Consider the following 55,362-nt stretch of genomic DNA (forward strand, 5'->3'; position numbering starts at 1 on the left):
CAGAAATCATCCGAAGCCCATGAACGGGGATAATGCTAAATTTCGGCATTGACTTTCGGCACGCTGTTGAGTTCTCAAGAATCGGACGCACACCGTGCTTCAGACTTTCGTTTGAAGCTCCGGGGCAACTCGCCCAACTTTACTGTTTCGCTTCCGGCCGGTCAAATCGGCCTTTTTCGATCCAGTCTCCCTGCGCGACTCAGTGTCCGAAACCCGCCGAGGCGTGTTTCGGCTTCCGAGACCTTCAGGGAGTTTGTTGAAGGGCCGGCCGCTTTCGCGTCCTGCGCCTCGCTCCAACAAGAAGAACATTACTGACATTCATGGTGCGGATGCAAATCGGGGTCCCGGACCTTCGTCCGAGCGCCTCGGCACCCGTCCTCGCCACCGGTCAGCCGGCGTCGAGGGAAGCAGTGCTGGTCCCTCTGGTCACATCACTCACTCACGTCTCCGCGAGCGACATCTCCATCATGCCGCACCCACACAAGTCGTTTTCGTGAGGGTGACAACGAGGTGGGAGCCGGTCAGCCGGCTCCCACCTCGTCAAGTACCGCACCGTCCAGCAGACGCCTCTCGGCGAGTGGCCGCTCGTAGCGGCTTAGGTTGAGGCCCGGGGTCACGAACCGGACGGCATCAGGTGTAACCGGACAGCCCGAGCACCTATTCCCGGACGCAGTCGAGCACGACTCCCTCCTGCTCGAAGGCCAGTCCGCCGTCGCGCACCTCGAACCCTGACTCGGTTTCCATCGCGCTGAAGGTTGTCGCCGACCTCGCCATGAACAGCTGCGGAGGCTGACGGTCGAACGTCACCTCCAGGCCACTCCCCCAGCGCTCCACCGTGAACCGCATCCTGCCGTCCAGCCGGTAAGTGCCGACGAGTTCTGTCAGGACCTCGTCCCTCGGCAGATCCGGCGCCTCCACCTCGGCCGGGTACTCCTCCCAGCCGTACGCCGAGGCCACCGCGGCGAACGCTCTCTGTACGACCCAGCCGCCGTTGTCGCCGTTCGTCATCACAACGGCGCCCTGTCCCGTGTCCCTGTCCGCCAGCAGGTGACAGCGGAACCCCGCATTGCCCCCGCTGTGCCCGAACCGCTGACCGGAGTCGTTGAGGAAGAACCCGAGTCCCAGATGCCCGAGCCCCCCGATCCGCTGTCCTGCGGCGAGCTGGTGAGTCAACATCTCCCGGGCGAGCTCGGGCGGCAACAGTGCGCCGTCGGCTCCGGCGTACATCTTCTGAACGCCGATGGCTGCCTTGGCGAGGTCTGTTGGCGTCGTCCACAGACCGGCAGCGGCCAGCTCGGGGTACGCGTGCCATCGGCCTTCGAGTGGGCGTCCCCGTTCGTCATGTGCGACGGCGGCCCTGTCATGGAGTTCTGGTGGGAGCGGATGGGCGTAATCGCTGTCGGACATGCCGAGGGGCTCGAGGACGAGCTCACGAGCGAGTTCGCGGAACGGCGTACCTGTGACGTCTTCCAGGAGTTGCTGCATGACGATCGTGCCGCCGCCGGCGTACCGGAACTGTGTGCCCGGCACGAGGTCGACGCGTACGCCGAAAGTGTTGGTCGGTCTAACACCTTCGAGGATCTGCAGTGTCGTGGGCAGTGGAGCTCCCGCCACGTACCCAGGGAAGCCGTGCACAGTCAGGCCGCCGCTGTGACTGGCCAACTGCCGCAGCGTCACGACAGGTTGCCACGCCCCGGTCGGCGGAACCTGCCACGACGTGAGCTTGTGGTTGACGTCCTCGTCGAGATCGAGCAGGCCGCGATCGACCAGCCTCAGCATCGCCAGTACCGCGATCGGCTTGCTGATCGATGCGGCCTGGAACAACGTGTCCGGCGCGACGGCCTGAGATCCGTCTGCCGCCACCAGACCGGCCGTACCGGTCTCGTGGACGGCACCGTCCTCGATCACCACCCAGCTCGCGCCGGGCACGTTGAATCTCTCGAGCTCGGCCTTGATCTCCTCTTCCAGCATGTCCGTGTCCCCTCCCGATCCAGTTCTGTGCTGGAACGGTACGGCGGACACGGTTCGCCGGACCCGGATTACCGCGACGGCTGAGGCGCGTTGCAGTCGATCTTCGGGTTGGCGCCGACGTAGTTCAGCGGGCCGGCGATGATCGTGACGACCACCGTCCCGACCTTGGCGCACGACGTGCGCGAACTCTCGAAGTAGTTTCGTTGCACCGCGGCGGCCAGGCCGATCAGCAGCCAGATGACGAGAATGATCGAGATCGCGCGGGAACGGGTCGCAGAAGCTCTTCGGGTAGCCATGTCCATCTCCTGTTCGACGTGCCCCCGTGCTGCGCTCCTCCGGTGCCCGCCGCGAACCTGACAGAAACTCAGATCTCGCGGAACTCGTAGTACGGCTTGATGTGCTTGTTGATGTACGCGCCGATGCTGGGCGCGGCCAGGAGCGCGGCGTACGTCGGCTGTGGGACGTCGAAGTACTGGTAGACGTAGCCGTTCACGTACTCCAGCTCCAGCGTGCCGTCGGACCATCCGACCGACCGCACACTCGACGAATTCACCGGGCGTCGCCTCATCTGTGGCTCCTTCCGCACCTCGCGTTGCGGCGCCCAGTCTGCCGCTCGCGGTCAAGCCGTGCGAGATCGCTCCGGATCGTCGGTCTGCAGTCGTGCCAAGGCGCGGGCCAGGTCGCCGAGGGCCGTGTTGAGCTGGACCAACACGGTGTCGTCGATCGGCACCCGCCGCTGGTCGAGGCCCAGGTTGGCGGCGAAACGGAGGTGGGCGTCGGGTGGCGCCTGCTTGAGGTAAGTGTCGAGCGCCTCCTGGAGGAAGGGACTGGGCACGAGCTCCGGTCTCTCCCGCCATTTCGTCAGTGTGCGCGGCGAGATGCCGAGGTGCTCGGCGAAGGCTTCGTTGGTCAGGCGCAGCGCCGTACGCAAGGCGTGCGCGTGCCGACCGGTCCACTCGTCGATGACTGTCATCCTTGTCGCTCCCTTGCCTGTCGGTTACTCCCTGCTATCAGAATATGGCGATCAGGTGACCGCCGGTGGGCAGAATTTGTGCGCTGTGGATACCGGTTGAGTTCCTGGTGAGGACAGCCGGCCACGCGTTGACTTGGCGCATGGACGAGATCACCGGAAGAACCGCGACGCTGCCGCGGACCACACGGCGGCGCCATCTGAAAGTCGCGAGCACGTCCGGGCCACGCTGCTTCCAGCTGGTCCGTCACGCCGACCCCTCCGGTGTCAGCGGTACGGGCGTGATCGCCGAAGGTGTCGAGTGGAGCGACGGGACAGTCGCGCTGCACTGGGGTGGCCGGTTCGCGACCACCACGGTGTGGCCGGACGGCATCGACGCACTGCTGACCATCCACGGTCACAGTGGATCGAGCACGATCCGCTGGCTGGACGAGTAGCTATGCGTGGCCGATCTCGGTGGGGCGGACCCACCCTGCAGCCGGCCCGCCTCACCGGCCTACTCCGAGTAGAACTGCTCCCGGTACGGCGCGTGCCGTGGCACCGGACGCTGGTTCGACTCGTCGGTCGGGCTCTTCACGCCGTTCTGTTGCGGCTCCGCAGCGTCGGAGTCGATGTCCTTCAGATCGTCGACTGCCGCGCTGAAGGTGAGTTCGGCGCGGGTCGGTCGTTGGCGTTCGATCTCCTCTGCCGAGGTACGGCGGATGGGGAGATCGTTCGCCGCGGCCGACAGTTCGGCGAGGGTGTCGAGGAGACCAAGTGCCGTCTCCACGTCGCCAGGGTGGTTGACCAGCCACCAGACCGCGGCCGAGCCAGGCGTGGCGAAGACGTCGTCCTTCAAGTAGGCGCGTTTGTCCTGCTCCATCCGGCGCTCGAGCAGAGTGGTCTGCTCCCGCCGATGCAGGGCGGCCAGATGCAGGAGGTGCTTGTGATCCGCATCCGGCAGTCGCAGCCGCACCTCGGTGGCCCAGCTGCGTACCAGGCCTTTCTCGTCGAGCGCAGGTTCGCCGAGAAGCGCCGCAAGGCGGTGCTGGTTGAGCGACTCCTCGGTCACCTGCTGCCTCGCGGTCAGCGATCGCGCTCGTTCCAGCAAGGCGTCGACTGCTACTGCGCCGAGGTCCGCATGGCGCGATCCCGACAGAACGGTCGACCACTGGACCACAGCCGAGAAGCTGAACTGGAAGTCGGGCGACGCGGACGGCAGCCGTACGTCGCTCACCGTCCGCGACGGTGGACCGGTGAAGACGGGATCTGGATCCGGCAGGACGACGGACGGCGGCGCCGGCTTGGTCACCACTGGACGGGGTTCGTCGGGCTGTTTCCAGACGACGGCCAGCAGGACCAGGAGCACCACGGTGAGGACCACGGCCGACCAGCCCGGCAGGCCGACGACCAGCGACACGAGGTACAGCACCAGCACAATCGCGGCAGCAGTCAGGAGGGAGTTCCGGTGGAGCTTCATGGGCGCGTTCCTTCACCGCGTCGGGCGGAGGTCAGCAGGTCGGCCAATGCACTTCAGACGGCTTCCCCGCCCTCACACCATCCGAGCCACCGGCAACCCAGACCACAGACTGCGCCACACGACGAGTCCACAAAAAGTTTCACATACCTCACCCAAAGTAGTCACCAAAAGCGTGTCGCCGCCCACGACCTGGACACGCCGGCGCCTGACCACCTGCCGGGGACGAACAGGTCAGCCGGTCAGGGAGCGGAGGGCTTGGCGGGAGGGGGTGAGGAGGACCGGTTTGTAGGGGCAGCGTTGGTCGGTGAGGGTTTCGTAGGCGCGGATGGCTCGGTTGGCGGCGTCCCAGCCTTGCTCGGCGGGGGTGCGGCCGAGGCCTCGGTTGCGGACCAGGGCGCCGTAAAATGCGGAGCAGAAGACGGTTGCTTCGTACCAGCCGATGACGGTGCTGGTGCCGATGTAGGTGATGTCGTCCTGGAGGCAGTCGCGGATCGCGCGTTGCCACTTGCCGATGCCGGTCTTGCAGCCGTCGGCGATGACGACGCCGCTGGCGATTCCCCACTGGCGATCCAGGAACCAATCGGCCAGCGAGCGGAGCGAAACCTGGGTCTGACCGTCCGTGGACAGAAACGACGGCTCCTCGCTGTGGTCACCGTGTGCCATCACGTGCAGGACCGAGGACGGGGTGGTCAGGGCGGAGAAGGCGGTCTCGTGATCGCGGCTGCGGATGAAGTTCACGTCGATCACCGGCCGGTTCCAGCCTGCGTTGATGTTCCCCGTGATGCCCTGGACGAACGTCATCGACGCATCGAACGAGCTGTCCAGACCGAGGTCCACCAGAGTGATCAGACGGTTCTTCATTTGCCCACCCCTCCAACGTGTTTCGAGGCCCCACGGGACCATCATGAACCACGGATCCGACAGTTCGCAGGGTGGTTTCCCGGGCCTGAGACAGGGCACCCGGGCCGTACGGCGTACGGCGGATCCGGCCGGTTCCGGACGGTCGGCACAGAGGGTGCGGACTGTGATCGGCGTACGGTGTCCGGGCAGCGTCAGCCGAAGGAGGAGTTGGATGAGTCAGGCCCCAACCGTCACTTTGAGTCATGGATCTGCGATGCCGCGGATCGGGCTCGGGACGTCGCCGATGAACGATGCGGATGCCGAGCGGGCCGTGAGTACGGCGCTCGAGCTCGGGTATCGGCTGATCGACACGGCGGAGAACTACCGCAACGAGGTCGGCGTCGGGCGGGCGCTGAAGGGTGTGCCGCGCGACGAGGTGTTCGTGACGTCGAAGTTCAACAAGAGGTGGCACAGCGTCGAGGGCGCGCGGACGGCGTTCGAGGCGAGCGCGGAGAAGCTCGGCCTCGAGTACCTGGACCTGCTCCTCATCCACTGGCCGAACCCGGACCAGGATCGGTACGTCGAGGCGTGGCAGGGGCTGATCGCGCTTCGGGACGCCGGCCTGGTTCGCGCTATCGGTACGTCGAACTTCAAGCCGGCGCACCTGCAGCGGCTGATCGACGAGACCGGTGTGACGCCGGAGGTGAACCAGGTACAGCTGAGCCCGGTGTGGGCGAAGGCCGCCGAGCGCGAGTTCCATGCCAAGCACGGGATCGTGACGGAGGCGTGGAGTCCGCTGGGCAAGGGCACCGACCTGCTCAGCAACCCGGCGGTGCAGGAGCTCGCCAAGAAGTACGAGCGGACGCCGGGCCAGGTCGTACTGCGGTGGGAGACCCAGCAGGACGTCGTACCCATCCCGAAGTCAGCCGACCGCGGCCGCCTCGCAGACAACCTGGCCGTCTTCGACTTCGACCTGACGGCCGACGAGCTGACGGCCCTGACCAACCTGGACGGTACGGCGAAAGCCGCCGCCGACTCGGACCGCTCCGGCCACTGATCCCGTGGCGCAGTAGCCCTGGCACGCACCTCGGCCCCCGGGGGAAGTGGGAAGTTCCCGGGGGCCGTGGCGCTATCAGTTCGGGAGGTAGCTGGCTGCTGTGGCTCTGCACAGGCAGCCAGCTTCCGACCGGTGGATCAGCTGCAGCCGGAGGTGCTGCCGCAGCCTTCGCAGACGTAGCAGGAGCCGCTGGGGCGCATCTTGGTGCCGCAGGTGAAGCAGAGCGGGGCGTCGACCGAGGTGCCGGTGATCAGTTCGAGCATCTCGGCGGTGGTGTGGGCCTCGCCCTTGACCGGCTTGGCGGAGGCCGCCTCGACCGGCTTGTCAGCTGCGGACGGCTCCACCGGCTCGACCGCCTTCAGGGACTCGGCCTCGGACACCTCGACCGGGGCCGGCTCGTAGGAACCGGTGTCGAGCTGCCGGGACCGCTCGTCCGCCGAGTAGATGCCCAGGGCGGCCCGCTCGTCGAACGGCAGGTAGTCCAGGGCCAGGCGGCGGAAGATGTAGTCCATGATCGACTGCGCCATCCGGACGTCCGGGTCGTCGGTCAGACCGGCCGGCTCGAACTTCAGGTTGGTGAACTTCTGGACGTAGGTCTCCAGCGGTACGCCGTGCTGCAGGGCGATCGAGATCGCGATCGAGAAGGCGTCCATCACACCGGCAAGCGTCGAACCCTGCTTGCCCATCTTCAGGAAGACCTCACCGAGACCGTCGTCCGGGTACGAGCCGGCGGTCATGTAGCCCTCGGCGCCGCCGACCGTGAAGGACGTGGTGCGCGACGGACGCGACTTCGGCAGACGCTTGCGGGTCGGCCGGTACTCGATGACCTTCTCGACGATCTTCTCCGCGACGGCGGCCTCGGCCTCGACGGCCTTCTTCGCCTTCGCGTCCGCCAGCGGCTGACCGACCTTGCAGTTGTCGCGGTACACCGCGAGCGCCTTCAGGCCGAGCTTCCAGCCCTGGAAGTACACATCGGCGATCTCCTCGACCGTCGCGGTCTCCGGCAGGTTCACCGTCTTCGAGATCGCGCCGGACAGGAACGGCTGCGCCGCCGCCATCATCCGCACGTGGCCCATCGGCTTGATGGCCCGCTCACCCATCGCGGTGTCGAAGATCTCGTAGTGCTCCGGCTTCAGGCCCGGGGCGTCGACGACGTGGCCGTTCTCCGCGATGTACTCGACGATCGCCTCGATCGTCTCCTCGGTGTAGCCGTACTGCCGCAGCGCCCGCGGGACCGTCTGGTTGACGATCTGCATCGAGCCGCCGCCGACCAGCTTCTTGAACTTGACCAGCGAGAAGTCCGGCTCGATACCGGTCGTGTCGCAGTCCATCATGAAGCCGATGGTGCCGGTCGGTGCGAGCACCGAGGCCTGCGCGTTCCGCCAGCCGTTCTTCGCGCCGACCTTCAGTACGCCGTCCCACGCCTCCGCCGCGTGCTTGTGGACGTCCTTGTCGATCTCGTGGATCGTCCGGATCGCGTCGTTGGCCGCCGCGTGCTTGCGCATCACCCGGGTGTGGGCGTCCTTGTTCCGCTCGAAGCCCTCGTACGCACCGACGATGCCGGCCAGCTCCGCGGAGCGCTTGTACGACGTACCGGTCATCAGCGAGGTGATAGCGCCCGCCAGAGCGCGACCACCGTCCGAGTCGTACGCGTGACCGGTTGCCATCAGCAACGCACCGAGGTTGGCGTAGCCGATACCGAGCTGCCGGTAGGCGCGGGTGGTGACGCCGATCGCCTCGGTCGGGAAGTCCGCGAAGCAGATCGAGATGTCCATCGCGGTGATGATCAGCTCGACCGCCTTGACGAACTTCTCCGAGTCGAAGAGGTCGTCGTCGCGGAGGAACTTCATCAGGTTCAGCGAGGCCAGGTTGCAGGACGAGTTGTCCAGGTGCATGTACTCCGAGCACGGGTTGGACGCGGTGATCCGGCCCGTCTCCGGCGTGGTGTGCCAGTCGTTGATCGTGTCGTCGTACTGCAGCCCCGGGTCGGCGCAGGCCCACGCGGCCTGGGCGATCTTGTCGAACAGGTTCCGCGCGTCGACGGTCTCGATCACCGAGTTGTCGAGCCGCGCCCGCAGCCCGAAGTCGCCCTTCTCCTCGACCGCGCGCATGAACTCGTCCGAGACCCGGACCGAGTTGTTCGCGTTCTGGTACTGCACCGAGGTGATGTCGCGACCGCCGAGGTCCATGTCGAAGCCCGCGTCACGCAGGATGCGGATCTTCTCCTCCTCGCGCATCTTGGTGTCGACGAACTCCTCGATGTCCGGGTGGTCCACGTCGAGCACGACCATCTTGGCCGCGCGCCGGGTGGCGCCGCCGGACTTGATCGTGCCTGCCGACGCGTCCGCGCCGCGCATGAACGAGACCGGGCCGGAGGCGGTGCCGCCGCTGGACTGCAGCAGCTCCTTCGAGGAACGGATCCGGGACAGGTTCAGACCGGCGCCCGAGCCGCCCTTGAAGATCAGGCCCTCTTCCTTGTACCAGTTCAGGATCGACTCCATCGAGTCGTCCACGGCGAGGATGAAGCAGGCCGACACCTGCTGCGGCGAGGACGTCCCGACGTTGAACCAGACCGGCGAGTTGAAGCTGAAGTACTGGTGCAGGAGCAGCCAGGTGAGCTCCTGCTCGAAGACCTCCGCGTCGCCGGGCGAGGTGAAGTAGCCGTGGTCCTCACCGGCCTTGCGGTAGGTCTTCACGACCCGGTCGAGCAGCTGCTTGAGGCTCCACTCCCGGTTGTCGTGGCTGACCGCGCCGCGGAAGTACTTCGTGGTGACGATGGTCGAGGCGTTGACGCTCCAGAAGTCGGGGAACTCGACCCCGCGCTGCTCGAAGACCGTCTCACCCGTCTTCCAGTTCTGCTGTACGACGTCGCGACGCTCCCACGTCACCTCGTCGTACGGGTGGACGCCTTCGGTGCTGAAGACGCGCTCGATGGTGAGTCCCGTGGGCGCGTTCTTCCGCCCGCGGAACCCGGCCGCCGACCGCTTGGTCGACCCCGAGTGGCCGGTCACCGTCTCTGTCATGGTTGCTCCTCGCCCTGTGTCTACTACCGCGGTCTGTCGGGACCGCCCCGTTGGAGTACTGCGTGAACGCCACATACCGCCGGTACTTCCTGGAACTGCTTGGAACTACTTGGAACTGCCGTTCCCCCGGTTTACGTCTGTTGGGTCGGCTTGAGCTGGCCCGGCTCGGTGCCCTGCGGCTCCTTCTCGGCCCGCAGCAGCGCGATCTCGGTCTCGAAATCGTCGGCGGACTCGAACTGCCGGTACACGCTCGCGAACCGCAGGTACGCGACCTCGTCGAGCTCCCGCAGCGGGCCGAGGATCGCGAGTCCGACCTCGTGCGCGGGAACCTCCGGCGAGCCGCTGCCCTTCAGCGCGTCCTCGACCTTCTGACCCAGGCGGGCGAGCTGGTCGGCGTTCACCGGCCGGCCCTTGCATGCCTTCCCGACCCCGTTGATGACCTTCTCCCGGCTGAACGGCTCGGTCGCGCCGGAGCGCTTCACGACCGTGAGCTGCATCTGCTCGACAGTGGTGAACCGCTTCTCGCAGACCGGGCACTGACGCCGGCGGCGGATCGCTCCGCCGTCCTCGGCCACCCGGCTGTCGACCACCCGTGAGTCGGCGTGCCGGCAATACGGACAGTGCACGACGAATCACTCCTCCCGTGACTGCCCCGGAGGGGGCAGGTTGCGGATCGGCCTGGGGACAACTTGTGTAGAACCTGTGTGCAACCAACCACTACCTGTGGAAAATTACACCCGTGTAACCACTACATCTAGGGATCCTAGATCGCTGCTCCGACAGTTTGCAAGCACGCCCCGATCGCCCGCGCGTGTCTCCCAGGTCTCACAAGTTCCAACAATCACGCGGGCTCGTGTACTCCCGCGTGGCGCCGTCCGAATGACCCTTTCGAGGCGCAAACTACGGCCTCCCAGGTGGGTCAGCCGACCTTCGTGAGCACGACCAGACTCAGCGACGGGAGCGGCAGTTCGAGGGCCAGCGAACAGCCCGAATCGACATCGATCGGCGTGTCGTCGCAGAGTCGTTCCAGTCCCTGACGCGCGGTGATCACGGCGAGCTGCTCGGGTGTCGGGTCCTGCGGCGAGCCGAGGCCCTGCCAGATGGTGTGGCTGTTGCTGTGGTCGCGGTCGATCCGGAAGTGCTCGACGGTCCAGCGGCCGGGTTCGAGGCCCTCGAGCTCGAGTTCGACCGGGATCGTCGCGGCGTCGGCGGCGTACTGGTCGTCGGTGTGGCGCCAGACCAGGACCGAGATGCTCGACCCCTCGCGACTGGCGATCGCGTCGATTTCGTCCGGCAGGTCGGTCCCGACAGCACTGAGGCGGCGGTCGCCGAGGCGGGCGAAGGCGCGGTACGCGTTCATCAGCGGCTTCTCGATGCCGGACGCGGTGACGAAGCTGCGCGTGCCCTCGAAGTACCGTTCCCCCTCCATCGAGAAGCTCCACGTCGTTGCCTCGTGCACCTTCGCAGTGTGCCGCTCGTTGAGTTCGAGGATCTGCTTCATCAGCTGCGCCTGGAAGACCGGGTAGTACTCAGTGTTGCGGTACGCGAAGTTGGCGTTGTCGTAGATCCCCCAGTGCGCCGGCACCGAGGCGTCGCACTCGTCGACGATGACAGGCTTCCCGGCGTACTGCGGGAACTCGTCGATGACCGTGAGCGCTGTGTCGATCTCGCGGAGCATCTTGGCGGTCGACGGTGATTGCTGGACGGGCGCCGGCGCACCGATCGGGCCGTACATGCGCCAAGGGGTGAAGTGCGCGCCCTTGGTGTGGAAGGAAACGAAGTCCACCGGCAGGTCGCGGTCGGCGCATGCCTCCAGGAAGTCACGCAAGAACGCGTCACCACCACCTGTGACCGCTGGGCCACCCACCTTGGCCGCCGGGTAGACCGCGCGGATCGCCTTGGCCGTCTGCTCGTACAGGTCGTGGTACTGCTCCGGCGTACCGCGCCAGTAGGTGATGTCCGGCTCGTTCCACAGCTCCCAGAGCCAGTGCTGGACCTCGTCGGAGCCATAGCGATCCAGCACGTGTTCGACGAGCGCGGCAACCAGTCCGGCGAATTTGCCGAAGTCCTTGGGTGGATAGGACCACCAGCCGGCTTCGTACTCGCTATAGAGGCTCGGACTGCCTTCGTAGGCGAACTCGGTCTTGGCGTATTCCGGGACGAGCGCCAGCGGGGTGAACCCGAGCTCGACGAGAGGGTGGTGGCCGGCATTCACGATCGCGTCGTACGTCAGGTCCGCGATGGTGAAGTCGTAGTACGGCGTACCGTCCGCGTCCTCGTGGTAGACGTTGCCGCTCCCCCAGTGCGGCAGACCGAGGCCCGTGCCGCTGGTGAAGATGTTGTGCGGCCGGACGTGGTACGGCGTCTCCGCGAACGCGCCGATGGTCCGGAGCGTGCGACTGCCCTGTGGTGTGTAGGTCCAGTTGATCTCGTCGTACCCGAGGCTGGCCCAGATCCGGTCCAGCGGCCCGAGGTCGGCGGCGGCATTGACGGTCACGCGCGCTGTCTGAGTCATCCGGGCGGCCCTCTCGATCGTTGTATCGATAAACAGCCACCGCTCAGCCTACAAGCGCGAACCGTCCCGCGTTCCAGCCCGCGAGTTCCGCCGGGCAGTTCGTGATGATGCCGTCTACCCCGGCCCGGTCGAGCGCGTCCCAGCGGCTCGGGTCGTCGACCGTCCACACGTTGACCGCTACGCCGGCCGAATGCAGCTCGCGGACAATCGCCGGTCGAGTCTGCAAGGCCGCGTCGGACGGGTTGTACGACGTCAGTTCGAGGTCCTTCGCGATCGCCACCGGATCCGGATCGAGCGTGAAGCGGAGCAGGCCGAGCGGGAGTTCTGGCGCGAGTTCGTGGACCCAGCGCAGGTGCTGCGGTTCGAAGCTCTGCACGAACACGCGGCCGTTCATCCGATGCACCTGGATCTCCTGCACGATCCGTACGACGGAGGCCCGCGCGTGCTCGCCCTTGATCTCCAGCAGCAGATTGCCGCCGCGGGTCTTCAAACCGTCGAGCTGCGCCGCGAGCGTGCGCACCCGTTGCCCGGCGAACGCAGGCGCGAACCACGAGCCCGCATCCAGCTTCGCGACCTGAGCTGCCGTAAGTGACTGGATCGGACCGGTCCCATCAGTGGTGCGGTCGACAGTCTCGTCGTGCAGCACGACCGGTACGCCGTCCTTCGTCGTCCGTACGTCGTTCTCGATCCACTCGGCACCGGCACGACGGGCGGCCTCGTCGGAGGCGGCGGTGTTCTCGGGGGCCGCGGAGGAATTGCCGCGATGCGCCCAGATCCGCAACTGTGCGCCGGGCGCCCGGAGGAACGACTCGGTCCGAGACATCACCACGCAGATAAGCGGGCCGAGACGAACGGCGCCCGAGCCGATGATGAAGCGACGGCCAACGCCGGATGTGAGGATGTCGGCATGAAGCCGGTGATTCTCGATGTCGACACGGGCCTGGACGACGCCTGTGCACTGCTGCTCGCCGCTCGGCACCCCGAGCTCGACCTCAAGGCCGTGACGTGCGCCGGTGGCAACGTCGGACTTGATGACGTCGTGCGGAACACGCTGACGGTGCTGGACGCCGCAGGCCGGCCGGATGTGCCGGTCGCGCGCGGCGCCGCCGTGCCGCTGCTCCAGCCGGTGCGGATGGCGCGGCACGTCCACGGGGAGGACGGGCTGGGTGACATCGATTGGGCGCGGTCGACGCGGACGACGGATCCGCGGCATGCGGTCGAGCTGCTGCGCGACGTACTGCGGGAGGCCGCGGCGACCGGTGATCTGATCACGCTGATCCCGTTGGCGCCGCTGACGAACATCGCGTTGCTGCTGCGGACGTATCCGGACGCGGCGGCCGGGCTGCGCGAGATCGTGTTCATGGGTGGCGCGGCGGGGATCGGGAACGCGACGGCGTCGGCGGAGTTCAACGTCTGGACCGATCCGGAGGCGGCCGCGATCGTGCTGACCGCGGCGGGGGAACTCGGCGTACCGACGACGATGTACGGGCTCGATGTCTTCTACGACGTGGTGGTCACGTTGGACCAGGCACGCGGGTTGAGCGGATCGCAGTCGGCCGAGCTCGCGCGGAAGCTGATCGAGAAGCGGAGCGAGCTGTATCAGGCCGATGGCGCGAGCATCGGCGACGGCGGCGCGGTGTGCGCGGTGATTGATCCGTCCGGGCTGACGACCCAGCCGTTCCCGGTGCGCATCGAATTGTCGGGAAGTTGGTCGCGCGGGCGCACGATCGTCGACACGCGGGACTGGTCGGCCGATCTGACCAGCGATCCGCACGGGCTCTCGCCGACGACGGTTCAGGTCGCAACGGCGGTGGACGGCAAGCGGTACGCCGAGATGTGGCTCGCGACCGTCAGCTGACCAGATCGACCAGGCGGGCGCGGACGCCGTACAGGAACAGGTCCAAGCCTTCGGTGAAGACTTCGGCTGATTCCGCAACGACCGCAGCCAGGCTCCAGCGGGCGGTGACTTCGAACAGGTGACGCGCCTCGGGCTCCGGTACACCGAGGCGGACGAGGGCGTCGATCTGGACGCGGATGAGTTCCGCGCGAGATCCGTCGCCTTGATCGCGATCCGGCGTGGCCTTCGACTGGATCAGTCCGGCCAGACCCGGGTGATCTGCGTAGAAGGCGCGCAGTTCGAGGGAGCCGGATCTCGTCAGGGCGATCCACTCGTCGATGGTCCGGAGTTTCTCGTACGCCGCGTTGTCTGCCGTGAACTGGTCGAAGGCGTTGCGGGCGACCAGGTCGAGGAGGTCGGACTTGTTGCGGACGTGGTGGTAGAGAGTCGGCGCGCGGACGTCGAGGCGCTCGGCAACCGCGCGCATCGTGAGGCCGTCCACGCCGCTAATGCGGATGACCGCGAGGGCAGCGTCGGCGATCGCGGCCACGGTGATACCGGCAGCCGCGTGAGACGACGGGTCGCGTTTGGTCATGAAATCTCGTTGTCGGGGTGATCGGGCGCGGGTACTGTCTAACGTCATTAGACAGCGTAGCCGAGGATGGTGCCGTGACTGGATTCCGACCCGCGTACCCACTGCGGACCGAGCGGCTGGAGCTGCGGCCGCATCGGATGGACGACCTGGACGACCTGTACGCGTTCCACTCGCGGCCGGAGGTGGTGAGGTACACGCCATGGCCGGTGCGCGATCGCGAGGAGACGCGGGCCGCGCTGGAGAAGAAGCTTCCGCAGGGCGAGTTGACGGAGCCGGGTCAGTGGCTGGTGCTCGCGATCGAACTGCGCGAGACCGGGACCGTGATCGGCGAGGTCCTCTTGAAGTGGGCGAGCGAGACCGATCGTCAGGGCGAGATCGGGTTCGCGCTGCACACGTCGTACCAAGGGAAAGGGCTGGCGGCGGAGGCGGCGCGGGAGATGTTGCGCGTCGGGTTCGAGGAGCTCGGGCTGCATCGGATCGTTGCGGTGCTGGACGATCGGAATGACGCGTCGGCTCGGTTGCTCGAGCGGTTGGGGATGCGTCGGGAGGCGCATTTCATCGACGCGCTGCAGTTCAAGGGCGAATGGGCGAACGAGTACGTGTACGCATTGCTGGAGGACGATTGGCGCGATGCCAATTGACAACGCGATCTACGACCGGCTGGGCGGCGGTTGGTGGGACGAGTCGAATCCACTCAATGCGCTGAACGGCAGCTTCACGCCTGCGCGGTTCGCCTATTTCCGCGACGTCCTCAATCGACTCGGTCGCGATCCGGCCGGCTTGTGGGCCGTCGATGTCGGCTGTGGTGGTGGCTTTCTGGCCGAGGAGTTCGCACAGATCGGCTGCCGGGTGGTCGGCGTCGATCCGTCAGAGGTGTCGATCAGGACGGCGCGGCAGCACGCATCGGCGTACGGATTGAAGATCGGGTACGCCGTGAGCGTGGGCGAACGGCTGGCGCTCAAGGACGAGAGCGTCGATATCGCGTACTGCTGTGACGTGCTCGAGCATGTCGCGGAGCTGGATCAGGTTGTCGCGGAGACGGCCCGGGTGTTGAAGCCTGGCGGGGTCTATCTGTTCGACACGATCAACCGGACCTTGGCGTCGAAGTTGTTCTTCATCAAGCTGCTGCAGGAGTGGCGACTGACGCGGGTCGTCGACACCGGCGTGCACTCCTGGGCGATGTTCATCAAGCCGATCGAGCTCGAGGAGATTCTGCGCCGGCATGGGCTGCGCTTGGGCGAGATCGTCGGGCTCGGGCCGAGGGCTGGCGTGGCTTCGTTGGGATGGAACTTCCTGCGGATGCGACTCGGTCGACTGTCATTCGGCGAGGCGAGTCGGCTGATGGACATCGGCCGGGTGCAGCGGGTCGACCTGTCCTACCTCGGGTATGCCACCAAGATCAGCCGGCGATCGGGATCTGGAGCGTCTCGCCAGGCGTGATGTCGGCCGGGCTGGAGAGTTTGTTGAGGTCGGCGATCTTCTCGACGATCGTGGCGGGATCCTCGGTGGGATTGGTGTTCTGCGCGATCGACCAGAGGGTCTGACCAGGCGCCACCTGCACCGGGACGGTGTGGGTGAAGTGCGGGCCGGGCTGGAGAACGCCGGTCACGCGGAGACCCAGGACGACGATCGCCGAGCCGAAGATCAGCACCGACAGCGCGGTCAGCAGCATCCGGCCGCGGCGGGTCAGGCGAAGCGTGGACGGCTCGATCTCCGGGCGCTGACGGGTCGGCGTGGCGTGCCGGCCGAGCGCCTCGCCGGAGCAGGCACGAACCGGAAGCGAGTCGGTGGTCGCACCCTGGATCCGGGGCCGACGGCGCGGCGTGGTCTCCGGTGACGGAGCCGTCGTCGCCGGCGGGACCGAGCGCTGCATCGGCTCGGGTGAGCGGTGCGCGGGCTCGGGCGAGCGTCGCGGTGCCAGTGCGTTTGCCGCGAGAGCTGCTGTGCTCATCGGATCCTCCAGACCTCGGTCAGTGCGCGTCCTGCGGTGTTAGGTCCTGTCTACCGGCCGCCTCCGACAGTTTCTGAAGAGCGGCCGATCCGACCTGACCGAACACCTGTTCGATCGAACGTCTGTGCGAATGATTAACCGACAGGTGCCCGTCGCGCAACCACTTCCAACCAGGACACGCCCATGAAATTCCCTGACGCCGAAGTTGCCCGCGTGCGGCTTATAACCTGACACACGAACAGATGTGCGAACCGACACGCCTTCGAACAGATGTTTGAAGAATCTCAGGATTCGGTCTACGGTCATCACTGTCGAGCAAGCTTCGGCCGGTGGTGTGATCGCCGGCCCGACCCGAGGAGCAATCACCGATGGCCAGGACGCCGAGCGGTTCCAGCAAGGATGACCGGACCGTGACCGAGCTGCCCGACGGTCCGGCCGACGCGACCGGGCTGACCCCGCGCCAGCGCCGCGTGCTGGACGTGATCCGCGATTCGGTGGACAGCCGCGGCTACCCGCCCTCGATGCGCGAGATCGGCGAGCGGGTCGGGCTGACCAGCTCCTCCTCGGTGTCGCACCAGCTCCGCGTGCTCGAGCAGAAGGGTCTGCTGCGCCGCGATCCCAACCGGCCAAGGGCGATCGAGGTCCGCTACCCCGGCGAGGTCGACGCGGCCGCCCGCCGTTCGGCGCTCGGCTCGGTGCGGCAGACGTCGTACGACGAGACCGGTGCGGGCGACGCGCATCCGGACGCGGTCTACGTTCCGGTGGTCGGCCAGATCGCCGCCGGTAACCCGATCCTGGCCGAGCAGGAGATCGAAGAGGTCTTCCCGTTGCCTAAGGCAATGGTCGGCGAGGGCACGCTGTTCATGCTCAAGGTCAAGGGCGAGTCGATGATCGACGCGGCGATCTGCGACGGCGACTGGGTCGTCGTCCGGCAGGAGCAGACCGCGGAGAACGGCGACATCGTGGCCGCGATGATCGACGGCGAGGCGACCGTGAAGACGTTCAAGAAGACCAAGACCGAGATCCTGCTGCTACCGCACAACCCGGCCTTCGAGCCGATCGACGGTAAGGACGCCGTCATTCTCGGAAAGGTCGTAACAGTTCTGCGCCGAGTCTGACATGTCAGACGGCGAGCGAAGTCCGGCGTGTCGTGTCAGCATTGAGCTATGACGACTGTCTATGACTTCAGCGCCACGCGGATCGAAGGCAGTGAACAGTCTCTTGCCGATTTCCGCGACCAGGTCCTCCTGGTGGTGAACACGGCGTCGCAGTGTGCCCAGACTCCGCAGTACACAGGTCTTCAGAAGCTCTACCGGACGTACCGCCGGCAGGGCTTCGCTGTGCTCGGTTTCCCCTGCGACCAGTTCGGCCACCAGGAGCCCGGTGACGAGAACGAGATCGCGAACTTCTGCTCGACGATCTACCACGTCACGTTCCCGATGTTCGCCAAGATCGATGTCAACGGATCGCGGACGATCCCGTTGTACAACTGGCTGAAACGCGAGCAGGGCGGCCTGCTCGGCGGTCGGATCAAGTGGAACTTCACCAAGTTCCTGATCGGCCGTGACGGTGGGGTGATCGCGCGCTACGCGCCCACCCACTCGCCGGAGAAGCTGGCCGACAAGATCGAGGCTGCGCTGGCAGTGCCGGCGCCGTCGAGGGAAACGAACGACTGACCCATCAGGTTCGGGGCCGTACGCAACAAGTCGTTCAGCGTGAAGAGCACCAAGGTTCGCTACCGGTGTTGGCGAAAAGGCCTTGTTTTCTGCGACAGCTGAACACTGATCGTCTCAGTGCCACAGAATTTCGCACCGCATTCCGAACAATTACCTTGCCTGCCTGCATGTCGCTCAGCCGGCGTCGACCAGAACCGTTTCCGGGTTGATGTCGAGGCGCAGTCCACGCCAGACCGGATGCCGGAGCCGGCCGTCGCCGCCCCAGCCGGAGAACGTGACCTCGGCGACCAGGACGGGATCGAGCCAGTGCGCACGCCGCCGGTCGGTCATCGGGATGCTCGACGGGTCGAACGCCGGGCGGTCGACCTCGAGCCCGGACAGCTCGGCGCTGAGCATGTCGAGGGTCGCGAAGTCCAGGCCGGATCCGACCTTGCCGATCAGCACGAGCTCGCCACCCGGTTCGGCGTACGCGCCGCAGTAGAAGGAACCGATCATCCCCTCCCGGTTGCCCTCCCCCGGATGCCATCCGCACAGCACGACGTCCCTGGTCTGCACCGGCTTGATCTTGATCCAGTCGGAGCTCCGACGTCCCGGGAGGTACCGCGACTTTCGCCGCTTGGCCACGACACCTTCGAGCCCTTGGGCGGCGGACTGGTCCAGCGCTTCCGAACCGTCCTGCAATGCGGGCGGGATCTCCCAGAACGGATCGCCGATGTCCAGCGAGTCGAGCAGTCCACGGCGGTCGTCGTACGTTGCCTCTAGCAACCACTTGCCGTCGAAGCGGAGTACGTCGAAGAGCCGGACCGAGACCGGGACCTCGGTGATCAAATGCCTGAGCTGGCGTGGATCGCGCACGTGCATCCGCCGTTGCAGCAGACCGAACGACGGCGCGCCCTGGTCGTCCAGCGTGACGATCTCACCATCGAGTACGGCGGGCAGCCGCAGCCCCGGCGCTTCGGCGAGGCCGATGAGCTCCGGGTACCCGCCCGAGACATCGTGGCTGTTGCGCGACCACAGCCGGCACACCCCGTCGTCGACCTCGGCGATGACGCGGATGCCGTCCCATTTCAGTTCGTACGACCAGCCCGGACCCGATGGTATCTTCCCCAGCGACGCCATCATCGGCAGCACGGGCGGACCGGCAGGACTCATGAGGACTGCAGTCGTTTCAAGGCGCCGAGCACCTTCTCACGATCGGCGGTCGGCCACATCGGGGGCAAAGAGGCGCGTAGGAACCCGCCGTACCGCTGGGTGACGATGCGGGGGTCGAGGATCGCGACGACGCCGCGGTCGGTGCTGCGGCGGATCAACCGGCCGGTGCCCTGTGCGAGCAGCAGGCCGGCGTGCGTCGCGGCGACGGCCATGAACCCGTTGCCGCCCGCTTCGTCGACCGCTCGCTGGCGGGCTGCCATCAGCGGCTCGTCGGGGCGCGGGAACGGGACGCGGTCGATGATCACCAGGTTGCAGGTTGAGCCCGGCACGTCGATCCCCTGCCACAGCGACAGCGTCCCGAACAGTGAGGTCTCTGGGTCGTCGACGAACTCGCGGGCCAGCTCGCCGAGCTGTGCGTCGCCCTGACAGAGCACCTTCAGGTCGGTGGCCTCGCGTACTGCGGCGGTCGCTGCCTCCGCGGCCCGACGGGACGAGAAGAGCCCGAGCGTCCGGCCGCCGGCCGCGGTGATCAGGTCGATGATCTCCTCGAACTGCTTCTTGCCCAGGCCGTCGCGGTGCGGCGGCGGCAGATGCTTCGCGACGTACAGAATCGCCTGCTTCTCGTACTCGAACGGGGAGCCGACGTCGAGACCGCGCCACGGCAGCGGAGCCGTCTGAGAGTCCTCCAGCTCCGGCATCTCCTCGTCGTCAGCGAGCTTGTCCGCAGGACGCAGGCCAACCTGGCGGGCGATCGCGTCGAAGTCACCGCCGAGCGTCAGGGTCGCGGACGTCAGGATGGCGGTCCGATCGCGCAGCACCAGCTCGCGGAGCAGGCCGGCCACGGTCAGCGGGGCGATCCGGAGCTCGCGGCCGAAGCGGTCGCGATCGATCATCCAGACGACGTCGAGATCGCTCAGGGCGGCGACGCGTTCGGCGACGTCGAAGATCTCCTTGACCGCGCCCTTGGACTGCCGCTTGGCGCCGTCGGGGTCGTCGTCCTTGTCGTCGGACTTCTTGTTGAGGTCGGAGTACATCCCGCGTGCCGCGTCACGGATCAGAGCGGCTGCCTCCAGGACCGGGCCGTTGGCCGCCTCGATCCGGCCCTCACGAGTGCCGTCGAGGGCTGCACGGAGGGCGTCGGACGCGTCGATCAGGTCGTCGGCCTTGTCGTCGTCGACGAACCGGCGGGCCCGCTTGGCGGCACGCTCGACCATCTGCGGCGACAGCTCGTCACCCGCGGCGCCGGTGACCCGGGCGGGCAGCTCGTGGGCCTCGTCGACGATGATGACGTCGTGCTCGGGCAGGACGGTCCGGTTCTCGAAAGCGTCGATCGAGAGCAGGGCGTGGTTGGTGATGACGATGTCGGCCTTGCGGGCGTGCTCCTTGGCCTTCTCGGCGAAGCACTCCTCGCCGTACGGGCATTTCTGCGCGCCTAGGCACTCGCGCGCGGCGATCGCGACCTGCTGCCAGGCCTGGTACTGGTGGGAGGGCGCGTGGTCCCGGTCGCCGGCCTCGCCGTCGGCCAGTTGCTGCTCGGCCCAGTCGCGCAGCTCGATGACCTGGCGGCCGACCTCTCCGGGCGGCGGCACGTCGATAAGCATCCCGTCATCGTCCGGCGCGCCCTCGCGGATCCGGTGCAGGCAGGCGTAGTTGTTCCGCCCCTTCTGGATCGCGTACTTCGGTCTGCGCGGGAGGAGCTTCTCGGTCGCGTCGAGGAGCGCGGGGACGTCGCGGTCGACGAGCTGCGACTGGAGCGCGAGGGTCGCAGTGGAGACGACCACGCGGCGGTCCTCGATCGCGTGCAGCAGCGCGGGCACGAGGTACCCGAGAGACTTGCCGGTGCCGGTGCCGGCCTGCACGAGCAGATGCGATCCGTCGTGCATCGCGGTGTCGACGGCCTGCGCCATCTCCACCTGCCCCGGCCGGGTCTGACCGGCGATCCCGGCCACGGCAGCTTCCAGCAGTTCCCGCACATCGACACCCACCGCCACACCCTAGCCCGGAGGACCGACAGATTTCCGGTCCGGCGGGCGAGGGTGTGGATAACGCAGGCGTGCGCTACGACGCTGAGTCGAGGACAGCATCGGGTTCGCCGGCTGCCGACTCGCGGGCGTGGACGGCCGCGTGGTCGATGTCGCTGTGGGTCACGGTCAGGTAGGCGACGAACACCGCGAACAGCAGCAGCCCGATCCCGGTGACAGGGCCGAGTCCCCAGCCGACACCACCCTCGTGGGTGCCCTTCCCGAGCCAGTCGGCGACCGAGGCGCCGAGCGGACGGGTCAGTACGTACGAAGCCCAGAAGGCGACCGTGACGTTGAGGCCGAGCTTCCACAGGCCGAGCGGAACCACGATCAGTACGGCGAAGAGCAGGATCGACCAGGTGAAGCCGAGGCCGAAGTCGATGGCGGTCGCGTCACCGACCGCAGTACCGAGGCCGAAGGTGAGCAGGACGACACCCCAGTAGAACCGCTCACGCCGGGCCGTGGTGATCGAGTGCACCGAGATCGTGCCCTCGCTGCGTCGCCACCAGGTCAGCAGGCCGCAGAGCAGGACGAGGTACACGATCGAGTCGAACCAGTACGGCGTACCGAGCGCGACGTGCGGTCCGTCCGCGATCATCGTGCCGAAGAGAGCGACGCCGAGCACGGTGGCCCAGTAACGCACCGGGTGGTAGGTGTTGGCCTTGAGTTGCAGGTAGAGCGCGGTGAAGAAGCCGCCGACCCCGATGACAGCGGCCAGCGGGATGCTGATGGTGCCGAGGAAGTCCGAGGCGGTCTCCCCGATGCCGGTCGTCAGCAGTTTGACGACCCAGAACATGAAGAAGACCGCCGGGACCTTTGGAGCAGAGAACACGCGAATTCGCATGAGCCCGAACGCTAGTACCGCCAAGCTGACAGGTAGCTGAGTGCGCTCAGACGACGGCACCTCGGTCGGGTTGGGCGTCGCGGTCGACCTGGGGGCGCTTCGGGCGCGGCGGTGGCGCCGGGTAGCGCCGTTCGAGCTCGAGCAGCAGTGGCGCTGCGGTGAGGTTCGACGAGTAGGTGCCGACGAGGATGCCCAGCAGCAGCGCGAGGGCGAAGTCGGCCAATGAGTTGCCGCCCAGGAACAGCAGTGCGCTGAGGATGAACAGGGTCGAGATCCCGGTGTTGATGGTCCGCGGGAGGACGTTGACGATCGCGGTGTCGATGACCTTGCCGAGGTTGTCGGTCGCACGAGCGCTACGGGTCTCGCGGATGCGGTCGAAGACGACGACGGAGTCGTTCACCGTGTAGCCGATGATCGTCAGGATCGCGGCGAGGAAGATGCTGTCGATCGGCTTCCCGGTCCAGGCGAAGACGCCGACCACGACCGCGACGTTCTGCACCAGCGCGAGTACTGCGCCGGCGCCGAAGGTCCAGCGGAACCGGGCAGCCAGGTACGCGAGTTGGGCGAGCAGGGCGATGCCGAGGGCGATCAGGCCCTTGTTCCGCAATTCCTCACCGAGCGACGGGCCGATGCTCTCGTTGCGGATCACCTCGGCGCCGCCGCCGATCCGCGAGATCGACTCCTTGATCTTCTCGGCCTCGTCGTCGCTGATCGTCCCGGTGCGGACGGTGATGTCGTCGGCGCCGGACGCCTGCACAACGGCGGTCGGGTATCCGGCTTCGCCCACGGCGGCACGGGCTTGGTCGGGCGTGACGGGTTGCGTCGTACTGACTTCGAGCAGCCGGCCGCCGGTGAACTCGATACCGAGATTCAGTCCGCGTACGGCGACGCCGGCCACGCTCACGATGATCGCGACGGCCGTGATCACCAGCCAGCGGCGGCTGTGCTTCATCAGGGCCGGTTGCCTTGCCTCCAGCCAGGTGCGGACCTTGCCGTGGCCGGCGATCCCGCTCAGGCCGGGGTGGCGCAGTACGAAGCCGCGTGACACTGCGAACTCCGCGAAGACTCTGGTGACGACTAGGGCAGAGAGCATCGAGGCGAGTACGCCGATCGACAGCGTGACGCCGAATCCGCGGACCGGGCCGGCGGCGAGGAAGAAGAGCAGACCGGCCGCCAGCAGCGTGGTGATGTTGGAGTCCGCGATCGCGGAGAGGGCGTTCTGGAAGCCACTGCGGAGGGATCTGCGGAGGCCGTCTGTTCGACCGGCTATGTAGTCCTCGCGGGCGCGTTCGAAGACGAGGACGTTGGCGTCGACGGCCATGCCGATCGCCAGGACGAAGCCGGCCAGGCCGGGCAGGGTCAGGGTCGCGCCTAGGACGGTCAGGGCGGCGTACGACATCGCGGCGTACCCGAGGAGGCCGAGGACTGCCATCAGGCCGACCAGGCGGTAGACGACGATGATGAACAGAGCGGTCAGCGCGAGGCCGATGATCGCGGCGAGGGCACTGGCCTGGATCGCGTCCTGACCGAGCGACGGGCCGACGGTCCGCTGGTCGATCACCTGGACGGGAACGGGCAGCGCGCCACCGGAGATCAACGCGGCGAGGTCCTTCGCCTCTTCTTCCGTGAAGGCGCCGGAGATCGTCGTGGTGCCGCCGGTGATGCCGACGTTGCAGAGCTGGTTGCCGCCGTTCGGGTCGACCTGCGGCGCGCTGATGATCTCGTTGTCCAGCACGATCGCGATCAGCCGCGGCGCGGTGTTGACCGGGTTGCAGGCGGCCTTGCCGGTGATCGTCGACCAGATCTTGCCGCCGTCGCCCTTGAAGTTCATCTCGACGAACCAGCCCTGCGCGACCTGCTGCGGGTCGAGCCGGCCCTCCGCGCCGCTGACCAGCTCGCCGGTCATCGCAGGCTTGGCGAGCCGGAGGAAGCCCTGGCCGCTCTCGCTGGGCAGGTACAACTCCCCCGCCGCTGGTTTGGCCGGCTTCGTCGCGACCTGGTCGAGCACCTCGTGGAACGTGAGCTGCGCGGTCTTGCCGATCACCTTCGCGGCCTCACGCGGATCCTGCACGCCGGGCAGCTCGACGATGATCCGGTTCTCGCCCTGGCGGGTGACGTTCGGCTCGCTGACGCCGAGCGCGTCGATCCGCCGGTGCAGCACCTGGGTGGCCTTGTCGGTGGTCTCCCTGGTCGCCTTCACCGTCGGAGAGTCCTTGGCCTCGAGCACGATCTGCGTCCCACCGCGCAGGTCGAGACCCAGCTGTGGTTTCGCGGTCAGCGTGACGTACGTCGACGCCGCGAGGACCAAGAACGCGAGCAGTACACGGATGAGGGACGACCGGTTCACCGAAGCCTCCGGAGCTGGGCACCCGCGGTGCGGATGTCGTGACAGAGAGCACCCACGCGAGCGTGGACGCACAGTGTACGGACGCTATTCAACCGGTACGGCGAACAAATGCACAAGCGACTGGGTCGCGGGTGATCGTCCTCCCCTCCGGTTATCACGAACCAGGCGGTCGGCAGGTCTCGGTCAGTTGTCGATAGACCACCGGTAGTTGTTGCCCACAGCACCAGTTCGTCAAACGGGTTTCCATTGGGGTCGAATCGATTGATGGGGTGGCGGATCCGGCACTAGCGTGACGGAGAGTTGCATAAGGCAACGATATGTTCGCGACGTGAGAGGTAGGTTCCATGAGATCGATCGGGCGAATGGTTGCGATGGGTGCGGCCGCGGTGGCTGTGGTCGCCGGTGGGGCGACGGTGGCGCAGGCGCAGACCGAAACCATCCACACCGTCACCTGCGCGACCCAGGACGAGTGCATCCAGAAGCAGAACGTGTACCGGCACTACGGGTACGCGGTGTCCGACGTCTGGTACCACGATCCGAACTCGACCTGTGCACCGGAGTGGCCGTGCGCTCCGGGCTGGCAGTTCCAGTGGGAGGAATGAACTAAACGCTAGATCGCGCGGGTGGCATCCCCTCTCGGAGGTGGGATGCCACCCGCGAACTCAGGTGCGCAGGTTGGGGCGGTAGACGAGCTGCTGGGTGTGGCCGTCGAACGTGTGGCTCACGATCAGCTCCAGGTCGAAGTCGCCCGTGCCCTCGAAGATCCGGTTGTCGTTGCTCTGGCTCCGGCTGTTGATCACCGGGAAGATCGTCACCTGGGCCTGCTAGTTCAGTGGGCGCCGTCGGCGGCCTGCACACCTGCCACGAACACTTCGGCATCGATCCGACATCGCGTCTGGGACCTTTCTCGCCTGCCCAGAGCGGGTGCACACTCGGACTGGCTCTACTTCGCGTCGCGGATTCTGGTGCCTAGAGCACCGATTAATCCTGCGGCCGCGACCGTGGGAGGCGGTATGGACGAGTCACGGGCACTTCGGCGCGCGGGGTGGGCGGGCGCCGTATCAATCGTGTTGCTCGTCGTCGCGGTGGCACTGGGCTACCTGGTCGGCGTCGACGACCCGAGCATGTCGGACGCGGACATCCTCGCGAGGCTCAACGACGACGGGCGGCAGGCCGCCGCCGGAGTCGGGCTGCCTGTGCTCGCTGCGGGCGTCGCGCTGCTGCTGTGGTTCGCCACAGGTTTGCGACAGGTGCTGGATCGGCTGTCCGGGGGTGACCCGCTGGCGCACGCGATCGTGCCGGGGGCGGCGCTCTTCAGCGGGTTGATGATCACCGGTGTCTCACTCGATGTGGGGAGTGCGTTCGCGGCCTGGTCGGACGAGTTCACCGCCGACCCGAACACGGTCCGCGCGCTCGGCATGGCGGGGCAGGTCGTCGCGCTCACCGGGCTGATCGGCGGTGGTGTTGTGGTTGCCGTCACGACGCGGATCGCCCAGCAGGCGCACGCTCTGCCTACGTGGGCCGTCTGGGTGTCGTACGCCGTCGCCGTACTGTGCCTGTCCGGGTTCTGGAGCGGGGGCATGGCGTCGGTGGCCTTCGCGCTGTGGATGGTCGGAGCGGTGATCGGGGTACTCCGCGCTGCGCGGCGTACGGCACCTGCGGCAGAGGGCACCCGTACGCCGCCGACCGAGGTGTAGAGCTCAGTTCTTGGTGGACAGGCGTCGTAGCCGTGGGGTGGCCAGGAGGATGCCGGTGGTTACGACGATGGCGAAGGTGAGGAGGATGAGCTTGAAGGACGCGTGCTGCAGGGCGATTCCTGCGGCGACGACGGGGAGCGAGAGGCCGAGGTAGCCGACGACGTAGAAGAGGGCCAGGGCGGCGGCGCGGTCCTTGGGCGGGGCGGTTGTGAGGACGGTGGTCAGTGCGCTTCGGAAGATGCTGCCGCTTCCGACACCGACCAGACCGGCGCCGGTGAGGAACAGGGCCAGGCTCGGCGGGTGTACCCAGGCTCCGGTCACGATCACGGTGAGACCGAGGATCAGTACGGGTACTCCGAGGGCGAGCAGGCGACGCTGGGGCCAGGTCGCGGTGGCCACCTGCGTCATCGCACCGACGCCGAACGAGATGAAGACGGTCAGCCCGGCCAGCGCGGGTGACGAGCGGTGCAGCGAGCCGGACAGGAAGGCAGAGGCGAGCCCCGCGAACAGCCCGAACACGGTGAACACGAGGAAGTCACCGGTGAGTGCGGCACTGAACTGGGTCCGGGCTGCTGCTGGAATGGCCAGTCGCTGGGGGCGGTAGCGAGGGCGGGGTTCAGGCAGCGGCCTGACCTCGGGAGACCGCCAGGTGACAACCAATGCGAGCGTCAGCAGGACGGCAAAGATGACGTAGATCAGGCGCGGCAGGCTGGGGACGTACGTGGCCAGCAAGCCGGCCACCAAGGGTCCGGTGGCCAGACCGCCGACGTTGGCGACCGTGGACACGATCTGCGCTCGCCGAGTCGCGACGCCGTTGGGGCCGGAGTCCAGATCGGTGAGGTAGGCACCTGCTGTGGCGGTGGCGGCTCCTAGAGCCAGTCCGGTCAGCACTCTGCCGACGATGAGAGCAGGCAGCGAGGTGGAGGTCGCGAAGATCAGCGCGGCTGCCAGAGCGGTCGCGATCGCGGGGATCAGGAGGGTTCGTCGCCCGTACCAGTCCGAGAGGTGCCCTACGAGGAGCAGGCTGACGACGATGCCGGCGGCGAACACGGCGTACACGATGGTGACGGTGATCGAGGACAGGTGGTCCTGTCGTCGATAGAGGCTGTAGAGCGGGCTCGGGGCGGTGGAGAAAGCGGTGAGCGTCGCCATGCTTGCCGCGATCGCCCAGAAACCGGCGGCCCGGCTAAATCGTCCGCGGGCGGGTTGGCGGGCCGCGTGTTCGATGTGGACAGTTGGGTTACTCATGTACCCGATGTTCTGCGGCAAGGCAGTTGGTCACACCAGGGCCAACCACGTGCCTGACTACTGGTCGCGAGGCGGGTGGGGTGAGGGCCGGCCGGGTGCGTCCTTGCCGCTCACCAGAGGCATGGTCGCCTCCCACCAGCGGCGGAGCGCCAGCAACACCTTCGTGCAAGGGACGGCGGCGGCTGGCGCGCTGGCACGCGAAGAGCAATCCAGCATCCCGTCGCAACAGTTGCCTCGCAGGCTCACGCCCGCCCGGGTAGTCACCCGCAGGCGGCAGTCGGAACGGGATGCACGGCGCTGATCCGGGGGCGGGTGGGTGCGCGCGGAGCAGGTGCGCTGAGGAGCGGAGCGACGAAGAAAAGCGCCTGCGTAGCACGTGGGGGATCATCCACAGTCCCCCGGCGGGGCAGCTGCTAGGCACGCTCACGCCAGCCCCGGGGTAGTCGACCGCGGGCGGCAGCCCGCAGCCCGGCGATAGCCGGCACGGTCCGGCGATAGCCGGAAAGGATGCACGGCGCTGAGCCGGGGGTGGGTGGGTGCGCGCCGAGCGGGCGCGCTGAGGAGCGGAGCGACGAAGGAAGCGGCTGCGTAGGGGCGCGGGGGCTACTCGTCCAGGCCGTGTTCGATGGCGTAGCGGACCAGTTCTGCTCGGTTGTGGAGTTGGAGTTTGCGGAGGGTGTTTTGGACGTGGTTCTCGACGGTGCGGTGGGAGAGGACCAGGCGGGTGGCGATCTGTTTGGCGGTCAGGCCGCGGGCGACCAACCGAAGTACTTCGGTTTCGCGGTCCGTCAACTGTGGGACATCAGGACCGCCGGCGCCGAGACGCCGGTACTCCCCCAGCAACAACCCGGCCAGCCCCGCGCTGAAGATCGCATCGCCCTCAGCAGTACGGCGTACCGCGTCATCAAACTCATCCAGCGACGCGGACTTGACCAGATACCCCGACGCGCCGTTCTTCACCGCGGCGAGTACGTCGTCCTGCTCCGCGCTCGCCGACAACACCAACACCCGCGTGTCAGGCAACGCCGTAGTGATCTCCCGCGTCGCGTCCACACCAGACCCGGAGCCAAGCTGCAGATCCATCACCACCACGTCCGGCCGAGTCGCCAGCGCGATCTTCACCGCGCCGGCAACATCCGACGCGGTAGCGCACACGTCGTACCCGCGGCTGCCAAGATCGCGCGCGACTCCCTCGCGCCACATCGGATGGTCGTCGACGATCATCACTCTGGTCATACGGCTACCTTCAACTCCCACTCGGTTCCTTCGCCCGGCGCGGTTCGTACGGCGACTGTGCCGCCCAGATCGGCGATCCGCCCGCGGATCGACTGGCTGACGCCCAGGTGGCCGTCGACGCGAGCCTGCTCCAACCGGGCAGGCGTCGTACCCAGGCCATCGTCGCGGATCGACACCACGACCTCCTCGCCGAGATCCTCCACAGCGACCCAGCACCGCGCGTCCGGACCCGCATGCTTGGACACGTTGCTCAGCGCTTCCTTGACCGCGGCAACCAGTTCGCCAGCTGTAGCCGCTGGCAACAGTACTTGCGCAGCCGGTACGACGACGTCCACCTTCGTCGTCGCCAACGGCAACAACAAACCGCACAGATCAACGCGATCTCCGTCCGCAAGGACGGCCGGCCGCGTCGACATCAAGGTGCGCAGGGCAACTTCCTGCTCGGCAGCCAAATGAGCGAGTTCGAGCGCATCGCCCCCGATCGCAGTACCGCGGCGTTGGACCTGAGCCAGCACCTGCAGTACGCCGTCGTGGATCGAGCGGCTGAGCCGCAGCCGCTCAGCCGTCGCGCTCTCCGCCGCGATCGCCGACCGGAGCCGGTCCCCTGCCCGCCGCATGGTCGAGGCGGCGTACCCGACGACCAGACCGGCCACCAGGAGCAGCTGGACGTTGCTGAGGATCTTTGACGCGTTGTCGACACCGCGCAGCGACAACAACGCCAGGCTGATCGTCGCCGCGCCCAGCAGACCGCCGTCGCGGCCCCGGGAGATCGCCAGCGCGAGGACCGGGCCGGCCACCCAGACCGAGGTCAGCACCGAGGCTCCCCCGCGGATGTCGATCAGCGGCTGCGCCCACAAGGTCGCGTACATGCAGCCGACCGTGATGATCAGGTCCGCGAACGCGAGCCGCGTGTTGCGGCGGCCCCACCGCCGGCTGTAGCCGAGCGACGAGATCAGCGTCCAGATTCCCATCACGGCCAACTGGAGCAGAGCACCGGTAGGCCGGACGATGCCGTCCCACCGGGTCCACACGCCGAGGCAGGCGAAGCCCCAGGTGATGATGCGGAACACCACGAGCGCACGCCACAGCGGCTGCAACAGGTCTACCGTCTCGCGCTCCACGCGGCACAGTCTGCCAAGGACGGCGGCCCAGCTGCCTGAGCCGTTCTACTCAGGGTGTGCAGGTTTCCCCGCACCTTCACAGGTTTTCCTCAGGTTCTGCTTCAGCTGAGCGGATTTTCCCCGTACTCTCGCGCAAAACACGCTCGGGGGAGCTTCGATCACACTGCGTAACCAAGACACGGAGGGGAATCGTGCGCAAGCTACCCGCCGGGCTCTTCAGCCTGGCTTTGGCGGCGACGACCGGGCTCGGCTTGGCCGCTGCCTCGGCCACCAACGCCGCCACACCGCCCAAGCAAGGGTCGGCGCCGATCGCCAGCGAGGCCGCGCCGGCGCCGGACGAGTTGTCCAGCCCGCTCGAGGACAAGCGTCGCGAGCTGCGGCAGGAGGCCCTGACCCAGGTCATCAACGGACAGGCCACGCCGGAGCAGCGCAACGGCAGCACTGTCGTCAAGGTCGGCACCAAGGCCGCGGGTGCCAAGGGCACCAAGAACGCCAAGGGCAAGGTCGACCAGTACGTCGAGCTCGGCCGGGAGAAGACCGACCGGATCTTCGTCGTACTCGCGGAGTTCGGCAACGAGCGCGACCCGAAGTACCCGGACCAGGACACGTCACCGGCGTTCCCGGGCCCGGCCCGCTTCGACGGACCGCTGCACAACCAGATCCCGCAGCCGGACCGCTCGGTCGACAACTCGACCGTCTGGCAGGCCGACTACAGCCAGAAGCACTTCCAGGACCTGTACTTCGGCAACGGCAACTCGGTGAAGAAGTACTACGAGAAGCAGTCGTCCGGCCGGTACTCCGTGTCCGGCGAGGTCACCGACTGGGTCAAGGTCAAGTACAACGAGGCGCGGTACGGCCGCTCGAACGGCTACCCGTGCACCGGCAACGTCTGCAACAACACCTGGAACCTGATCCAGGACGCGGTCAACCAGTGGGTCACCGACCAGGAGGCCAAGGGCCGGACCAAGGCGCAGATCACCGCGGACCTGAAGTCGTTCGACCAGTGGGACCGCTACGACTACGACGGTGACGGCAACTTCAACGAGCCGGACGGCTACATCGACCACTTCCAGATCGTGCACGCCGGCGGCGACCAGGCCGACGGCGACCCGTGGCAGGGCGAGGACGCGATCTGGTCGCACCGCTGGTTCGCCGGCTTCCCGGGCGGCCCGGCCACCAACCCGAACGGCGGCGCGCAGATCGGCGACACCGGCATGTACGTCGGTGACTACACGATCCAGCCGGAGAACGGCGGCATCAGCGTCTTCGCGCACGAGTACGGTCACGACCTCGGTCTGCCGGACGAGTACGACACCTCCGGTGCGGCCGTCGAGAACGGCGTGAACTGGTGGACGATCATGTCCCAGAGCCGCGTCAGCAAGCCCAGCGACGGCGGTATCGGCGAGCAGGCGGCCGACTTCAACGCCTGGGACAAGCTGCAGCTCGGCTGGCTGGACTACGAGATCGTCACCGCCGGCCAGAACCGGACCGTCGACCTCGGCCCGCACGAGTACAACTCGAAGAAGGCCCAAGGCCTCGTCGTGACGCTGCCGAAGAAGCAGGTCGAGCATCAACTCGTCCAGCCCAGCGCCGGGACGAAGGACTGGTGGAGCGGTCAGGGCAACAACTTCACGCACACGATGAGCCGGCAGGTCACGCTCCCGGCCGGTCAGCCCGCGAGCCTCACGTTCCAGGCCAACTGGGACATCGAGGACTGCGGTACGACGGCGTGTGACTACGCGTACGTCGACGTGAACGACGGCGCCGGCTTCAAGACGATCCAGGGCAACATCACCAAGGCCGCCGAGGGCAACGGGATCGACGGCAAGAGCGCCGGCTGGGTCCCGGCGACGTTCGACCTGTCGTCGTACGCCGGTAAGACGATCACGCTGCAGTTCCGGTACGCCACCGACCCGGCGGCCGGCGGGATCGGCTTCTTCGCCGACGACATCAAGGTGACGTCGGGCTCGACCACAGTGGTGAACTCCGGCGCGGAGACGTCGCCCGACGGCTGGACGCTCAACGGGTTCAGCGCGGTCGGTTCGTCGTACACGAGCCAGCACGACAACTACTACCTGGCGTCGAACATCAACTACGTCGACTACGACAAGAACCTGCAGACGGGCCCGTACAACTTCGGTTGGGCGAGCACGCTGGCCGACAAGGTCGAGCACTTCCCGTACCAGGACGGTCTGCTGATCTGGTACTGGGACACCTCGCAGGAGGACAACAACACCAACGAACACCCGGGTGAGGGCCTGATCCTGCCGATCGACTCGCACCCGACGCCGATCAACCGTCTCGACGGGCAGCTCTGGCGCCCGCGGGTCGCGGCGTACGACGCGCCGTTCAGCCTGGAGAAGGCTGACTCGTTCAGCCTGCACATCAACGGGCAGTCGAGCTACATCCGTGGTCAGAACGCCGTCCCGACGTTCAACGACAGCAAGTCGTACTGGACCGCGGACCAGCCGACGAGCAGCGTCAAGGTCCCGAACAACGGGGTCAACATCAAGGTCGTTTCGAAGAACGGCACCTCGCTGAAGGTCCAGGTGTCGAAGCGCAAGTAACCCAACGCAGAACGGCCCCCGGAGGAGTCTCCGGGGGCCGTTCTTCGTAGATCAGGCTGTTGCGTACGGCGTCAGGTCGCCGGCGAGGGCCGGGTGGACCCGGGCCGTCACGCGGGTGCCTTCAGCGGTGTGCTCGAGCTGCTCGACCGAGCCCTCGGAGTGGATCCGGGAGACCAGGTCGCCGCGGTCGTACGGCAGCAGGACGTCGAGGGCGACGTGCGGCTGCGGCAACCCGCCTTCGATCAGCTCGCGGAGCTTGTCCATGCCTTCGCCGGTGCGGGCCGACACCACGATCGCGTGCGGCTCGCGGTGCAGGATCGGTGCCAGCGCCATCGGATCGGCCAGGTCGGCCTTGTTGATCACGATGATCTCCGGTACGTCGCCCGCCTTGATCTCGGCCAGTACCTCGCGCACGGCCTGGATCTGCGCCAGCGGGTCGGGGTGCGAACCGTCGACCACGTGCAGCAGCAGGTCCGCGTCCGCGACCTCCTCCAGCGTCGAGCGGAACGCCTCGACGATGTCGTGCGGCAGGTGCCGGACGAACCCGACGGTGTCGGTCAGCGTGTACACGCGCCCGTCCGAGGCCGTCGTACGACGGGTGGTCGGGTCCAGCGTCGCGAACAGCGCGTCCTCGACCAGCACGCCCGCGCCGGTGATCTTGTTCAGTAGCGAGGACTTGCCGGCGTTGGTGTAACCAGCGATCGCGACCGACGGGACCAGGTTGCGACGACGCTCCTGGCGCAGGGTCGAACGCTTGCCCTTGAGGCTCTTCAGGTCGCGGCGCAGCTTGGCGATCTTGGTGTTGATCCGGCGCCGGTCGGTCTCGATCTTGGTTTCACCGGGACCACGGCCACCGATACCGCCACCGGCCGCGCCGACGCGTCCACCGGCCTGGCGGGACAGGTTGCCACCCCAACCACGCAGGCGCTGCTTCATGTACTGCAGCTGCGCCAGCTCGACCTGGGCCTTACCTTCCTTGCTCTTCGCGTGCTGCGCGAAGATGTCCAGGATCAGCGCGGTCCGGTCGACCACTTTGACCTTGAGCTTGTCCTCCAGGTTGCGCAGCTGCGCGGGAGCCAGCTCACCGTCGGCGATCACCGTGTCCGCGCCGAGCGACGCGACCAGGTTGCGCAGGTCGGACACCTTGCCGGAGCCGATGAATGTCGCGGGATCCGGCTTCTTCCGCCGCTGGATCACGCCGTCGAGCACCTCGGAACCGGCGGTCTCGGCGAGCAGCTTCAGCTCGGCCAGCGAGTTCTCCGCGTCCTCGGCGCTGCCCTCGGTCCAGACGCCGACCAGCAGCACCCGCTCGAGCAGCAGCTTGCGGTACTCGACCTCGCTGATGTCGGTCAGCTCGGTGGACATCCCGACCACGCGGCGAAGCGCTTGGCGCTCCTCCAGGTCGAGGCCCTCGGTGCTCAGTTCGTGGTCATACTCATCGTGACCCGACAACGAATCGCCGGAGTCCTCGCCCTCGATGAGGTCAAGTTCGACGTCGGTGGTCTCGTCGTATGCGTGTGAATGGGTCGTCATATACCTTCCATGGTGGCACGGGCCTCCAGTAGAGGCGACCCGTTTACCTACGTCAACGCCCCACGCAGTACCGAGATTCCCCTCAGGCGGGCAGCCAGGCCCGATCGAAGTCCCCGCGAGCGTGCAGAACGGCCGGTCCGGTCAGCTCCAGATGGTTGTCGGCACGCCACGTCACGCTCACTTCACCGCCCGGTACGCCGACGCGGTACGTCACCGGGAGCTCGTCACGGGCCTGACGCGCCGCGGCGACCGTGACGGCGCAGGTGCCGGTGCCGCAGGACCGCGTCTCCCCCGATCCACGCTCATGGACCCGCATCTGGACGTCGTGCGCATCCCGGCGTACGACGAATTCCACGTTCACGCCGTGGGGAAAGGCCGAGGTGGGCGACCAGGTCGGCTGGTCGCAGAGGTTTCCGGGCTCGTCCAAGTTGTCGACGAACGCGACCGCGTGCGGATTGCCCATATCGACATGTACTGCGGGCCACTGATGACCGTTGGTCTCGACCACGATCCCGGCCGGACCCGGCAGCGTCGGCTCGCCCATGTCGACGGTCAGCGTGCCGTCGTCGTTCTGCGCGACGGCCTTGATCCCGGCGCGGGTGCCGACACGGACGGGCTTGTCGTCGATCAGGCCCGCGTCCGCGAGGTACTTCACGAAGACACGGACGCCGTTCCCGCACATCTCCGCGATCGAACCGTCCGCATTCCGGTAGTCCATGAACCAGTCGCCGCCGTCCTCGACGTACGACTGCTTGTCACCCTGGATCACCCGCAGTACGCCGTCGGCGCCGAGGCCGGCGTGGCGGTCGCAGAGGAACCGGACCAGGTCGGCATCCAGCTCGCCGTGCACCGAACCGTCGGGATCGGGCAGGATCACGAAGTCGTTCTCCGTACCATGACCCTTCAACCAGGGAAACGTGCTCATGAAGGAGATCGTACGGTGCAGCTCGCCTACTTCTGGGAGCAGGAGGACGCGGAGGCCGTCGCCGAACTGCTGGACGGCGAGGTACGGCGCGGGCGGTTCCACGGTGAGGACGACGACGAGGATCACCCGTGGGTCGTCGAGCTGACGGCTGGTCAGGACGTCGAGCGGGTGGTGGCCGAGCACGACGGCTGGCTCGAGACTTCGGCGGATGCTCCAGGCGGCGCGCCGGTGCCGTTGCCCCAGGAACCGAAGCGATTCAAGAAGTAAGGACTCGGCCGGGGCGATGGCCGGTGGGCTTGGTGTTGGACAGGGCGGGTTGGCCCGCGACCAGCACGTGTTCGACGCCGACAGACAGCTGCCAGGGGTCGTCGTACGTCGACTTGTCGGCGATCGTGGTCGGGTTGAGGACGACCAGGTCGGCGATCGCACCGGGTTTGATCGTGCCGCGGTCGTCGAGGCCGAGCCTGGAGGCGGGCAGCGAGGTCATTCGGCGGACGGCTTCGGCGATGGAGAAGACGCTTAGATCGCGGGCGTAGTGGCCGAAGACCCGGGGGAAGGTGCCGAAGTTGCGGGGATGGGGGTGGCCGGGGCCGGTTGCGTCCATGATCCAGCCGTCGCTGGCGATCGCCGTACGGGGATGTTGGAGGACGGTGATGACGTCGTCCTCGCTGATCGCGTGGTTGACCACGCTGACGGCGGCCTGGTGGTTCTCGAGGATGCGGAGGACGATCTCGGCGGCGTCGACGCCATCGCGCCGGGCGATCTCGGTGAGGCTGAGGCCACGGCTGTCCTCGTAGCGGCCCGGTGGCAGGGACGCGATGACGACCGAGTCCGGCGACAGCAGTTTGTCGGAGCGCAAGGCCTCGGCGATCCGCTTGCGTTCGGTCGGGTCTGCGAGGCGTTCGAGGAGCGCGCCGTCCGCCAAAGCCCAGGTGGGCAGGCGGGTCGTCAGGGTCGTGCTGGTGGCGGTGTACGGGTAGGCGTCCCAGCCGATGTCGAGATCATCAGCCTGCTCGAGCTCGTCGAGCGCAGCGGAGACCAGGCCGTGGTTCGCCTTGCCGACTGCCTTCAGGTGGGAGATCTCTAGGCGCGCGCCGCCTGCGCGGGCGGCTGACATGGCCTCGTCCAGGGCTGTGAGGAGGCCGGCGCCTTCGTTGCGGATGTGGGTCGAGTAGAGCAGGTCGCACTCGGCCGCAGTGGCGACGAGCGCGGCAACCTCCTCCGGCGAGGCGTAGGCGCCGGGCGCGTAGATCAGCCCGGTCGAGAACCCGACCGCACCTTGATCGGCAGCTGCCCGGAGCAGGTCCTGCATCTGCCGGAGCTCATCGGTTGAAGGCGCCCGGCGTGCGTTGCCCATCACCGCGATCCGCAGCGTGCAATGACCGACCTGAAGCGCCAGGTTCACCGCTGGTTCCAACGTTGCAGCGAAGCCGGCCAGATCGTTCCAGGACCAGTCGTGCTTCGCCCCGAGGAACGCCGTACCCGCCTGCAACGTCGCCAGGTCGGTGATCGGGTACGGCGACCAGCCGCAGTTGCCGGCCACCAGCGTCGTCACGCCCTGCGCGAGCTGGGACTCGGCGGCCGGACTTGTGCGCAGACTGAAATCCGCATGTGAGTGAAGATCGATGAATCCCGGTGCGACAATGTTGCCTGTGGCATCGATACCTTCGGCTCCGGACGGCACGGCATCAGGTGGCAGCACCGCGGTGATGCGGTCGTCCTCGACCAGTACGGTCCCGGGCGTCGGTTCCGCACCGGTCCCGTCGGCGATCAGACCGCCGGTGATTGCCACCCGCATCGAATCACTCCTGTTCTGGTCCGAGGGACAGCTGGGCGACAGTGTTCGCCTCGATCAGCGCGCGGTCCACGGCATGGCCGAGACCGGTTGCCGCGGGCACCTGTACGACCCCTTCGACGGCGACGACGGCGGGTTCGACGACGTCCCGGGCGTAGTACTTCTCCGAGGCGGACACGTCCGATGGGAGGGTGAACCCACCGAGACTGGAGAGTGCGACGTTCGCGAGCCGGCCGATGCCGAACTCGTGCATGCCGCCGCACCAGACCGGGATGCCCTCGTCCCGCGCCCGGTCGTGCGCTTCACGCGCTGGAGTCAGGCCGCCCATCCGGGACACCTTGATGTTCAGGACCCGCAGCGCTTCTAGCGCCAGCGCGGTCTCCAGGTCGTCGACGGTCTCGATACTCTCGTCGAGGCAGACCGGCGTCTCGATCGTGCGCTGCAGCTCAGCGTGCGTGAGTAGATCGCGTGGCGCGAACGGCTGCTCGATCATCGTCAGCCTGAACTCGTCGAGCTCCTGCAAGAGTTTCAGGTCGCCCGCGGTGTAGATGCCGTTGGCATCGACATGCAGATCGAGGTCCGGGTACGCCGTACGCACCGCACGGACCGGCTCGATATCCCAGCCGGGAGCGATCTTCAGCTTCACCCTCGGGTAGCCGGCTTCGACCTGCTGCTGAACCTGGGCCAGTAGGTCGTCGATCGTCGGTTCGATGCCGAGCGAGACACCCGCAACGACCTCGGTTCGTTTCCCACCCAGAGCTGTTGCCAAGGGCATGGAGTTCGCCTCGGCGCACAAGACCCAGGCGGCGGTGTCCACGCCGGCCTTGGCGAAGTTGTTGCCGCGGACCTTCGACCAGCGGCGGGCCAAGTCGGCGGGGTGGGTCCAGGAGTGATTCAGGACCGCGGGCAGGAGATAGTGCGATGCGATGTGCCAGCAGGACTCGACCGTCTCCGGTGCGTAGTACGGGTCGGAGGACGAGGCGATCTCGCCCCAGCCGATCGCGCCCGACGCGTCCTCCAGTTCGACCAGGATGTGGTCGAGGAACGCCTTGCGGTGCGAGCTGGTCTGGAACTCGTGCACCAGCGGCATCCGGACCCGATGCAGCCGGGCCGCGACGATCTTCAGTTCAGTTGACATACAACCCCAGCTCCGTGTTCAGCCGGTCGCGCTCGAGCAGTCGCCGCCGCGCGCCCTTCGCACTCGCGGTGGTCAGCGTCGCGAGCACGTGCAGCACGGAAGCGACGACGGTCGGCGAATCGACGTACGACGCACTCCCGGTCGCGACATAGATGCTCTGGTCGGCGATCTTGGCCAGCGGCGCGTCCTCGAAGTCCGTCACCGCGACCAGCTCACCACCGGCCTCCACGAACCGCGTCGCGATCTCGACGGTGTCACGCCGATACCGGCGGAAGGAGAACGCGACCATCAGGTCGTTGGACCGGACGTCGGACAGTACGTCGACGCCGCGGACGACGGTGCCGTCGATCAAAGTCACCTGCGACAGGCCGGCGCCGAGGTCGAACGCGAGCAAGGCCGCGTACGAGAACGACTTCGCCGATCCGACGATGAACCGCCGTCGGGCGGCGACGATCCGGGCCGCTGCCTGCGCGATCGACTCGTCGGTCAGGATCTGGTCCAGGGCCTCGTCGATCGAGGCGCGCTCCTGCTCGACCACGCGGCGCTGCAGGAGCGTCGACGACCGGCGTTGCAGGCGAGCGTCGTACCGCTCGTGGGGGCTGGTGAGCTCGCGGTTGCGTGGGTCGTCAGGCATCGGCCGGCCCGAAGTAGTAGGCGCCGGTCCCGTCCGGCAGGCGGCGGCACGAAACAGCGACGAGCCCTTGCGCCAGCAGACCTTCGAACGAGCTGCGCAGCTCGGCCGGGTCGGTCGGCATCACCAACTCGGTCATGCTCTCGGGAACGGCGGGCTGCTCGCGGGTCAGGTCCCACTCGACGATCACGCGGTCGGTGCCCGGACCGTACATGTCCGGGGCGAACCAGCGACCGCGGGCGCCGAGGACGTCGAGGTTGAAGTGCGCGTTGCGGACCTGCCTCGGATCGTACGTCCAGCGCATCCGCGACATTCCGTGGCTCAGGGCAACTTCTCGCTGAGCATTCTTGAGCATCCGGCCGAGCCCGTGCCCCTGCTGGTCGGCCGCGACCACAGCGGACTGCGAGTAGTGGTAGAAACCACGCCGATCCGTGCCGCAGAACCCGTACGCGAACGCGACCAGCTTGTCGCTCTCGTCGAGGATGCCGACCACCGATCCGCCGTTGCTGGCCAGCGCGCCGAGCAGTCGCGGATTCAGCCCGTACGCCGGGTCGAGGTAGCCGAAGACCGCGCGGTACAGCTCCGAGGCCTCGGCGAACCTGGACGCCGTGGTGAGCGAGACCGCACGGAAGCTCACCTCGGAGATACGATTCATATCCTGAGTAGATCCCATGGATCTCAAGGGCGTCAATCGGTGATCAGATGATGATACGTTGACTATCCATGACCATCGAGCGACTCCAGGAGTACGTCGGCGCGGAGACCCCGACCGGTGACGCGGCCGCGCTGAACGCCTTCGCCGACCGCCTCGCCGAGCGGTACGGCGCCCTCGGTGCGAGCGTACGCCGCGTGCCCACACCGACCGGCGATCATCTGGTCGCGGACTTCCCCGGCCACGGGCCGAGGGCCGACGAGGCGCCGCTGCTGTTCCTCGCCCACCACGACACCGTCTGGCCTCTCGGGCAGCTCGCGGACGTGATGCCCTGGCGCGAGGCGGACGGCATCATCCACGGTCCCGGCGTCTTCGACATGAAGGGCGGACTCGTCATCCTCGAAACCGCCCTGGAACAGGTCGCCGACCAGGACCACCGGCCGGTACGAGTCGTGGTCGTCGCCGACGAGGAGGTCGGCTCGCCATCCGCCCGCGACTTGGTGACGGCCGAGTCCGCCGGGGTGTACGCCGCCTTCGGGCTCGAGCCGCCACACCCGAACGGCGACCTCAAGACCTCCCGCTGGGGCAGCACCCGCGTCCGCATCGAGATCACCGGCCGCGAGGCACATGCCGCACTCGACCCCGAGAGCGGGATCTCCGCGATCGACGAGCTCGTCGACCAGCTGATCGCGGTCCGGAGCATCGTCGCGCAGTACGACGAGGTGCTGTGCAACGTCGGCACGATCACAGGCGGCGGCCGGACGAACGTCGTACCAGGCTCGGCGTCGGCCGACATCGGCTTCCGCTTCGTCGACCCATCAACCGAGAAAGCCGTCCTCACCGCCGTCGCCGATCTCCAGCCAGTCCGAGCCGCTCAGCTGACAGTGCAGGTGATGTCGAATCGACCCGCATGGCAGCCGTCGCCGGCGACCGACGACCTACTCGCAAAGGTGATCGAGGCCGGCCACTCCATAGGTCAGAAGGTAGGCGGTGCCGCCGCATCCGGCGCAGCCGACACCAACCTGACCGGCTGGCTCGGCATCCCGACCCTCGACGGCCTCGGCCCAATAGGCAAGGGCGCCCACGCCGTCCACGAGCAGATCGTCGCGACGAGCCTGAGCGAGCGGGTCGCGCTGGTCGCCGCGATCATCAGCACTATCTAGCTCACTATCTGGGCCACACGACTCCGGCGGATCCGCCGCCGCGGCGGGTCGGTTCGGCGGCGGCGAGGATTGCGCCGCCGGGGAGGAATTCGAGGCCTTCGAGGGCGCCGATCTCGGCCGCCGAAGATCCGGGCGCGCCGGCTGGGGTGAAGGTGTGGCCGTAGGGGGCGAGGGCGGCGCCGTACTTGTCGATGAAGGATTGTTCGGCCGTCACCGACGCGGTGTTGCGTTGGGAGGCGCGTGGGGCGGCGATCGCCTCGGGGAGGGTCATGCCTCGGTCGAGGCGGTTCGTCAGGGTTTGCAGGACGGTGGTGATGATTGTCGAGCCGCCCGGCGAGCCGAGGGCGATGTACGGCTTGCCGCCGCGCAGGACGATCGTCGGTGAGATCGACGAGCGCGGCCGCTTGCCCGGCTGGATGCGGTTCGGGTCGGCGGGGTCGTAGACCGCGGAGAAGTCGGTGAGCTCGTTGTTGAGGATGAACCCGCGGCCGGGGACGGTGATGCCGCTGCCGCCGGTCTGCTCGATGGTCAACGTGTACGAGACGACGTTGCCCCACTTGTCGGCCGTGACCAAGTGCGTCGTCGACTTGCCCTCGGTGTCCGGCCGCTGTGTGGTCGCGGCACCCTTGGCGCACTTCTCGTACTTGCCGTCCGGCGATCCGGCCGGGACCGGCTTCACTGCCGCCTTGTCCGGGTCGATCTGGCAGGAACGCTCGGCGCCGAACCCGCGGGAGGTCAGCTCCTTGGTCGGCACGTTCACGAAGGCGGGATCACCGACGTACGCCGCTCTGTCGGCGAAGGCCAGCGCGGACGCCTCGAGGTAGTTGTGCAGGTAGTCCGTCGTGCTGAGGCTCTTGAGGTGCTTCGGCTGGAGGATGTTGAGCGCCTCGCCGACCGTGGTGCCACCGGACGATGACGGCGCCATCCCGTAGACGTCCAGGCCGTCGTACCGGACCTTCGTCGGGACGCGGTCCAGCGGCTTGTACTGCTTCAGGTCACCGGTGGTCATGTAGCCCGGCATCACCGGCAGTGTGGTCGTCGCGGTCTTCGGCGGGTTCTTGACGACCGCGGTCATCTCCGCGCCGAGAGCTCCGCCGTAGAAGGTCGAGAGCCCTTTCTTACCGAGCATCCGGTAGGTGTCGGCGAGCTCCGGGTTCTTGAACACCGTGCCGACCTTCGGCGCATCGCCGCCGGGCAGGAACAGCTTCGCGGTCGGCACGATCGCCGAGAAGCGGGCCTTGTTCTCCTGCGTCTGCAGGTTGAACGTGCTGTCCACCACGAAGCCGCGATCGGCCAGGTCGGCCGCGGGCGTGAGCGCCTTGCCGAGCGACAGCGAACCCCATTGGCGCAGGGCCGAGTCCCAGGTCGCCAGCGTGCCGGGGATACCGACGGACACACCGGACGTGACGAGCTCGGGGGTGAAGTTGTACGGCTTGCCGGTCGCCGGGTCGATGAACGCGTCCGACGGCATGGCCGCGGGGGCTATCTCGCGGCCGTCGATCGTGGAGACCTTGTGGGTCTTGGCGTTGTAGTACACGAAGTACCCGCCACCGCCGATGCCGGCGGAGTACGGCTCGGTCACGCCCAGCGCGGCCGCGGTTGCGACCGCGGCGTCGACCGCGTTGCCGCCGCGCCGCAGTACGCCGAGCCCGGCAGCCGTCGCGTCCGCGTCGACCGAGGACACCGCTCCCCCGAACCCGATCGCGGTCGGACTCTTCGCCGGCGGCTTCGGTGGATTCGCAGCGGCGCTCGTACTCAGACCACCTAGGACAAGGGCACCTGCAGACAGCGATGCGACCAGCTTCTTCACCAGTACTCCCGCGGGGCGTCGGCAACATGGACAGATGCCCTTGCTATCCCACAGAAGGGCTTCACGCCAGTACTAGTTCACCGTGCAGGAGTCCATGAAACGTCGGAGCACGTCGTCGGGCCACTCGACTGTGCCGGTCGGGAGCTCGACCAGCAGCCACTGGTCGGCCAGCTTGACCTGGCCGGTCAGGCGACCGTCGAGGGTGCCGATGTGGAAGGTCTTGCCGCTGCCGTCGGTGACGCGGACCGCGGACAGGCTGCGTGCTTGTGGGGCGGCTTGCAGGACGACCTTGGCGGCGGTGTCCGCAGTACGCATCGCCGGCTGGGAGAGTACGACGCGGTTGGCGGCGATCGGGGTCTCCGCTGTCCAGCCCTTCGGCGTCAGGGTGCAGTCGATCGTGTGCCATGGCTGGTTGTTGGCGACCAGCTGGACGACGGAGGCTCCGAACATCGACATCGTCTCGCCCTTCGACGGCTCGGCCGCCGGTGCCGTCGCGGGCGTCGAGGAGGCGGACGTTTCCGCCTCGCCGCCGCCGGCCACCTCGGTGCTGTTGCCCCACCACTTCACCTGGTTGCCGATCGCGAGCGCGAGCGCCGAGACCGCGGCAACACACAGCACACCGGTGACGCGACGCCGGCGCTTGATCCGGCGCAGCGCGCGGCGGCCGCGGGTGACATCGGCCTCGATGTCAGCATCCGGCAGCGCCTCGGCCGCGCGGTCCGCGAAGCCCTCCAACAGCCTCTTCACGTCGTCCATCGGTGTTCTCAACCACTCCCCGTCTTGCGATCCGTCTCTTCCGACATCAGGTCCTTCAGCCGCTTCAGCGCCTTCGCGGTCTGGCTCTTCACCGTTCCTTCGGTGCACTCCAGGATCCGTGCGCAGGTCGCGACATCCAGGTCCTGGAAGTACCGCAGTACCAGCACCGCCCGCTGCCGCGGCGCGAGATCCAGCAACGCGTCCCGGATGGCGAGGGTGTCGGTCTGATCAGGTCCGTCGGTCAGCCGCGGCTCGAGCGTCTCCGCCGTCACCACCTCGGGGTGGCGGCCGGCGCGACGGCGCTCGTCCAGGAAGGCGTTGACCAGGATGCGGTGCGCATACGGGCCCGCGCCTTCGTGCTTGATCCGGTGCCAGTGCACGTATACCCGCGTGCAGGCGGTCTGGACCAGATCTTCGGCAGTGTGCACGTCGCCCGCGGTGAGCAGCAACGCCGTCCTCATCAGCCTCGTGCGGTCCGCGAGCAGGTACTCACGGAACTCGGCCTCACGGTCACCCCCTCGCATTCGTTTCCACCCCGACTACGCCGCCGGTCCCCCTGCGGTTGCCCTGGGCTATCACTCGAAAAGCCTTCTCCACCAGATCGGGGTCGTCGTACTGCAGCCAACTGATGCGTTGGTCCTTACGGAACCACGAGTCCTGCCGGCGCGCGAACCGGCGCGTGGCCTGGGCAGTCCGTTCCCGGGCCTGCGTTTCGTCGATCTCACCGTTCAGCAACGCGATCACCTGCGAGTACCCGAGTGCGCGGTTGGCTGTCTTCCCCTCAATCAAACCCTTGTCCAGCAGTCCTCGCACCTCGGCCACGAACCCCGCGTCGAACATCCGGTCCACCCGGAGGTCGATCCGCGCGTCGAGTTCGGGCCGCGGTACGTCGAGACCGAGCTGGATCGCACCCGGGTAGACGTAGCGGTGCTCGGGCAGCGTGGCGACGTACGGGCCGCCGGTGATCTCGGCGACCTCGAGCGCGCGGACGATCCGCCGGCCATTGCTCGGCAGGATCTGCTCGGCGGCCTTCGGATCCGTCGCGGCGAGCCTTGCGTGCAGCGCGCCGGAGCCGTGGGCTTCCAGCTCGGCCTCGAGGCGGGCGCGGACGACGGGATCGGTGCCCGGGAAGACGAAATCGTCGAGGATCGCGCGGATGTACAGCGCCGATCCGCCGGCGAGGACCGGGGTGCGCTGCCGGTCGATGCAGTCGTCGATGGCCGCGCGGGCGAGCTGCTGGAACTCCGCCACGGTTGCGGTCTCGGTGACGTCGAGGATGTCGAGCAGATGATGCGGTACGCCGTCGCGCTCCGCCGCGCTGATCTTCGCCGTACCGATGTCCATGCCGCGGTACACCTGCATGGCGTCCGCGTTCACCACCTCGCCGTCCAGGTGCTTGGACAGCGCGACGGCCAGGTCGGACTTCCCGGCCGCGGTGGGGCCGACGACCGCGACGACGAGTGGATCGGACATCGCCCCAGTCTCGCAGCTGTCACTCTAAGAGTTCGCCAAGAGGTGCGGACCGGCCTTGTGGATGACCCTCCGTGTTCGGTAAGAACGCCTGGAGCTGGAAACATTTCTACGGGAGGAAACCACGTGACGAACGGGTTCGAAGAAGAGTCGGACGCGGCCAAGGACGCGCTCGGCCTGGGGGAAGAGGTCGACGACCTGGCGGCCGCGAAGCGCAGCGGCGGCGATGTCGAGGCGAAGAAGAGCGGCGGTGACGTCGAGTTCAGCGGTGGCGATGTCGAATCCACCGGTGACGAGGGTGAAGACAGCGGCGGCGACGTAGAGTCGGAACCGTCGGGCGACGGCGTCTGACACTGCTCAGTTTGTCCGGCGTCGTTTCAGCATGGCGCTCGCGGAGATCCCACAGTTCCGGCGTTGCAGGTGCGAAGATCACCGCTAGCTGTCTGTAAGCACTCAACTACGCAGGAATGGGAGCCCCCGAGATGGGCATCTTCGACAAGTTCAAGGGCAAGGCCGAGGACCTGAAGGACAAGGCCACTGACCTGGTCAACGAGCACGGCGACAAGGTCGGTGAAGGTCTGGACAAGGCCGGTGACTTCGTCGACGAGAAGACGGGCGGCAAGTACGGCGACAAGATCGACACCGGCGTCGAGAAGGCCAAGGAAGGGTTGGACAACCTGGACGGCCAGAACGACGACATCCCGGACAAGCCGAACCAGTCCGCCTGATCTCCCCCGAAGGGCCGCAACCATCCAGGTTGCGGCCCTTCGCCATGTCGACAACCCCGGTGTTCCGGCTATCTGGTGAGCTGGGTGATGAGGGTGTTGGCCAGCCAGGTTTCGTACTGGTTCAGGGGCCAGGCGTGTTCGAGGACCAGGGTGCGGTAGACCTCGGGTAGGACGAGGGTTTGGTAGATGGCCACGCCTTCGTCGACTTCCACAGTGAGGTGCGGGGTGATGGCTTCGAGGTGGCGGCGGAACGCTCGTTCCCGGTTGGCCAGGATGGTTTGCATGTCTGCGGCGATGTCGGGGTCGGTCCGGGCCGCTTCCTGATAGATGTCGATGACGTCGTACATCACCTCGTACTGCCGGCGCTGGAGGTTCGCGGCCATTCGCAGGCCGTCGTGGGGGTCGGGCTGGGCGAGGGCTTCGGCGTGGGTCCGGTCGACGTCGAGCGTCCCGGTCACTTCCCAGGCGATCGCGCGCAGGATCGCGGACTTCCCGCCGAACGCGGAGTAGATCGTCGGCGCCGGGATATCGGCCGCCTCGGCGATCGCGGTGATCGTGGTACCGACGTACCCCTGGGTCGCGAACAGGCGACGGGCCGCCGCGGCGATCGCGGACTTCGTGGCGAGAGCCTGCCGCTGCCGGTGGGTCGGTCCTTCCCTCTTGACAGCCACGTCGGGAGCGTACCACTCTCTTCATCATAGTCTCACTATGACGAAGAGAGTATTGCGATGACTCCCGAACTGCCTGTGCTGATCGTCGGCGGCGGCCCGGCCGGCCTGACCGCGTCCTTGCTGCTGTCCCGGCACGGCGTGGAGTCTCTGCTCATCGACAAGCGCGTCGGTCCGTCCCCGCTGCCCCGGGCTCGCGGCGTGCACTCCCGGGCGATGGAGATCCTGCGTGTCTGCGGCGTCGAGCCCGACCTGCGCGCCGTCGAGCTGCCGATCACCCCTGGGGCGCAGTTTCAGGCCGACCTGACCGCCGAACCATTTCGTGAAGACGTGACATCCACTGCCAAGACCGTGGTCAGCCCGTGCGACGGCCTGTCCGTCTCGCAGGACGTCTTCGAGGCGGTACTGCGGGACCACGCGCGCGCCTACTCACCAGCGCAGCTGCGAACCGGCGTACTGCTGGAATCGTTCCGGATCGACGACGGTGGCGTGCTGGCGACCGTCGTCGACCAGAACGGCGGCGGTACGACGGACGTCCGCGCGCGATGGATGATCGCGGCCGACGGCGCTCGCAGCGGCGTACGTCGCCGGCTCGGTATCGAGATGCACGGCCCCGACGACCTGGGCCGGCAGACGATGATCGCGTTCCGGGCCGACCTGAGCAGCTGGACCGGTGCCCGGCCGCGCGGAATCTACTTCCTGACCGACACCGGGGCGGCGCTGATCTGGACCCACACCGACGACCGCTGGGTGATCAGCCGACCTGGTACGACGACCGAGGACGATCCTGCCGCAGCAGTACGTCAGGTCCTCGGGCTTCCCGATCTGGACGTGGAGATCCTGGCCGCTAGTCCGTGGACCGCCGCAGCGCAGTCGGCCTCGCAGTACGCACAGGGACCGGTGTTCCTCACTGGCGATGCTGCCCACCGCTTCCCTCCGGCGGGCGCGACCGGTGTGAGCGCGGCGATGCACGACGTACACAACCTCGCCTGGAAGATTGCCTACAGCAACGACAGCACGAAGCTGCTGGACAGTTACGCCGACGAGCGGGAGCCGGTGGGCCGGCAGAACGCCGATGAGACCGGCGCCGCCTGGTCGCGGCTGTTCAGCGGGACCGGATCTCCGTTCAGCGGGCGCAGTCTCGGTCAGCTCGACATGGGGTACCAGTACCGCTCGGCGATCATCGCCGACGACGGCAGCCCGGAGGCTGATCCACCTGGCTCCGACTACCGGCAGAACGCCGCGCCGGGTTGCCGAGCGCCGCATCTGTGGCTGAACGACGGGACCTCCACCATCGACCTGTTCGATCGGCACTTCGTTCTGCTGACCGCTCCACAGGGAGACTCGTGGCGTGCCGCGGCGGGCCGGTGCGTCGGCGTACCGGTTGATAGCCACGTTGTGTCCGAGCCCGAGTGGCCTGAGCTGTACGGCGTCGAGTCCGACGGTGCGGTTCTCGTACGACCCGACGGCCATGTTGCGTGGCGCAGCCGGACCGGCTCGACCGATCCGGCGGCGGATTTCCGGACGGCGTTGTCCACGTGCACCGGAATCTGACTCCGGACGCAGATCGTCCGGATTGCGTCGTACTCTCAGCTCATGGTCAAGGCCAAGGTGGATGTTGAGCAGTTGACGGTTCGGGCGCTCGAGCCGGAGACGTGGGATGCGTTTGCGGCGCTCGCGGAGCGGCACAACGGGGTGTGGGGTGGGTGCTGGTGCACGTTCTTCCACACGATGCACGAGGAGAAGACGTTCGAGGCGGAGAGCAACCGCGACCTCAAGCATCGCCTGGTCATGGAGGGTCGGGCTCACGCGGCGCTCGTGTTCGACGGTGAGCTCGCGGTGGGGTGGCTCGAGTACGGCCCGCCGGGCGAGCTGCCGAACATCAACCACCGCAAGGAGTACGAGAAGGGCATGGACCGCCCGCCGGACTACCGCCTCACCTGTTTCTTCACCGACCGCAACTACCGGCAGCAAGGGGTCTCGGCGGTGGCTCTCCGCGGCGCCCTCGAGCTGATCGCCGCGGCCGGCGGCGGGGTCGTCGAGACCTACCCCCAGGACACGGGCGGCAAGAAGATCACCGCCTCCTTCCTCTACAACGGCACCCGCTCCCTCTTCGAACAAGCCGGCTTCACCTACCTCCGCCCCAAAGGCAAGAACCACTGCGTGATGACGAAGACGGTAGGTGTCTAGGCTGCGTGTATGAATCGGTTTCGCGTAGTGCCGGCGGCGTATGTGGTGGTTCGGCGGGGGGATGAGGTGTTGTTGTTGCTGCGGGCCAATACCGGATATATGGATGGGTATTGGGCGGTGCCGGCGGGGCATGTCGAGCAGGGTGAGTCGGCGATCGCGGCTGCCGTGCGGGAGTTGAAGGAAGAGGTCGGGATCGACGTTGACGCGGCCGAGCTGGTGCCGTTGACGGCGATGCATCGGACGGGTGGGAACGGGGATCCGATCGACGAGCGGGTGGATTTCTTCTTCATGGCGTCGACGTGGTCGGGTGAGCCGCGGTTGATGGAGCCGGAGAAGGCTGCGGGGCTGGAGTGGTACTCGCTGGACAAGTTGCCGGAGCCGTTGGTGCCCCACGAGGCGCGGGTGCTGGCGGCGGTGGCCGACGGACGTGGGCTTCCTGCGGTGATCGCCCAGGGTTTCGCCTGAGTTCACCGTTCCTGGACGCCCGGGGCTCTAGTGTTCGCTGCGGTGTCAGCGAGCTTGGGAGCGTGGGGCGATGAACGAGCGGTACGACGGGACCAGCCGGCGGAAGCTGTTGCAGGCGGGGGCACTCGGCGCGGGCGCGGTGATTGCCTCGGGTGCGCTCAGCACCGGAAGCGCCGCGGCGACCGGCCAGGTCGAGGCCAAGAGCAGTGAGCGGATCGACACCGAGCACCCGCGGTTCACGCTCGCGGTCGTGCCGGACACGCAGTACCAGTTCGACCAGGACCGGGGTGACCCCGCGCCGCTGACGGCGACGTTCAACTGGCTGATCGACAATCGCGCCGACGAGAACATCGTGTTCATGGCGCACCTCGGCGACGTCACCGAGAACGCGCTGGCGATGGAGTTCGCGCAGGCCGACCCGGTCTTCAAGATCCTCGACCGCGCCCGCTTCCCGTACTCCGTGCTCGCCGGCAACCACGACATCGACGGGTCGAAGGACGACACGCGCGGCCCGTCGCCGTACCTGGACACGTTCAACCCGCGGCGGTTCCGCTGGATGCCGACGTACGGCGGATCGACGGCGAACGGCTACAACTCGTACCACGTGTTCCGCGCGGCCGGCCGGCAATGGTTGCTGCTGGCAATGGACTGGCGCCCGTCGGACGCGAGCTTCGCCTGGGCCCGCGACGTGATCGCCAAGCACCCGAAGCTGCCGGTCATCCTGACCACGCACGAGATCGTGTACGCCGACGCGGGCGACCCGACCGCCTACTTCAGCGACCAGGGCAACCGGGTGTGGGACCAGCTGATCGACCACAACGACCAGATCTTCATCACGATGAACGGGCACTACTGGCCGCCCGGCCGGGTCACGCGGAAGAATGCCGCCGGCAACGATGTGCACCTGCACATCACCAACTACCAGGACCGGTTCTACGGCGGCTCCGGCATGGTGCGGCTGTACCACTTCGACCTGGCCCGGAACACGATCGACGTCGAGACGATCTCGCCATGGATCATGGGCCAGGACCCGGCCAAGCGCAACGAACTCGAAGAGCTCGAGATCGAGCTGACCGACGACGTCAACCGCTTCAGCATCCCGATCGACTTCGGCGAGCGGTTCGCCGGATTCGCACCGGTGCAGGTCCGCCCGGCGCGACCGGCGTCGCAGCTGTTGATCCCCGGTACGGCGGCGTACTGGCGTTTCGACGGACCGGTCACGGACCAGGTGATCGATCAGTCGGGCAAGGGCAACCACCTCACCCGCAAGCAGCTGTCGGGCGACGCACTGACGGCGAGCAACGAGTTCCACCCGGACCAGCCCGGCCACGCGAGCTGGCTGTTCCCGGGCGGCAAGAACCCGGCCCGCGGCGGGTACCTGCAGACCGTCGACAACGCGCCGCTTAACGCGATGACGTTCAAGGGCGGCTACACGATCGAGGCGTTCGTGAAGCTGGCCGACGACGGGCAGGACCACTCGTGGGAGGGGCTGTTCACCCGCCTCGGCACCGGACGCGACGCGGGCAAGACCGGTAGCGACCCGGACGAGCCGGCGGCGAAGCTCGGGTTCTCCGGCGGGCGGCAGGTGCAGTGGGCGGTCTACCCGTTCGACAAGAACGACACGTTCACGAACTGGGGCCACGAGCAGGTCGCCGGCCGCTGGTTCCACCTGGCGATCGTGAACGACGGCCGGCACAGCATCGTGTACGTCGACTCGTCCGAGCTGCTGCGCAATCCGGCGACCCCGTCCAACGGCCTCGCAACCGCTAGCAAGCCGTGGCTGGTCGCCGCCGGCCACTACGCAAACGAGGTCGACCAAGGCTTCGCCGGCAACATCGGCGAACTCCGCATCGTCACCCGCGCGCTGAAGCCGTCCCAGTTCCTCAACGCCTGACCTCTACAGGTACCCGCGGATCAGCTCTTCCTGTGCAGGCAGGAGAGCTAGTTCCGCGGGTGTCAGGGTCGGGTTGTTGCCGCGGTACTCGAGGGCGGCCGGCAGGCCGGGCGTCGGGTCGATGGAGTTGGCGAGGTAGACACCGAGCGCATCGCGCAGCAGCTCGGCGAGGTCGGCGTACGCCGGGTCGAGGGCGACCTGGGCGAAGATGATCGCGGTCAGGGCCACATCGAACTCGGCCATGCCCTCGCGTGCGTTGCGCCAGTCGATGACGACCGGGCCGTCGGCGGTGGCCATCACGTTGAGCGGGTGCAGGTCGCCGTGGACGACGACGAGTCCCGGCCTACCGCTGGCGACCGGGATGGCTTGCAGGCGGCGGTGCAGGTCGGCGTGGATCTGGCCGATCTCTGTCGCGTTGAGGTCCCCGGCGATCGCCGCGTCGCCGAGCGTCGGGCCGTCGAGGCGCTGGACGATCATGTCCGGGCCCTCGATCTCGCGGACGGCGGGAACCGGGTAGCCGTACTTCGCGACGTGCCGCATGAAGTCGGCCTCGTCACGCACCGGGTGCCCGTCGCGATAGCGCCGCAGCACCCAGTCCTCGTCGATGTTGTAGACGTCCGCGTCGCGCCCGAAAGCGAACGGCCGGGCGTCAGGTGGCAGGAGCGAGGACAGGGAGTTCGGGGCGGGTGTTTCCGTCATCCGACCTGGCAGCCGTTCGTCGCAGGCTCCAAGGGCTTGGCGCCGATCGTCGGCATCCCGAGCATCACCCCAGGTGCATCGGCAGGCGCCTCCACAGAACGCTGCCACGCGTCGCCGGCGCGAGTACGACGTACCGCTCCGAACACATCCGCGTTGAGGTGATGCGGCGCGGCGTACGTGACCTCGACCGTCACCACGTCACCTGGCCGCGGTGCCTCAACCTCGGCGGGCAGCGCGAAGTGGACGAGCCGGTTGTCGCGAGCGCGGCCGCTGAGCCGGTGGGTGGCGGCGTCCTTGCGCCCCTCCCCCTCGGCGACCAGCACCTCGACCGTCCGGCCGACGATCTTCTTGTTCTCGTCCCACGCCATCTCGTCCTGCAGCGCGACCAGCCGCTCGTACCGATCCTGTACGACGTCGCGCGGGACCTGGTCCTCCATCGACTCGGCCGGCGTCCCGGGACGCTTCGAGTACTGGAAGGTGAACGCACCGGCGAACCGCGCCTGCCGGACCACGTCGAGCGTGCCCTGGAAGTCCTCTTCGGTCTCCCCCGGGAACCCGACGATGATGTCGGTCGTGATCGCCGCATCCGGCATCGCCGCGCGCACGTCCTCGATGATCTTCAAGTACCTGTCCCGGCGATAGGAACGCCGCATCGCCTTGAGCACAGAGTCCGAGCCCGACTGCAGCGGCATGTGCAGCGAGGGCATCACGTTCGGCGTCTCGGCCATCGCCTCGATCACGTCCGCGGTGAAGTCCCGCGGGTGCGGCGAGGTGAACCGGACCCGCTCCAGGCCCTCCACCGAGCCGCACACCCGCAACAGCTTGCCGAAGGCAAACCGGTCGCCGAACTCCACGCCGTACGAGTTCACGTTCTGACCGAGCAGCGTCACCTCGAGCACGCCTTCGGCGACCAGCGCCTCGACCTCGGCAAGTACGTCACCGGGGCGGCGGTCCTTCTCGCGGCCGCGCAGCGACGGGACGATGCAGAACGTGCAGGTGTTGTTGCAGCCGACGCTGACCGACACCCAGGCGGAATACGCCGATTCACGTCGCGTCGGCAGCGTCGACGGGAACACGTCGAGCGACTCGAGGATCTCGACCTGCGACTCCTCGGCGACCCGCGCCCGCTCCAGCAGCACCGGCAGCGAGCCGATGTTGTGGGTGCCGAACACCACGTCGACCCACGGCGCCTTGCGAACGATCGACGCCTTGTCCTTCTGCGCCAGGCACCCGCCGACGGCGATCTGCATGCCGGGCTTACGGGCCTTCACCGGCGCGAGGTGGCCGAGATTCCCGTACAGCTTGTTGTCGGCGTTCTCCCGGACCGCGCAGGTGTTGAAGACGACCACGTCGGCCTCGTCGCCCTCGGGCGCGCGGACGTAGCCCGCATCCTCCAGCAGCCCGCGCAGGCGCTCGGAGTCGTGGACATTCATCTGACACCCGTAGGTGCGGACCTCGTAAGTACGCATAACAGCCACCAAGAGTACGTGCCGGGGTAGACAAAAACCTACCTGGGACCGGCTGCCTGCGACCCCTGACCACCGGGAGCGCGCAGACAATAGTGAAGGGCATGAACAGTTCTCGCCGTCAGTTCCTCGCCCGCACCGCCGCCGGAGCCGCTGTCCTCGCTGGTGGGACCTTCACCACTACCACCGCGTCCGCCGCCCTGGCCAAGCCGTCGAAGATCACCGCGCTCACCAATGTCACCGTCATCGACGTCGCCACCGGTCGCCGCGACCGCCGCCAGACCGTCCTGATCAGCGGCGAACGCATCATCGGCGTCGGCCGGATCCCGGTCCCCCGCGGCGCCGTCGAGCTCGACCTCACCGGGAAGTACGTCATCCCCGGCCTCGCCGACATGCACGTCCACAGCCTCGGCGACGAGCACGTCTCGCCGCCGCTGTACCTCGCCAACGGCCTGACCACGGTCCGCGAGATGGCCGGCACGAACCCGACGCTGTACGACTGGCGCGACCGCATCGCCGCCGGCACGCTGCTCGGCCCGCGGATGGTCGTCGCCAGCAACATCATCGACGGCGACCCGACGCTGTGGGACCCGAACCTGATCAAGGTGATCGTGGCCGGCGACGCTGCGGCCGCGCGGGCCGCCGTACGTCAGGTGAAGGCCGAGGGCGCCGATTTCGTCAAGGTCTACTCGCGTCTCAGCCGCGAGGCGTGGCTCGCGGTCATCGACGAGGCCGGCAAGGTCGGGCTGACCGTCCACGGCCACGGCCCGGACGAGGTCACCTCCAAGGAGGTCAGCAACGCGGGCCAGCGCAGCATCGAGCACATCCATTCGCTCGGGCTGGCGGTCTCGACCCGGGAGGCCGAGGTACGGCGGATGCTGCTCGCGATCAAGGTCTCCACCGGCGACTACAACTCCTGGTTCCGGCAGCTGCACCCGATCGAGTGGATCGCCGCCAACACGTACAGCCCGGCCCGCGCCGCCGATGTGTTCGGCACGCTCCGCCGCAACCGGACCCGGGTCACGCCGACGCTGACCATGCACAACGTGCTCGACCAGATCGACTACACCCAGCTCGATCCGAACCTCGCGAAGTACATGAGCGAGGAGTCGATCGGCACCTACGACTACGTCATCCAGAACCTGTACGGCGCCAACCGGTCCGCCGAGGAGATCTCCCACCAGAAGCAGATGTGGGCCTGGCGGCAGCGGTTCGCGCGGGAACTGTTCGCGCACGACGTACCGATCATGGCCGGCACCGACACAGGTACGCCGTACTCCGTGCCGGGCTTCGCGCTGCATGACGAGCTGGAGCACCTCGTGGGTGCCGGGGCGACGCCGCGGCAGGCGTTGTACGCCGCGACCGTCGAGCCGGCCAAGTTCCTCGGGATGTCGGCGGACCTCGGCTCGGTCGAACCGCGGAAGATCGCCGACCTGGTCGTCCTCGATGCCGACCCGCTGACCGACATCCGCAACAGCCGGAAGATCCACACCGTGGTCACCCGCGGCCGGGTCATCTCCCCCGCACACCGCCGGCGGATGCTCGCCGACGTCGAGGCCGCGGTCAAGCAGCCGCCGACCGCGGCAACCATCGCCGCCGGCGGCTGCTGCGGGAGCAAGCCGACTCACTAGCCCCAAGACTCCCGGGCCGGGCCGGCCTGATCCGGCCCGGGAGCCGCTCTCAACTGGCCGCCGTCACGGTGCCGCACGTGGGGAAGGCACCCGCAGGCGGCCGATCCAACCGGAGAGCGCTCGTCGGGGCGGGTCCGGTGCGAGCGTGCCGTCTGGCGCGACATGCTCGAAGATCTGCTCGACGAGGGCGATGACGTGGGGGTCGTCGACGGTATAGAACTGCCGGCGACCCTCACGTCGTGCGCTGATCAGTCCGGCCAGCCGGAGCTTGGCCAGATGCTGGCTCGCCGTCGGCACGCTGACACCCACCCGGGCGGCCAGCGTGCCGACGTCGTACTCACCGCAACTCGCCAACGCGACCAGGTGCAGTCGGACCGGCGCCAGCAACAGGCCGAAAGTCCTGGCCGCGGTGGCGAGCTGTGGCGGCGTCGGCTCGATCACACGCGGACCTTGGCCTGGATCGGCTCCCCGAAGGGATCCCGCGCCGGATACCCGAGCGCCGCGTCGATCAGCTCCTCGAGCCGATCACTCAGCCCGTGTTCGAGCCGGAGCGCTTCCTCGTGCACCTCGTCCAGGGGTACGCCGAGAACCCGGTGCAGGAACGTCTCCAGCAGTTGGTGCCGTCGATTCATGGCCGGCTCCTCAATAGATGTTGGACGGACGGACCATGCCCTCGGCGAGGTCACCGAAGCCGGGCGCCATGATCGCGCCGGGGTTGCCGATGATCTCCTCGACCACGGCGGTCTCGGTGGTCAGGATCAGCGCCGCGATCGAGGCCGCGCTCTCCAACGCCGCCCGGGTGACCTTGAGCGGATCGATCACGGCGTCCTCGACGAGATCGCCGTACTGCCCGGTGAGTGCGTTGAACCCGTGCCCGGCCGGCAAGGACGCGACCCGCGCGACCACCTCGTCGCCGTCGTACCCGGCGTTGATCGCGATCCAGCGCAGTGGCTCGGCCAGCGCGCGACGTACCACCTCACGCCCGATCGCCTCGTCGCCGGTCAGGCCGAGGTCTGAGAAGGCAGCTTGGGCCAGCACGGTCCCGCCGCCGGCGACCACGCCTTCCTCGAGTGCGGCCCGCGTCGCGGCCAGGGAGTCCTCGACGCGCAGCATCCGTTCCTTCAGCTCGACACTCGTCGCGCCGCCGACCCGGATCACCGCGACCTTGCCGGCCAGCCGCGCCATCCGCAGCTGCAGGCTGTCCTGGTCGGCGTCGATCTTGGCCCGCTCGAACTGCTTCTCCAGCTGCGAGATCCGCGCCTCCACCAGCGACGCGTCCCCGTGCCCACCGACGATCGTGGTGGTGTCCTCGGTGATCGTGATCCGGTCGCACGAGCCGAGGTGCTCGCGCGTGACATCGGTCAGGTCGAGCCCGGTGTCCTTGGCGATCACCGAACCGCCGAGCGCGGTTGCGAGGTCCTCCAGCTCGGCGATCCGCCGATGACCGAACCCGGGCGCCCGGACGACGACCGACCGCATCGTGTTGTGCATGTTGCCGCCGACAAGCAGTTGCAAAGCCGGCCCGTCGACCTCCTCGGCGAGCACGACGAGCGGGCGGTCCGCACGCTGCGCCACCTCGAGGGTCGGCATGATCTCCTGCACCTGCGTGATCTTCTTGTTG

At 67.6% G+C, this 55,362-nt stretch carries 55 protein-coding genes (1 of these 55 only partly in view); 19 read left to right on the plus strand and 36 right to left on the minus strand.

Annotation, left to right across the window (positions count from 1 at the left end):
• Window positions 1-657: 657 nt before the first annotated feature.
• The 4 genes from ACFWUU_RS34230 to ACFWUU_RS34245 form a co-directional block, all read right to left on the minus strand.
• Complete coding sequence (locus tag ACFWUU_RS34230) at window positions 658-1,971, minus strand: serine hydrolase domain-containing protein (protein WP_380182012.1); 1,314 nt, start codon at window positions 1,969-1,971, stop codon at window positions 658-660.
• A gap of 68 nt (window positions 1,972-2,039) precedes the next feature.
• Window positions 2,040-2,267 carry a hypothetical protein gene (locus ACFWUU_RS34235; protein WP_137259680.1) on the minus strand — a complete coding sequence of 76 codons (228 nt, stop codon included), beginning with the start codon at window positions 2,265-2,267 and terminating at the stop codon, window positions 2,040-2,042.
• A 68-nt stretch (window positions 2,268-2,335) separates the two neighbouring features.
• Window positions 2,336-2,539 (minus strand): KTSC domain-containing protein, encoded by a 204-nt coding sequence (locus ACFWUU_RS34240; protein ID WP_134111686.1) that lies wholly within the window; start codon window positions 2,537-2,539, stop codon window positions 2,336-2,338.
• A 51-nt stretch (window positions 2,540-2,590) separates the two neighbouring features.
• Window positions 2,591-2,944, minus strand: a complete 354-nt coding sequence (locus ACFWUU_RS34245) for a helix-turn-helix domain-containing protein (RefSeq protein WP_137259679.1) — start codon at window positions 2,942-2,944, stop codon at window positions 2,591-2,593.
• 140 nt (window positions 2,945-3,084) lie between these two features.
• Between ACFWUU_RS34245 and ACFWUU_RS34250 the strand changes: the two genes are divergently transcribed.
• Window positions 3,085-3,378 carry a hypothetical protein gene (locus tag ACFWUU_RS34250; protein WP_233715241.1) on the plus strand — a complete coding sequence of 98 codons (294 nt, stop codon included), beginning with the start codon at window positions 3,085-3,087 and terminating at the stop codon, window positions 3,376-3,378.
• Window positions 3,379-3,437: 59 nt separating this feature from the next.
• On the opposite strand, the gene ACFWUU_RS34255 is transcribed toward ACFWUU_RS34250, so the two are convergent.
• Window positions 3,438-4,400, minus strand: coding sequence for a hypothetical protein (locus ACFWUU_RS34255; protein WP_380182015.1), 963 nt, complete (start codon window positions 4,398-4,400; stop codon window positions 3,438-3,440).
• 231 nt (window positions 4,401-4,631) lie between these two features.
• The gene (locus tag ACFWUU_RS34260; RefSeq protein ID WP_130449426.1) at window positions 4,632-5,261 is read right to left on the minus strand and encodes a hypothetical protein; all 630 of its coding nucleotides are present in this window, start codon (window positions 5,259-5,261) and stop codon (window positions 4,632-4,634) included.
• Between the two features lie 253 nt (window positions 5,262-5,514).
• Here ACFWUU_RS34260 and ACFWUU_RS34265 point away from each other — a divergent pair, with 253 nt between their 5' ends.
• Window positions 5,515-6,297, plus strand: a complete 783-nt coding sequence (locus ACFWUU_RS34265; RefSeq protein WP_380182018.1) for an aldo/keto reductase — start codon at window positions 5,515-5,517, stop codon at window positions 6,295-6,297.
• A 137-nt stretch (window positions 6,298-6,434) separates the two neighbouring features.
• Here ACFWUU_RS34265 and ACFWUU_RS34270 read toward each other — a convergent pair whose 3' ends face one another.
• The 4 genes from ACFWUU_RS34270 to ACFWUU_RS34285 all read right to left on the minus strand — a co-directional run bounded on the left by ACFWUU_RS34270 (window position 6,435) and on the right by ACFWUU_RS34285 (window position 12,658).
• On the minus strand, window positions 6,435-9,320 hold the full coding sequence (locus ACFWUU_RS34270; protein ID WP_137259677.1) for a vitamin B12-dependent ribonucleotide reductase: 2,886 nt from the start codon (window positions 9,318-9,320) through the stop codon (window positions 6,435-6,437).
• Between the two features lie 131 nt (window positions 9,321-9,451).
• Entirely contained in the window at window positions 9,452-9,946 is a 495-nt protein-coding gene (gene nrdR / locus ACFWUU_RS34275; RefSeq protein WP_130449420.1) for a transcriptional regulator NrdR, read from the minus strand.
• Window positions 9,947-10,239: 293 nt separating this feature from the next.
• Entirely contained in the window at window positions 10,240-11,835 is a 1,596-nt protein-coding gene (locus ACFWUU_RS34280; protein WP_380182020.1) for a glycoside hydrolase, read from the minus strand.
• A 43-nt stretch (window positions 11,836-11,878) separates the two neighbouring features.
• Complete coding sequence (locus ACFWUU_RS34285) at window positions 11,879-12,658, minus strand: glycerophosphodiester phosphodiesterase (protein WP_380182022.1); 780 nt, start codon at window positions 12,656-12,658, stop codon at window positions 11,879-11,881.
• Window positions 12,659-12,742: 84 nt separating this feature from the next.
• Between ACFWUU_RS34285 and ACFWUU_RS34290 the strand changes: the two genes are divergently transcribed.
• Complete coding sequence (locus ACFWUU_RS34290) at window positions 12,743-13,693, plus strand: nucleoside hydrolase (RefSeq protein WP_380182024.1); 951 nt, start codon at window positions 12,743-12,745, stop codon at window positions 13,691-13,693.
• Here ACFWUU_RS34290 and ACFWUU_RS34295 read toward each other — a convergent pair.
• Window positions 13,686-14,267 carry a TetR family transcriptional regulator gene (locus ACFWUU_RS34295; RefSeq protein ID WP_380182025.1) on the minus strand — a complete coding sequence of 194 codons (582 nt, stop codon included), beginning with the start codon at window positions 14,265-14,267 and terminating at the stop codon, window positions 13,686-13,688. The two genes, ACFWUU_RS34290 and ACFWUU_RS34295, sit on opposite strands and share 8 nt — an antisense overlap.
• A gap of 74 nt (window positions 14,268-14,341) precedes the next feature.
• On the opposite strand from ACFWUU_RS34295, the gene ACFWUU_RS34300 reads away from it, so the two are divergent.
• The gene (locus ACFWUU_RS34300) at window positions 14,342-14,908 is read left to right on the plus strand and encodes a GNAT family N-acetyltransferase (protein WP_380182027.1); all 567 of its coding nucleotides are present in this window, start codon (window positions 14,342-14,344) and stop codon (window positions 14,906-14,908) included.
• The gene (gene ubiG / locus ACFWUU_RS34305; RefSeq protein WP_380182029.1) at window positions 14,898-15,707 is read left to right on the plus strand and encodes a bifunctional 2-polyprenyl-6-hydroxyphenol methylase/3-demethylubiquinol 3-O-methyltransferase UbiG; all 810 of its coding nucleotides are present in this window, start codon (window positions 14,898-14,900) and stop codon (window positions 15,705-15,707) included. Before ACFWUU_RS34300 ends, ubiG begins: the two co-directional genes overlap by 11 nt.
• Here ubiG and ACFWUU_RS34310 read toward each other — a convergent pair.
• Window positions 15,667-16,218 carry a LysM peptidoglycan-binding domain-containing protein gene (locus tag ACFWUU_RS34310; RefSeq protein WP_380182032.1) on the minus strand — a complete coding sequence of 184 codons (552 nt, stop codon included), beginning with the start codon at window positions 16,216-16,218 and terminating at the stop codon, window positions 15,667-15,669. The genes ubiG and ACFWUU_RS34310 overlap by 41 nt on opposite strands.
• Before the next feature lie 368 nt (window positions 16,219-16,586).
• Between ACFWUU_RS34310 and lexA the strand changes: the two genes are divergently transcribed.
• Both lexA and ACFWUU_RS34320 read left to right on the plus strand, forming a co-directional pair.
• Window positions 16,587-17,336 (plus strand): transcriptional repressor LexA, encoded by a 750-nt coding sequence (gene lexA, locus ACFWUU_RS34315; RefSeq protein ID WP_233715238.1) that lies wholly within the window; start codon window positions 16,587-16,589, stop codon window positions 17,334-17,336.
• 48 nt (window positions 17,337-17,384) lie between these two features.
• Window positions 17,385-17,894 (plus strand): glutathione peroxidase, encoded by a 510-nt coding sequence (locus tag ACFWUU_RS34320; RefSeq protein ID WP_380182034.1) that lies wholly within the window; start codon window positions 17,385-17,387, stop codon window positions 17,892-17,894.
• Window positions 17,895-18,068: 174 nt separating this feature from the next.
• On the opposite strand, the gene ligD is transcribed toward ACFWUU_RS34320, so the two are convergent.
• From ligD to secD, 4 genes are all read right to left on the minus strand, one after another.
• The gene (ligD, locus tag ACFWUU_RS34325) at window positions 18,069-19,046 is read right to left on the minus strand and encodes a non-homologous end-joining DNA ligase (RefSeq protein ID WP_380182036.1); all 978 of its coding nucleotides are present in this window, start codon (window positions 19,044-19,046) and stop codon (window positions 18,069-18,071) included.
• Window positions 19,043-21,037, minus strand: coding sequence for an ATP-dependent DNA helicase (locus ACFWUU_RS34330; RefSeq protein ID WP_380182038.1), 1,995 nt, complete (start codon window positions 21,035-21,037; stop codon window positions 19,043-19,045). The genes ligD and ACFWUU_RS34330 overlap by 4 nt, the downstream gene beginning before the upstream one ends.
• Before the next feature lie 67 nt (window positions 21,038-21,104).
• Window positions 21,105-21,911, minus strand: a complete 807-nt coding sequence (locus tag ACFWUU_RS34335; protein ID WP_380182040.1) for a hypothetical protein — start codon at window positions 21,909-21,911, stop codon at window positions 21,105-21,107.
• A gap of 46 nt (window positions 21,912-21,957) precedes the next feature.
• The gene (secD, locus tag ACFWUU_RS34340; RefSeq protein ID WP_380182042.1) at window positions 21,958-24,258 is read right to left on the minus strand and encodes a protein translocase subunit SecD; all 2,301 of its coding nucleotides are present in this window, start codon (window positions 24,256-24,258) and stop codon (window positions 21,958-21,960) included.
• A 344-nt stretch (window positions 24,259-24,602) separates the two neighbouring features.
• On the opposite strand from secD, the gene ACFWUU_RS34345 reads away from it, so the two are divergent.
• Window positions 24,603-24,860, plus strand: coding sequence for a hypothetical protein (locus ACFWUU_RS34345; protein WP_137259666.1), 258 nt, complete (start codon window positions 24,603-24,605; stop codon window positions 24,858-24,860).
• 60 nt (window positions 24,861-24,920) lie between these two features.
• Here ACFWUU_RS34345 and ACFWUU_RS34350 read toward each other — a convergent pair whose 3' ends face one another.
• Window positions 24,921-25,073 (minus strand): hypothetical protein, encoded by a 153-nt coding sequence (locus ACFWUU_RS34350; protein ID WP_380182045.1) that lies wholly within the window; start codon window positions 25,071-25,073, stop codon window positions 24,921-24,923.
• Between the two features lie 198 nt (window positions 25,074-25,271).
• On the opposite strand from ACFWUU_RS34350, the gene ACFWUU_RS34355 reads away from it, so the two are divergent.
• Window positions 25,272-25,955, plus strand: a complete 684-nt coding sequence (locus tag ACFWUU_RS34355; RefSeq protein ID WP_380182047.1) for a hypothetical protein — start codon at window positions 25,272-25,274, stop codon at window positions 25,953-25,955.
• A 3-nt stretch (window positions 25,956-25,958) separates the two neighbouring features.
• Here the strand turns inward: ACFWUU_RS34355 and ACFWUU_RS34360 are convergent, their stop codons facing one another.
• From ACFWUU_RS34360 to macS, 3 genes are all read right to left on the minus strand, one after another.
• Window positions 25,959-27,203 (minus strand): MFS transporter, encoded by a 1,245-nt coding sequence (locus ACFWUU_RS34360; RefSeq protein ID WP_380182050.1) that lies wholly within the window; start codon window positions 27,201-27,203, stop codon window positions 25,959-25,961.
• Between the two features lie 603 nt (window positions 27,204-27,806).
• The gene (locus ACFWUU_RS34365; protein WP_137259139.1) at window positions 27,807-28,439 is read right to left on the minus strand and encodes a response regulator transcription factor; all 633 of its coding nucleotides are present in this window, start codon (window positions 28,437-28,439) and stop codon (window positions 27,807-27,809) included.
• Window positions 28,436-29,560, minus strand: a complete 1,125-nt coding sequence (macS, locus tag ACFWUU_RS34370) for a MacS family sensor histidine kinase (RefSeq protein ID WP_380182052.1) — start codon at window positions 29,558-29,560, stop codon at window positions 28,436-28,438. Before macS ends, ACFWUU_RS34365 begins: the two co-directional genes overlap by 4 nt.
• A gap of 191 nt (window positions 29,561-29,751) precedes the next feature.
• Between macS and ACFWUU_RS34375 the strand changes: the two genes are divergently transcribed.
• On the plus strand, window positions 29,752-32,127 hold the full coding sequence (locus ACFWUU_RS34375) for an immune inhibitor A domain-containing protein (protein ID WP_380182054.1): 2,376 nt from the start codon (window positions 29,752-29,754) through the stop codon (window positions 32,125-32,127).
• Between the two features lie 51 nt (window positions 32,128-32,178).
• Here ACFWUU_RS34375 and hflX read toward each other — a convergent pair whose 3' ends face one another.
• Window positions 32,179-33,660, minus strand: coding sequence for a GTPase HflX (hflX, locus tag ACFWUU_RS34380; RefSeq protein WP_137259142.1), 1,482 nt, complete (start codon window positions 33,658-33,660; stop codon window positions 32,179-32,181).
• 82 nt (window positions 33,661-33,742) lie between these two features.
• Complete coding sequence (gene dapF / locus ACFWUU_RS34385; RefSeq protein WP_380182056.1) at window positions 33,743-34,585, minus strand: diaminopimelate epimerase; 843 nt, start codon at window positions 34,583-34,585, stop codon at window positions 33,743-33,745.
• A gap of 15 nt (window positions 34,586-34,600) precedes the next feature.
• On the opposite strand from dapF, the gene ACFWUU_RS34390 reads away from it, so the two are divergent.
• Entirely contained in the window at window positions 34,601-34,852 is a 252-nt protein-coding gene (locus tag ACFWUU_RS34390) for a hypothetical protein (protein WP_380182058.1), read from the plus strand.
• Here the strand turns inward: ACFWUU_RS34390 and ACFWUU_RS34395 are convergent.
• Genes ACFWUU_RS34395 through ACFWUU_RS34410 form a run of 4 tightly spaced genes read right to left on the minus strand, consistent with a single transcriptional unit; the run spans window position 34,842 to window position 38,804 of the window.
• Window positions 34,842-36,383: an amidohydrolase family protein gene (locus tag ACFWUU_RS34395; protein WP_380182060.1), complete on the minus strand. Its 1,542-nt coding sequence runs from the start codon at window positions 36,381-36,383 to the stop codon at window positions 34,842-34,844. The genes ACFWUU_RS34390 and ACFWUU_RS34395 overlap by 11 nt on opposite strands.
• 4 nt (window positions 36,384-36,387) lie before the next feature.
• Window positions 36,388-37,518: an o-succinylbenzoate synthase gene (menC, locus tag ACFWUU_RS34400; RefSeq protein ID WP_380182062.1), complete on the minus strand. Its 1,131-nt coding sequence runs from the start codon at window positions 37,516-37,518 to the stop codon at window positions 36,388-36,390.
• The gene (locus ACFWUU_RS34405) at window positions 37,508-38,152 is read right to left on the minus strand and encodes a MurR/RpiR family transcriptional regulator (protein WP_380182064.1); all 645 of its coding nucleotides are present in this window, start codon (window positions 38,150-38,152) and stop codon (window positions 37,508-37,510) included. Before ACFWUU_RS34405 ends, menC begins: the two co-directional genes overlap by 11 nt.
• On the minus strand, window positions 38,145-38,804 hold the full coding sequence (locus ACFWUU_RS34410; RefSeq protein WP_380182066.1) for a GNAT family N-acetyltransferase: 660 nt from the start codon (window positions 38,802-38,804) through the stop codon (window positions 38,145-38,147). The genes ACFWUU_RS34405 and ACFWUU_RS34410 overlap by 8 nt, the downstream gene beginning before the upstream one ends.
• Before the next feature lie 68 nt (window positions 38,805-38,872).
• On the opposite strand from ACFWUU_RS34410, the gene ACFWUU_RS34415 reads away from it, so the two are divergent.
• Window positions 38,873-39,964, plus strand: coding sequence for a M20/M25/M40 family metallo-hydrolase (locus tag ACFWUU_RS34415; protein ID WP_380182068.1), 1,092 nt, complete (start codon window positions 38,873-38,875; stop codon window positions 39,962-39,964).
• A gap of 4 nt (window positions 39,965-39,968) precedes the next feature.
• On the opposite strand, the gene ggt is transcribed toward ACFWUU_RS34415, so the two are convergent.
• The 4 genes from ggt to miaA form a co-directional block, all read right to left on the minus strand.
• Window positions 39,969-41,774, minus strand: a complete 1,806-nt coding sequence (gene ggt, locus ACFWUU_RS34420) for a gamma-glutamyltransferase (protein WP_380182070.1) — start codon at window positions 41,772-41,774, stop codon at window positions 39,969-39,971.
• A gap of 72 nt (window positions 41,775-41,846) precedes the next feature.
• On the minus strand, window positions 41,847-42,530 hold the full coding sequence (locus tag ACFWUU_RS34425; RefSeq protein ID WP_380182072.1) for a hypothetical protein: 684 nt from the start codon (window positions 42,528-42,530) through the stop codon (window positions 41,847-41,849).
• A gap of 8 nt (window positions 42,531-42,538) precedes the next feature.
• Window positions 42,539-43,054, minus strand: coding sequence for a SigE family RNA polymerase sigma factor (locus ACFWUU_RS34430; RefSeq protein ID WP_380182074.1), 516 nt, complete (start codon window positions 43,052-43,054; stop codon window positions 42,539-42,541).
• The gene (gene miaA / locus ACFWUU_RS34435) at window positions 43,041-44,003 is read right to left on the minus strand and encodes a tRNA (adenosine(37)-N6)-dimethylallyltransferase MiaA (protein ID WP_380182076.1); all 963 of its coding nucleotides are present in this window, start codon (window positions 44,001-44,003) and stop codon (window positions 43,041-43,043) included. Before miaA ends, ACFWUU_RS34430 begins: the two co-directional genes overlap by 14 nt.
• A gap of 123 nt (window positions 44,004-44,126) precedes the next feature.
• Here miaA and ACFWUU_RS34440 point away from each other — a divergent pair, with 123 nt between their 5' ends.
• Window positions 44,127-44,351: a hypothetical protein gene (locus tag ACFWUU_RS34440; protein WP_137259158.1), complete on the plus strand. Its 225-nt coding sequence runs from the start codon at window positions 44,127-44,129 to the stop codon at window positions 44,349-44,351.
• A 131-nt stretch (window positions 44,352-44,482) separates the two neighbouring features.
• Window positions 44,483-44,728, plus strand: coding sequence for an antitoxin (locus tag ACFWUU_RS34445; RefSeq protein WP_137259159.1), 246 nt, complete (start codon window positions 44,483-44,485; stop codon window positions 44,726-44,728).
• A gap of 68 nt (window positions 44,729-44,796) precedes the next feature.
• On the opposite strand, the gene ACFWUU_RS34450 is transcribed toward ACFWUU_RS34445, so the two are convergent.
• A complete protein-coding gene (locus ACFWUU_RS34450) occupies window positions 44,797-45,399 on the minus strand; it encodes a TetR/AcrR family transcriptional regulator (protein ID WP_380182078.1) in 603 nt (200 codons plus the stop codon).
• A gap of 57 nt (window positions 45,400-45,456) precedes the next feature.
• Between ACFWUU_RS34450 and ACFWUU_RS34455 the strand changes: the two genes are divergently transcribed.
• The 4 genes from ACFWUU_RS34455 (at window position 45,457) to ACFWUU_RS34470 (ending at window position 49,945) form a co-directional block, all read left to right on the plus strand.
• A complete protein-coding gene (locus tag ACFWUU_RS34455) occupies window positions 45,457-46,950 on the plus strand; it encodes an FAD-dependent monooxygenase (protein ID WP_380182080.1) in 1,494 nt (497 codons plus the stop codon).
• Window positions 46,951-46,992: 42 nt separating this feature from the next.
• Entirely contained in the window at window positions 46,993-47,586 is a 594-nt protein-coding gene (locus ACFWUU_RS34460; RefSeq protein ID WP_380182082.1) for a GNAT family N-acetyltransferase, read from the plus strand.
• A 9-nt stretch (window positions 47,587-47,595) separates the two neighbouring features.
• Entirely contained in the window at window positions 47,596-48,051 is a 456-nt protein-coding gene (locus ACFWUU_RS34465; protein WP_137259163.1) for an NUDIX domain-containing protein, read from the plus strand.
• 70 nt (window positions 48,052-48,121) lie between these two features.
• Window positions 48,122-49,945, plus strand: coding sequence for a LamG-like jellyroll fold domain-containing protein (locus ACFWUU_RS34470; protein ID WP_380182084.1), 1,824 nt, complete (start codon window positions 48,122-48,124; stop codon window positions 49,943-49,945).
• 3 nt (window positions 49,946-49,948) lie between these two features.
• Here ACFWUU_RS34470 and ACFWUU_RS34475 read toward each other — a convergent pair whose 3' ends face one another.
• Window positions 49,949-50,644, minus strand: a complete 696-nt coding sequence (locus ACFWUU_RS34475) for a phosphotransferase (RefSeq protein WP_380182086.1) — start codon at window positions 50,642-50,644, stop codon at window positions 49,949-49,951.
• A complete protein-coding gene (miaB, locus tag ACFWUU_RS34480) occupies window positions 50,641-52,113 on the minus strand; it encodes a tRNA (N6-isopentenyl adenosine(37)-C2)-methylthiotransferase MiaB (protein ID WP_380182088.1) in 1,473 nt (490 codons plus the stop codon). The genes ACFWUU_RS34475 and miaB overlap by 4 nt, the downstream gene beginning before the upstream one ends.
• 101 nt (window positions 52,114-52,214) lie before the next feature.
• On the opposite strand from miaB, the gene ACFWUU_RS34485 reads away from it, so the two are divergent.
• Window positions 52,215-53,741 carry an amidohydrolase family protein gene (locus tag ACFWUU_RS34485; protein WP_380182090.1) on the plus strand — a complete coding sequence of 509 codons (1,527 nt, stop codon included), beginning with the start codon at window positions 52,215-52,217 and terminating at the stop codon, window positions 53,739-53,741.
• Window positions 53,742-53,804: 63 nt separating this feature from the next.
• Here ACFWUU_RS34485 and ACFWUU_RS34490 read toward each other — a convergent pair whose 3' ends face one another.
• The 3 genes in view from ACFWUU_RS34490 to groL are tightly spaced (at most 10 nt apart) and all read right to left on the minus strand, a layout consistent with a single transcriptional unit that may run on beyond the window.
• The gene (locus tag ACFWUU_RS34490) at window positions 53,805-54,182 is read right to left on the minus strand and encodes an ArsR/SmtB family transcription factor (protein WP_380182092.1); all 378 of its coding nucleotides are present in this window, start codon (window positions 54,180-54,182) and stop codon (window positions 53,805-53,807) included.
• Window positions 54,179-54,373: an iron dependent repressor, metal binding and dimerization domain protein gene (locus tag ACFWUU_RS34495; protein WP_380182094.1), complete on the minus strand. Its 195-nt coding sequence runs from the start codon at window positions 54,371-54,373 to the stop codon at window positions 54,179-54,181. The genes ACFWUU_RS34490 and ACFWUU_RS34495 overlap by 4 nt, the downstream gene beginning before the upstream one ends.
• Before the next feature lie 10 nt (window positions 54,374-54,383).
• Window positions 54,384-55,362, minus strand: the 3' portion of a protein-coding gene (gene groL, locus ACFWUU_RS34500; protein WP_380182096.1) for a chaperonin GroEL. Its footprint extends 665 nt past the window's final position; only the last 979 of its 1,644 coding nucleotides appear in the window; the start codon falls outside the window, past its right edge; it ends in the stop codon at window positions 54,384-54,386.

It is taken from the genome of Kribbella sp. NPDC058693 (genome assembly GCF_042715335.1).
In the GTDB taxonomy this organism is placed as follows: domain Bacteria; phylum Actinomycetota; class Actinomycetes; order Propionibacteriales; family Kribbellaceae; genus Kribbella; species Kribbella jiaozuonensis.

Excerpts from the sequence above, each read along its gene's own strand:
- ACFWUU_RS34230 (WP_380182012.1), bottom strand. The coding sequence starts at position 1,971 with ATGCTGGAAGAGGAGATCAAGGCCGAGCTCGAGAGATTCAACGTGCCC.
- ACFWUU_RS34235 (WP_137259680.1), bottom strand. The coding sequence starts at position 2,267 with ATGGCTACCCGAAGAGCTTCTGCGACCCGTTCCCGCGCGATCTCGATC.
- ACFWUU_RS34240 (WP_134111686.1), bottom strand. The coding sequence starts at position 2,539 with ATGAGGCGACGCCCGGTGAATTCGTCGAGTGTGCGGTCGGTCGGATGG.
- ACFWUU_RS34245 (WP_137259679.1), bottom strand. The coding sequence starts at position 2,944 with ATGACAGTCATCGACGAGTGGACCGGTCGGCACGCGCACGCCTTGCGT.
- ACFWUU_RS34250 (WP_233715241.1), top strand. The coding sequence starts at position 3,085 with ATGGACGAGATCACCGGAAGAACCGCGACGCTGCCGCGGACCACACGG.
- ACFWUU_RS34255 (WP_380182015.1), bottom strand. The coding sequence starts at position 4,400 with ATGAAGCTCCACCGGAACTCCCTCCTGACTGCTGCCGCGATTGTGCTG.
- ACFWUU_RS34260 (WP_130449426.1), bottom strand. The coding sequence starts at position 5,261 with ATGAAGAACCGTCTGATCACTCTGGTGGACCTCGGTCTGGACAGCTCG.
- ACFWUU_RS34265 (WP_380182018.1), top strand. The coding sequence starts at position 5,515 with ATGCCGCGGATCGGGCTCGGGACGTCGCCGATGAACGATGCGGATGCC.
- ACFWUU_RS34270 (WP_137259677.1), bottom strand. The coding sequence starts at position 9,320 with ATGACAGAGACGGTGACCGGCCACTCGGGGTCGACCAAGCGGTCGGCG.
- ACFWUU_RS34280 (WP_380182020.1), bottom strand. The coding sequence starts at position 11,835 with ATGACTCAGACAGCGCGCGTGACCGTCAATGCCGCCGCCGACCTCGGG.
- ACFWUU_RS34285 (WP_380182022.1), bottom strand. The coding sequence starts at position 12,658 with ATGTCTCGGACCGAGTCGTTCCTCCGGGCGCCCGGCGCACAGTTGCGG.
- ACFWUU_RS34290 (WP_380182024.1), top strand. The coding sequence starts at position 12,743 with ATGAAGCCGGTGATTCTCGATGTCGACACGGGCCTGGACGACGCCTGT.
- ACFWUU_RS34295 (WP_380182025.1), bottom strand. The coding sequence starts at position 14,267 with ATGACCAAACGCGACCCGTCGTCTCACGCGGCTGCCGGTATCACCGTG.
- ubiG (WP_380182029.1), top strand. The coding sequence starts at position 14,898 with ATGCCAATTGACAACGCGATCTACGACCGGCTGGGCGGCGGTTGGTGG.
- ACFWUU_RS34310 (WP_380182032.1), bottom strand. The coding sequence starts at position 16,218 with ATGAGCACAGCAGCTCTCGCGGCAAACGCACTGGCACCGCGACGCTCG.
- lexA (WP_233715238.1), top strand. The coding sequence starts at position 16,587 with ATGGCCAGGACGCCGAGCGGTTCCAGCAAGGATGACCGGACCGTGACC.
- ACFWUU_RS34320 (WP_380182034.1), top strand. The coding sequence starts at position 17,385 with ATGACGACTGTCTATGACTTCAGCGCCACGCGGATCGAAGGCAGTGAA.
- ligD (WP_380182036.1), bottom strand. The coding sequence starts at position 19,046 with ATGAGTCCTGCCGGTCCGCCCGTGCTGCCGATGATGGCGTCGCTGGGG.
- ACFWUU_RS34335 (WP_380182040.1), bottom strand. The coding sequence starts at position 21,911 with ATGCGAATTCGCGTGTTCTCTGCTCCAAAGGTCCCGGCGGTCTTCTTC.
- ACFWUU_RS34345 (WP_137259666.1), top strand. The coding sequence starts at position 24,603 with ATGAGATCGATCGGGCGAATGGTTGCGATGGGTGCGGCCGCGGTGGCT.
- ACFWUU_RS34355 (WP_380182047.1), top strand. The coding sequence starts at position 25,272 with ATGGACGAGTCACGGGCACTTCGGCGCGCGGGGTGGGCGGGCGCCGTA.
- ACFWUU_RS34360 (WP_380182050.1), bottom strand. The coding sequence starts at position 27,203 with ATGAGTAACCCAACTGTCCACATCGAACACGCGGCCCGCCAACCCGCC.
- ACFWUU_RS34365 (WP_137259139.1), bottom strand. The coding sequence starts at position 28,439 with ATGACCAGAGTGATGATCGTCGACGACCATCCGATGTGGCGCGAGGGA.
- hflX (WP_137259142.1), bottom strand. The coding sequence starts at position 33,660 with ATGACGACCCATTCACACGCATACGACGAGACCACCGACGTCGAACTT.
- dapF (WP_380182056.1), bottom strand. The coding sequence starts at position 34,585 with ATGAGCACGTTTCCCTGGTTGAAGGGTCATGGTACGGAGAACGACTTC.
- ACFWUU_RS34395 (WP_380182060.1), bottom strand. The coding sequence starts at position 36,383 with ATGCGGGTGGCAATCACCGGCGGTCTGATCGCCGACGGGACCGGTGCG.
- menC (WP_380182062.1), bottom strand. The coding sequence starts at position 37,518 with ATGTCAACTGAACTGAAGATCGTCGCGGCCCGGCTGCATCGGGTCCGG.
- ACFWUU_RS34405 (WP_380182064.1), bottom strand. The coding sequence starts at position 38,152 with ATGCCTGACGACCCACGCAACCGCGAGCTCACCAGCCCCCACGAGCGG.
- ACFWUU_RS34410 (WP_380182066.1), bottom strand. The coding sequence starts at position 38,804 with ATGAATCGTATCTCCGAGGTGAGCTTCCGTGCGGTCTCGCTCACCACG.
- ACFWUU_RS34415 (WP_380182068.1), top strand. The coding sequence starts at position 38,873 with ATGACCATCGAGCGACTCCAGGAGTACGTCGGCGCGGAGACCCCGACC.
- ACFWUU_RS34425 (WP_380182072.1), bottom strand. The coding sequence starts at position 42,530 with ATGGACGACGTGAAGAGGCTGTTGGAGGGCTTCGCGGACCGCGCGGCC.
- ACFWUU_RS34430 (WP_380182074.1), bottom strand. The coding sequence starts at position 43,054 with ATGCGAGGGGGTGACCGTGAGGCCGAGTTCCGTGAGTACCTGCTCGCG.
- miaA (WP_380182076.1), bottom strand. The coding sequence starts at position 44,003 with ATGTCCGATCCACTCGTCGTCGCGGTCGTCGGCCCCACCGCGGCCGGG.
- ACFWUU_RS34445 (WP_137259159.1), top strand. The coding sequence starts at position 44,483 with ATGGGCATCTTCGACAAGTTCAAGGGCAAGGCCGAGGACCTGAAGGAC.
- ACFWUU_RS34455 (WP_380182080.1), top strand. The coding sequence starts at position 45,457 with ATGACTCCCGAACTGCCTGTGCTGATCGTCGGCGGCGGCCCGGCCGGC.
- ACFWUU_RS34460 (WP_380182082.1), top strand. The coding sequence starts at position 46,993 with ATGGTCAAGGCCAAGGTGGATGTTGAGCAGTTGACGGTTCGGGCGCTC.
- ACFWUU_RS34465 (WP_137259163.1), top strand. The coding sequence starts at position 47,596 with ATGAATCGGTTTCGCGTAGTGCCGGCGGCGTATGTGGTGGTTCGGCGG.
- ACFWUU_RS34470 (WP_380182084.1), top strand. The coding sequence starts at position 48,122 with ATGAACGAGCGGTACGACGGGACCAGCCGGCGGAAGCTGTTGCAGGCG.
- ACFWUU_RS34475 (WP_380182086.1), bottom strand. The coding sequence starts at position 50,644 with ATGACGGAAACACCCGCCCCGAACTCCCTGTCCTCGCTCCTGCCACCT.
- miaB (WP_380182088.1), bottom strand. The coding sequence starts at position 52,113 with ATGCGTACTTACGAGGTCCGCACCTACGGGTGTCAGATGAATGTCCAC.
- ACFWUU_RS34485 (WP_380182090.1), top strand. The coding sequence starts at position 52,215 with ATGAACAGTTCTCGCCGTCAGTTCCTCGCCCGCACCGCCGCCGGAGCC.
- ACFWUU_RS34495 (WP_380182094.1), bottom strand. The coding sequence starts at position 54,373 with ATGAATCGACGGCACCAACTGCTGGAGACGTTCCTGCACCGGGTTCTC.